The following is a 56639-nucleotide window of genomic DNA, read 5'->3' as shown; positions in this document are numbered from 1 at the left end:
ACTGACGAAAGGAGACCTTAGTCTTCCTTCGGCGTCAGGATCTGCTTGCCGTTGTACATGCCGGTCTTCAGATCGACATGGTGCGGACGGCGCAGCTCGCCGGTGTCCTTGTCCTCGATGAACGAGTCTGGCGCCCAGGGCGTGGTGCGACCGGCGCATGTTCCGGCGAGAAGGCGAAGTTTTTCTTTTAGGAACGGCCATCGAAGTGACTCTGCTCGTTGAGCGTGAAAATCGAGAGCGGCGACTCGGGGGTGCCCAGGTCGCCGCGTGAGGGCGCGCTTATGCCCGAATCTCTTCGGAGATGCAACAGCGTGCTTCAGACCAGTCGACCATGCTCCTTGGCCGCCGCGATAAAGCTGGCGAAAAGCGGGTGTGGCGCGAACGGGCGGCTCTTCAGTTCCGGGTGATACTGCACCCCGATGAACCACGGATGGTCTTCCCGCTCGACGATCTCGGCAGCACGCCGTTGGGCGAGCGGCCGGTCAGCTTCAGGCCGGCGTCCTCCATCAGGTGGGCGTAGCCGATATTGACCTCGTAGCGGTGCCTGTGGCGCTCGCTGATCTCGGTCGAGCCATAGATCTGCGCGACCTTCGAGCCGGCCGTCAGGACGGCCTCGTAAGCCCCCAGGCGCATGGTGCCGCCCAGGTCGTCGTTGGCGCGGCGCTGGACGGTCTCGTTGCCCTTGATCCACTCGGTCATGATGCCGACCACGGGACGCTCGGTGGGGCCGAACTCGGACGAGCTGGCGTCCTTGATGCCGGCGACGTTCCGCAGGGTCTCGATGACCGCCATCTGCATGCCGAAGCAGATGCCGAAGTACGGCACCTTGCGCTCCCGGGCGAACTGGGCCGCGCGGATCTTGCCCTCCGCGCCCCGCTCGCCGAAGCCGCCGGGCACCATGATGGCGTGGGCGTTCTCCAGGCGGGCCGCGGCCGCGCCCTCGTCGCCCTCGAAGGTCTCGCTCTCGACCCAGTCGAGGTTGACCTTGACCTTGTTGGCCAGGCCGCCGTGGTGCAGGGCCTCGATCAGCGACTTATAGGCGTCCTTCAGCACCGTGTACTTGCCGACCACGGCGATGGTGACCTCGCCGTCGGGATGCTGGACGGTCTCGTCGATGGTCTTCCAGCGCGTCAGGTCCGGGGCCGGCGCATCGCTCATGCCGAAGACGTCGAGGACCTCGGCGTCCAGGCCCTGCTCGTGATAGTCGATCGGCACGGCGTAGATGGACGAAGAGTCCATCGCCTGGATGACCGCGCTGGGGCGGACATTGCAGAACTGGGCGATCTTGCGCTTTTCCTCGGCCGGGATCTCCTGCTCGCAACGGCAGAGCAGGATGTCCGGCTGGATCCCGATCGAGCGCAGTTCCTTGACCGAGTGCTGGGTCGGCTTGGTCTTCATCTCGCCGGCGGTCTTGATGAACGGCAGCAGGGTCAGGTGCAGGTAGCAGCTCTGGCCGCGCGGCAGGTCCTGGCGCAGCTGGCGGATGGCTTCGAAGAACGGCAGCCCCTCGATGTCGCCGACCGTGCCGCCGATCTCGACCAGCACGAAGTCGACCGGCTTCTTGCCCGTCTCATCCATGGCGGGCGACAGCACGAAATCCTTGATCTCGTTGGTGACGTGCGGAATCACCTGGACGGTCGCGCCGAGATAGTCGCCGCGACGCTCCTTCTCGATGATCGTCTTGTAGATCTGGCCCGTCGTGATGTTGTCGGCCTTCTTGGCCGACACGCCGGTGAAGCGCTCGTAGTGGCCCAGGTCAAGGTCGGTCTCCGCCCCATCGTCGGTCACGAAGACCTCGCCGTGCTGATACGGGCTCATCGTGCCCGGATCGACGTTGAGATAGGGGTCGAGCTTCCGAAGGCGGACCGTGTAGCCGCGTGCTTGCAGCAGCGCGCCGAGCGCCGCCGAGGCCAGACCCTTGCCAAGCGAGGAAACCACGCCGCCGGTGATGAAAATGTACCGCGTCATGGGCGATCAGATTACCCGTGATTCGACGACGCCGGTGAAAAGACCTGCGTTCATCAACAAGATTAAACCCCCGAGGTCGCCCTCGGGGGTCAGTGGAAGACCGTCTTGGGACGGTTATTGTTGTTTGGGCTGTTCCGCCGGCGGCGCCGCGACCGTGGGGGTCGGGGCGGCGGCGGCCGGCTTTTCAGCCGGTTTGGCGGGCGCCTTGGCCGCGGGCTTGGGGGCCGACGGGGTCGGCGCCAGCAGCGCGGGTTGCGCGGCGGCCGGGGCCGGCGTGTTGATCTGCGGAGTCGGAGCCTGGATAGCGCCGGGCTGGCTGTCCGGCGAGGCCGGCAGCGAGTTCAGCGACCCGGGCGGCGGGGTCGGCGCGGCGTTCAGGGTCTTGGCGTCCAGGCCCTTGACCTGGTCGGCCACTGAACCGCCGGTATTGGCGCGCCCCGTGAGGATCGTCAGGGTCAGGCTGATCAGCAGGAAGACCGAGAACAGGATCCAGGTGATGCGGGTCAGCAGGTCACCGGCGCCGCGGGCGGTCATGAAGCCCGTGTTGCCGCCACCCATGCCCAGCGCGCCGCCTTCGGAGCGCTGCATGAGCACCACCCCGATCAGACAGAGGCAGACGACGATATTGATGGCCAGCAGGACGCCGATAAGCATGTGGAATGTATTCTCGATCCGGGCGCGGGCGAAATGCCGCGTTAAAAACGAAGCGGCCCCTCTACCACTAGCGAGCGCTCCGCGCCATAGCTGGGAAGCGCGCCGCCAAACGCAACCCTGAAAGCCAGATCGTCGGACCGCATGATCCTTGAGACCGAACGCCTGACCCTCGCTCCGCTGACGATCGACGATGCGCCCCAGATCTATCCGTTCCTCAGCGATGCGGAGGTGATGTCCAACCTCGATCAGGAGCCGATCGAGGACCCGGACGAGGTGGCCTCCCGCGTCGCCGCCCAGGTGGACGAGATGGCCGCCGGCGACGCCGTCTACTGGAGCATCCGCCACACCGTGAGCGGCGCGTACCTCGGCTATTGCGAGTTCATCGACATCGACCGGCGCCATCAGCGGGCGGAGATTCGCTTCGTCATCGACCGCAAGGGCTGGGGCCAGGGCTTCGGCGCCGAGGCGGTCAGCGCCCTCCTCGCCCATGCCGCCGGCGGCGGCCTCAAGAGCTTGGTGGCCAGCATCCATGTCGGCGACAATCGCGCCGAGCGCCTGCTGGAGAAGCTGGGCTTCAAGGCCGAGGGCTACCTGAAGGGCGCGGTGCACCGGGATGGCGAGCGGCGGGATCGACGGCTGTACGGTCTGCGGCTCTAGGCGCACGGCTCCGCCGCTTCACGCGATCGCTCGCTGAAGGCGTGGAAAGGGATGCGGAGCGCCGGACAGCGTCCGGAGTTGGAAAATAGAAATACCGTTTCGACGAAGCCCGACGCTCCGCGCGATCGTTATCCGGAAGCGTGACGCCGTGATGCTGTTCGCACCCCGACCCCCTCGAAGCCTCCGACGGGCGGGTCAGGCCGCGTAGCCCGATCCCGGATGCGGCTGTTTCCAGCCGCCTGTCGCCTCTTCGGCCCGACATCCCACGTCGTTTCTGTGTTCCAGGGCCGACCGCCGCCAGAGGGATGCAGTTGCGGAGTTTCCCCGCGCCGAAGAGCGCGCCCGCTCGACCGCCCCCCCGCCGCCGCAAATGGTCGCTGGCCATGCGCCCCTTCCTCGCGACGAGGTGGGTAGAGAATACAGCCGGTTCTGAAGCCGGGGACGCAAGGGCGTGAATGCTCATCGAACACCCTTCTCCCCTTGCGGATGAAGGTGGCCGCCGAAGGCGGTCGGATGAAGAGCTACACAGGCTAACTCATTGCGCTGAAACGCTAATCCGGCAGGCCTACCAACCCCTCCCCCCCTACGGACCACCGTCGCCCGCAAGGGAGACGGAGAACGCCCGCGCTCAGACGGGATTTGAGCTAGTCGGCGACGCCGCCGCGCAGCGGGTCCTCGCCGTCCAGCGCCTCGATGTGCTCGCGTTGACGACGTACGCCTTCCACTTGCTCGGGCGACGGCTTGGGCGGCTCCCGCTCGGGCGGTTCATGCTTCTCGGCCATCGCGGTCAACGCCCCGGCAGAGCGCGCGTCACCAGTTGCGCGGCGCCGATGGTCAGCGCGTCCTCGACCAGACCGCTGGGCGTCTGGCCGAAGTGGCGGATGGCCTTCATGCGGGCGTGGAAGGTGACATAGGACGCCGCCACCGCCGCGCCGGCGCCCAGGGCGGCGCCGAGTATCTCTGGCGTTTCGGCGCCAAAGCCGCGCCCGCCAGGCCGCCCGTGACGAGCCGCGCGAGAATGCCCGCCAGCACGATGCGGTCCGGGGCCGAGGGCAGCTTGTCGCCCCACAGCTCGCCGGCCGCCAGCGCCTTGGAGCCGGCCGCCATCCATGGACTGCCCAGCCAGGACGGCGCGCCATTGTCGGCCGGTAGGCGGCCGCTATGCGCGGCCTCGCTGACCGCGGCCAGCGGCGTCATCGAACGGGAACCCGCCGACAGGCCGATGAGGATGGATCTGAGCATTCCGGCGCTTCCTTCCGATAAACCACCGGAAGACAACCCCTCCTCGCCCGATTTGATCCCGCGCCTACTCCTTGGCCAGCCTGGCCAGCACGGTGAGAATCTTCTCCGCCGCGTCGAGGCGCTGAGCCGGGGTGTCCCACTCGCCCTTGACCACCACCTTCTGGTCGGGACGCACCTTCCAGATCAGGTTGTTCTTGCCGACATACTGCATCAGCCCAAGCGGGTTGGCGTAACTATCATTCCTGAAACTGGCCACCGCGCCCTCGGGCCCGACGTCGATCTTGGCGACATTGGCCTCGCGGCACAGACCCTTGATGGCGACGACCTTGAGCAGGCTGTCGGTCTCGGGCGGCAGCGGGCCGAAACGGTCGATCATCTCGGCGGCCAGGGCTTCACGATCGGCGGCCTGCTCGGCGTCGGACAGGCGGCGATAGAGCGACAGGCGCACGTTCAGATCGGGAACATACTCGTCGGGGATCATCACGGCCGCGCCGGTGTTGATCTGCGGCGACCAGCCCCGGTCTTCCAGCAAGGCCTCCTGGCCCTGGCGCTGGCGCAACTCGGCGACGGCGTCTTCCAGCATCTGCTGATAGAGCTCGACGCCGATCTCCTTGATGTGGCCGCTCTGCTCGTCGCCGAGGAGGTTGCCGCCGCCGCGCTGGTCCAGGTCGTGGCTGGCCAGTTGGAAACCGGCGCCCAGGCTGTCCAGGGACTGCAACACCTGCAGGCGCTTCTCGGCCGAAAGGGTCAGGGACTTTTCGACCGGCGTGGTCAGATAAGCGTAGGCGCGGGCCTTGGAGCGACCGACTCGGCCCCGGATCTGATAGAGCTGGGCCAGGCCGAACATGTCGGCGCGGTGGACGATCAGGGTGTTGGCCGACGGGATGTCCAGCCCGCTCTCCACGATCGTCGTCGCCAGAAGCACGTCATATTGGCCCTCGTAGAAGGCCGTCATCACGTCTTCCAGTTGGGTGGCCGCCATCTGGCCGTGGCCGACGACGTACTTCACCTCGGGCACCTGGGTGCGGAGGAACTTCTCGATGTCCTCCAGGTCCTTGATGCGCGGCACGACGTAGTAGGACTGGCCGCCGCGGTACTTTTCGCGCAGCAGCGCCTCGCGCAGGGTCACCGGGTCGAACGGGCTGATGTAGGTCCGCACCGCCAGGCGATCGACCGGCGGGGTGGCGATGATCGACATCTCGCGGATGCCCGACAGCGCCATCTGCAGGGTGCGCGGGATCGGCGTGGCGGTCAGGGTCAGCATGTGCACGTCGGCGCGAAGCTCCTTGAGCTTCTCCTTGTGCTTGACCCCGAAGTGCTGCTCCTCGTCGACGATGACCAGGCCCAGGTCCTTGAACGACACCTGCTTGGACAGGATGGCGTGGGTGCCGACCACGATCTCCAGCTGGCCGTTGGCCAGGCCCTCGCGGGTCTCGGCGGCTTCCTTGCCGGTGACCAGGCGCGACAGGCGCGTGACCTTGACCGGCCAGCCCTGGAAGCGGTCCTTGAAGGTCTTGTAGTGCTGGCGGGCCAGGAGGGTCGTGGGGCAGACCACGGCGACCTGCTTGCCGCTCATCGCCACCACGAAGGCCGCGCGCAGGGCCACTTCGGTCTTGCCGAAGCCGACGTCGCCGCAGATCAGGCGGTCCATCGGCTTGCCGGACGACAGGTCCTCCAGCACGTCGTGGATGGCGCTGAGCTGGTCGTCCGTCTCCTCGTAGGGGAAGCGGGCGCAGAACTCGTCGAACACGCCGTGCGGCGGGTCGGTCGACTCGACGGACTTGAGCTGGCGGGCCGCCGCGATCTGGATCAGGCCTTCGGCCATCACCCGCAGGCGCTCCTTGGCCTTGGCCTTGCGGCCCTGCCAGGCCGCGCCGCCCAGCTTGTCCAGTTGCACGGACTCGGGGTCCGACGCGCCGTAGCGGGTGAGGAGGTCGATGTTCTCGACCGGAAGATAGAGCTTGGCCTCGCCGCCATAGAGCAAATCGAGGCAGTCGTGCGGCGCGCCCTGGACGTCGAGGGTCTTCAGGCCCTCGTAACGGCCGATGCCGTGATCGATGTGGACGACGAGGTCGCCGGGCGTCAGGGCGCTGGCCTCGGCCAGGAAGTTGGCCGCGCGGCGCTTCTTGCGCGGGCGGGCCAGGCGATCGCCGAGAATGTCCGTCTCGGAGATGACGGCCAGGCTGTCGGTCTCGAAGCCGTGGTCCAGCGGCAGCACGACGCGCTGCGGGATCTTCGGATCGTTGGCCTTGGCCGCCTGCCAGTAGGCGGCATAGGGAACCTTCTTGAGGCCGTGGTCGGCCAGCATGGTTCCCAGGCGCTCGGACGAGCCCTCGGACCACGAGCCGAACAGCACGCGCTTGCCGGCGGCGGCCAGGGCCTTGGCGTGATCGGCGGTGGCCTCGAACAGGTTGACGCTGTCCTGGGCCCGCTCGGCGGCGAAGACGCGGCCCAGCTTGGCCCCCATGTCGACGACGTCCAGCCCCTGGGGCTGGAACGGGGTGAACAGGCGATGGGCGCGGTCGGCGAGCTCACGATCCCACTCGGCGGCGGTCAGGTAGAGCGCCTGCGGCGCCAGCGGGCGGTAGGCCGACTTGCGGTCAGCGCTGGCGCGGGCCTCGTAGGCGTCCAGGATCATCGACAGGCGCTCGTCGCGAGCCTCGGTCGTCTGATGGTCGACGCCGATCAGCGCGCCGGCCGGCAGATAGTCGAACAGGCTGGACATCCGCTCATAGAACAGCGGCAGCCAGTGCTCGAGCCCGGCGCGGCGGCCGCCCTCGCTGACGGCGGCGTACAGCGGATCATCGCCGGGCGCGCCAAACGCCGCGACATAGCCCTTGCGGAAGCGCGAGATGCCGTCGGCGTCCAGCAGGGCCTCGCTGACCGGCAGCAGGTCGATGTCCTTAAGCTGCTTGGTCGAGCGCTGGGTCTCGGGGTCGAAGGCGCGGATGCTCTCCAGCGTATCGCCGAACAGGTCCAGGCGCACCGGCTCCTCGGCGGCCGGCGGATAGACGTCGATGACGCCGCCGCGGATCGCGAACTCGCCGCGCTCCGAGACGGTGGAGGCGCGGGCATAGCCGTTGACCGCGAAATAGCGCTCCAGGTCCTTGATATCGACGACATTGCCGACCTTGGCCGAATACGAGGCGCGCAGCAGCACGTCCTTGGTCGGCACGCGCTGCAGCAGGGCCGGCGCGGGCAGGACGAGAATGGCGGGCTTCGTCTCGCCCAGACCTCGAGCCAGGCGCGACAGGGTCGCCATCCGCGTGGCCGAGACGCCCGAGGACGGACCGATGCGATCGTAAGGCAGGCAGTCCCACGAGGGCAGCAGCACCGCCTCGATCTCGGGGGCGAAGAACTTCAGGGCGTCGACGAAGGCGTTGGCGCGGGCGGTGTCTCGGGCCACGAACGCGGTCAGGCCGCCCCGCGCCCGGGCGATGTCGGCCATCACCAGCGCGTCGAAGCCCTCCGGCGCTCCGGCCAGGGTCAGGCCGCCGGCGGCCTTGGCGATCTGCTTTAAGTCGTAGGCCATGCTCCTAAGCGCCATCCCCCGTCGGGCGCGAAGCGTGCGCCTCGAACCGGAACGCGCGGATCATCGCCAAGACGTCGGTCTCGAACTTCTCCGGCGTCGGCTCCTGGCCGACGATCCAGGCATAGATCTCGCGATCCGACTCCTCGAGCAGCGTCTCCAGCGTGTCGATCTGCTCCGGGGTCAGGTTCGGGCCATGGACGTCCGCGAACGGGCCCAGAATGAGGTCCGCTTCCCGGAAGCCGCGATGCCAGGCGCGGAAACGAAGGCGCCGAAGGCGAGAGTCGTGGTCGATGGTCATGTGTCGGCCGATATAGAGGGGCGTTTGCTTGGGCGCCAGCCTAACGACTTTGCGCGGCTAACGGTTCTCGGCGGCGATCTTCCGAACACTTCCTATCGCCTTGCAGCGATTGACTTTGCCGACTTTCGGCCTATTTATCCCCAGCTTCGGAGCAGGTCTGGCGAATCCGCGCCGCCCGCTCGCCCAAGCACGGGCGGCTCCGAGCAGACCAGCGTGTAATGACAGAATTCACCGATCTCGGGCTTTCGCCCACGACCCTGCAGGCGGTCGCCGACACCGGCTATACCACTGCGACCCCCATTCAGGCCCAGGCCATTCCGGTCGCCCTCGCGGGTCAGGACGTCCTCGGCATCGCCCAGACGGGCACCGGCAAGACCGCCGCCTTCACCCTCCCCTTGATCGACAAGCTGCAATCGGGCCGCGCCAAGGCCCGCATGCCGCGCGCCCTGGTCATCGCCCCGACCCGCGAGCTGGCGGACCAGGTCGCCTCCAGCTTCGAGAAATACGCCAAGGGCACCAAGCTTTCGTGGGCGCTGCTGATCGGCGGCGTCTCGTTCGGCGACCAGGAAAAGAAGCTCGACCGCGGCGTCGACGTCCTGATCGCCACCCCGGGCCGCCTGCTCGACCACTTCGAGCGCGGCAAGCTGCTGATGACCGGCGTGCAGTTCCTCGTCGTCGACGAAGCCGACCGCATGCTGGACATGGGCTTCATCCCCGACATCGAGCGCATCTTCAAGATGACGCCGCCCAAGAAGCAGACGCTGTTCTTCTCGGCCACCATGCCGCCGGAAATCACGCGTCTGACCAAGCAGTTCCTGAAAGATCCGGTGCGGATCGAGGTGGCCAAGCCCGCCACGACCAACGCCAATATCACCCAGCTGCTGGTCAAGGTTCCGACCTCCGACCCCAAGGCCAAGCGCCTAGCGCTTCGCGCGCTGATCGAGAAGGCCCAGATCGAGACCGGCATCGTGTTCTGCAACCGCAAGACCGAGGTCGACATCGTCGCCAAGTCGCTGCGGTCGCACGGCTTCGACGCCGCCGCGATCCATGGCGACCTCGACCAGTCCCAGCGCACGAAGACCCTGGCGGACTTCCGCTCCGGCGCCCTGAAGATCCTGGTGGCCTCCGACGTCGCCGCGCGCGGCCTGGACATCCCGGCCGTCAGCCACGTCTTCAACTACGACGTCCCGCACCACGCCGACGACTATGTCCACCGCATCGGCCGCACCGGCCGCGCCGGCCGGACGGGCATCACCTACATGCTGGTCACCCCGGCCGACGACAAGGGCTTCGACAAGGTCGTCAAGCTGATCGGTTCGACGCCCGAGGAAGAAAAGCTCGACCTCGACTATTCGAACGCCGTGACGGTGAAGCGCGAAGGTGATCGCGATCGCAAGCGCGGCGGCCGGGATCGCGGTGATCGTCCGGCCCCGCGCGCCCGTGGCCGCCGCACCGAGGAAGCCGCCGCCGAAGCGCCGGTCGAGGCCGTCGCCGCCGAGGCTCCCGAAGCCGCCGTCGTCGAGGAACGCCCCGCCCGCGAGCGCCGTCCGCGCCGCGAACGCGAGCCCCGCGCCGCCGCCCCGGCGGTCGAAGCCGAGCGTCCCGAACGCGCGGAACGTCCCGCCCGGGCCGAGCGTCCGGAACGCGCCGAACGTCCTGAGCGTAGCGAACGCCCCGAGCGTCCCGTGCGTGGCGTCCAGCCAATCCGTGACCGCGATGACGACGACCGTCGCGTGGTCGGCTTCGGCAACGACGTCCCGGCCTTCCTGGTCCGTCCGCCTCGCGGCAAATAGGCCTCGTCGATGGTCTGAAGACAAAAGCGCCGGGCTCTCGTCCGGCGCTTTTTCTTTTGGTCCGTCTTACATCGCGGCGTCGATGGCCGAATTGGCGGAACGCTGTTATCGTCATCCTCGTTTTCGGCTCGATCACGCCGGATGCCGGCCGGTCGCGCCCAACCAAAATGGGAGGACTGCACATGGCCGCTATCGAACCCGACACCCTGGTCGCCGAGAAGCAAGCCGTCCTGATCGCGCACGAGAAGACCTATCACGGTTTCTCGGTGCTGCTGCGCTGGTGCATGCTGGGCCTGGCCTCGGTGATCAGCGCCCTGACGGTCTGGTTCGCGACGCCGGGCGGCTTCTGGGGCGGCCTCGTCACCTTCCTGGTCGTCTGGGTCGCCGGCTATTACGGCATGGTCCATCGCGAGGAGCAGCAGTCGCTCGACCCGTGGGCGCCCGGCCGCAAGGGCATCCTTTAGAGCGCCTGACTTCTAGAGAGCGGCGTCCACGACGGCGAGCAGGTCGTCCAAGGGCGGCCGGAAGGCGAACTTGAAGCCGCGACGAAGTCTGGCCAACAAGGGCGCCTGCCGCGCCGGGGCCGGTGAGGCGCAGACATAGCCAAGCCAGTCGACGCCGACCTGGCGACAGGCCGCCCGCACCCACTGGCTGGTGAAGTTCAGCGGCTGGATCTCCACGACCCGCGCGCCCTTGGGCAGGAAGACCGCGTTGGCCAGGGCCGCGCCGCTGGCGCCGACCACGACCTCGGCGTCGCGCATCAGGGCGACCTGCTCCGCCGCGCCCAGGGTCTCGGGTCGGACGATCGTGAAGCCGCGCGCCGCCAGCGCCGTCTCGAAGGCCGCCTCGCCGATCATCACCCGCATGGACTGGCCGCGCCGCGAGAGATAGACACGCCGCGCGCCGCGACCGGCCGGCGCCTTGGCCAGCACACGGGCCGCGACATCCGCGACCAGACCGTTCGGGTGGTGCAGGAAATGGTCCATGCTGGTGGCGAAAACCGCCCGCTTCAGGCGCGCGACCGAAGCGTCGACCTCGCGGACCGCGAGATCCGGAAAGGCCATGGCGATCAGGTCGCTTTGCCAGGCGGTCAGTTTGGGCGCCAGGGCGGGAACGCCGTCCAGCAGCCCCGCCCGCTCCAGCGTCAGCAGCGACGGCAAGGCGTCGATGACGAAGTGGCCGTAGTTGAAGGTCCCTCCCCACGGCAGGAACACGGCGCCGGCCTCGATGTCGGTCGCCGACGCCGGCGGGATGAAGCGCGTGGCGTTGTCGAGTACGCCCGGAAGGGCCGACAGATCCCCCGACCCATGTCGCGCCTCGCCGATCGTGGCGTTGTAGAGCGCGCCGTCCGCGCCGATCAGTCCGCCGAAGCGCGGAAACCACCAGGTCTCGCCGACGGCGCAGAACGCCGGCACATTGACCGGCAGGGGCGCGGCGATGTCGTAGGGCCAGACGGCGGCTTCCGGTCCCGCCAGGGTTCCCGGCGGCGCGCCGATAGAGGCGTCATGCTCCGGCGCGAACGCCACCCCCGTTTCGCCCCGCGCGAACCGCTCGCGCAGTTCCGCCGCCAGCATGGGCGGCAGGTCGCGGGCTTCGACGATGGGGCGCAGGGACAGCGGCGCGGTCATGCGCCGCTTGGAGCACGCCGCGCCGTCCTGTTGAAGCTACTTCTTGATCTGCCCGGCCAGGTACTTGCGGATCCCTTCCCCATAAGGCGGGCGCAGACCCAACATCGGGGCGATGTCCTTCTTCAGCTGCTGGAACACCGCCTTGCGATGGCTGAACTCGCGGAAGCCGTCGTGGCCGTGATAAGCGCCCATGCCCGCCGGACCGACGCCGCCGAACGGCAGATCTTCCTGGGCGACGTGGAAGATCACGTCGTTGACGGTGACGCCGCCGCTGGTGGTGTTGGCCAGCACGCGGTCCTTCTCCGCCTCGTCGGTCCCGAACCAGTAGAGGGCCAGGGGCCGGTCGTGGGCGTTCACATAGGCGACCGCCTCGTCGATGGTCTTGTAGCCCTTCACGGGCAGGACCGGGCCGAAGATCTCCTCCCGCATCACCGTCATGTCGTCGGTGGGGTCGAGGATCAGGGTCGGGGCGATCTTGCGGTGCTCCTGCTGCGACAGGTCCTCGCCGCCCGGATTGATCTCGATCACCCGCGCGCCCTTGGCCCGGGCGTCGTCGACATAGCCTTTCACCCGGTCGTAGTGACGCTGGGCGACGACGGCCGTGTAGTCCGGATTGTCCTTGATCGTCGGGAAGTAGCGGCCAACGGCGGCCTGGGCTTCCTTAACGAAGCTTTCGACCTCTTCCTGCGGGGCCAGGACATAGTCCGGCGCCAGGCAGATCTGGCCGGCGTTCAGGGTCTTGCCATTCATGATCCGCGCCGCGGCCGTGGCCATGTCGGCGCCGCGCGACAGGATCACCGGGCTCTTGCCGCCCAGCTCCAGGGTCACCGGCACCAGATTCTCCGCCGCCGCCCGCATCACATGCCGCGCCACCGAGGTCGCGCCGGTGAACACCAGGTGGTCGAAAGCCAGGCCCGAAAAGGCCTGACCGACCTCGGGACCGCCGACGAACACCGCGACCTCCTCCTCCGAGAACGCCTTGGCGAACATGGCCTTCAGCAGATCCGAGGTCGCGGGGGTGAACTCCGAGGGCTTGATCATCGCCCGGTTGCCGGCCGCGAACACCCCAGCCAGGGGCGCGAAGGTCAGGTTGACCGGGAAGTTCCACGGACTGATCACCCCGACCACGCCCTTGGGCTGCCACTGCACCGTGGCCTTGGCGCCGAACAGACCGAGGATCGCCGGCGTCGTCTTGCGCTTTTCCGGCCTCATCCACTTGGCGACGTTCTCGCGGGCGAACTTCAGCGGACCGATCGAGCCGGCCACATCGGTCAGGGCCGTGGCCTCGGGCGAGCGCGAGCCGAAATCTTCGTTAACCGCCTTGGCGATCTGCGCCTGATGGCCGACCAGCAGATCAATCGAACGGTTCAGCCAATCGATCCGCTTTTCGACGCTGGGCGCGCCATCGCGCAGATGCGCGGCCTTTTGACGCCGCAGAACGTCGGCCATCGCCGCCTTGTGGGCGTCGAACGACAGATTGACCGGTGCGTTCATGATGTTCGCCTCCCTACCCTCTCCCGGCCATGGTGGCGCGGTGCTCATCTTATCGATGATAACCATGAAGGCTGGTCGTTTCTTACGCAAGTGAACGTCGTTCTTAACGCCTCGTAAGAACTCTCCACCCTATGGTCGCGCTCCAAGCGTCGGCGTTTCCGCGAGGGGAACCGCTGAACGGGGGAAGAAGAGATGTCGGACGTCGAAACCACGCTGCGCGGTCCCGAGGCCTATAAGATTGCTTCGCGCGCCCTGGAGCTCATGGAGCGTCACCAGGTGTGGCCGACCGCCCTGAACTTCGAGCTGTGGACCCACTATGTGGCCGATCCCGACGGCGCCCTGGCCCGTGAACTGACGCGACTGATCTCGCTGGGCGAGCCGATGACCGAACTGGTCAGCGAAGAGCTGGCCGCCACCTACCTGCCCAAGGCGCGCCTGAACGAACAGATCCGTGACGCCGGCGACCTTCTGTCGAAGGAACTGGAGGCGGTCTCCAAAGCCATCCACAACGCCCAGAAGTCCAACGCCGCCTTCGGCAAGGAACTGGCCGGCGCGACCAAGAGCCTGGACAAATCGACCGACGTCGACGCCATCAAGGCGGTGGTCGGCAGCCTGGCCGAAGCCACCCGCCGCGTGCACAAGGAGAACCGGTCGCTGGAAACGCGCCTGGCCGACTCCACCGCCGAGGTCGAGCGCCTGCGCGAACATCTTGAACAGGTTCGCCGCGACGCCACCACCGACGGCCTGACCAACCTGGCCAACCGCAAGGCCTTCGACGAAGAGCTGGAGCGCGCCTGCGCAGAGGCCGACGAAGAGAACGCCAGCATCTGCCTGGCCGTGCTCGATATCGACCACTTCAAGGGCTTCAACGACACCTGGGGCCACCAGACCGGCGACCAGGTCATCCGCTATGTCGCCTCGGTGATCGGCCGCGTCGCCGCCCCGCCGCGGTTCGCCGCCCGCTACGGCGGCGAGGAGTTCGCCATGATCTTCCCGCGCGAGTCCGCCGCGGCCGTCGCCGCCACCCTCGAAGAAATCCGCGTCGAGGTTTCCTCGCGCATGCTCAAGCGTCGCTCGACCAACGAGGACCTGGGCGCCATCACCATTTCGTCGGGCTTCGCCGAGCGCAAGCCGGGCGAGAGCGGACATTCGATCATGGAACGCGCCGACACGGCGCTCTACGCCTCCAAGCGCGGCGGCCGCAACCGGGTCACGGCGGCGGAGTCCATGCCGGCCTCGGCCAACGCGGCCTGAACCTCTTCAGCAGAAGACCTACCTTGGACGCCGCCGGTCTCACGATCGGCGGCGTTTCCTTTTGAAGATTCCGCTAGCCTTCCCAAGGGGCAAAGGCGCTGAACTCCGCCTAAAGATCAAGGGAGGCCCTGGCCGTGGACTATCAGAAGATCCGTGTCTCGACCGAAGGCGGCGTCGCCACGGTGACCCTCGCCGATCCATCCACGCTGAACGCCGCCAGCCTGGAGATCGCCCGCGAGCTGATCCACGCCTTCTCGTCGATCGCCGCCGGCAAGATCGAGGCGCGCGCGGTGATCCTGACCGGCGAAGGCCGCGGCTTCTGCTCGGGCGCCAACCTGTCGGGCGGCGGCGCGGCCGGGCGCGAACTGGACGTCGACGGCAAGCCCGACGCCGGCTCGGCGCTGGAAAGCACCTACAACCCGCTGATGACCCTGCTGCGCGACTTCCCGCTACCGATCGTCACGGCGGTGAACGGCCCGGCGGCCGGGGTCGGCTGCTCGATCGCCCTGATGGGCGACATCATCGTGGCGGCCGAAAGCGCCTACTTCCTGCAGGCCTTCCGACGCATCGGCCTCGTGCCCGACGGCGGTTCGACCTACATGCTCCCGCGCCTGATCGGCAAGGCCCGGGCCATGGAGATGATGCTGCTGGGCGACAAGATCCCGGCGGCCACGGCCCTGCAATGGGGGCTGGTCAATCGCTGCGTGCCGGACGACGAACTGATCGGCGCCGCCACGGCGATCGCCCTCGAGCTGGCCCGCGGCCCGGCGGCGCTGGGCGCGATCCGCAAGCTGGTCTGGGACAGCCTCGACAGCGACTGGACCGGCCAGTTGCACGCCGAACGCAAGGCCCAGAAGTTCGCCGGCAAGACCGAGGACTTCCTCGAAGGCGTCAGCGCCTTCCTGCAAAAGCGCGCGGCGGCGTTCAGGGGAAAGTAGATCCTACGGCTTGAGATAGGGCTTGTAGCTCTTCTCCTCGACGATCTCGGAGCCAGCGGCCGCGTTGATGGCGCGCTTGATGGCGGCGCGCTTGTCGTTGTCGATATAGACCCGGCGGGCCAGGGCCACGAAGTGTTCGCCGAAGTCCTGGCGGCGCTCGCAGTCGCGCTTGCCGTCCTCGATGTCCCAGAGGGCGGCGTTGACCTCGGTGAGTTCGGCGGTCAGGCGGGCGATCTCGGCATTGTCGGGCAGGTGCTCAGCCGCGGTGGCTTCCAGCAGGGCCAGCTCCTTGCGGACATTGGCTTCCTTGGCCGGGTCGCCTATCCGCTCGGCCTTGACCCGCAGGATGGTGATCTTGTCGACCAGTTCGCCCGCCGAGATCGGCGCGAGGATGGACATTCAGGAGGCTCCGGACACGAGACGCTGGAGCGCCTCCCAAGCCGCGTCAACCGGCAGGGCGCCCATGCCGCTTCCGTAATCCTCCGCGATCAGCATCTCAAGCCGCTGGGCGGCGGGGCCGAATTTCATCGACTTGCGGCGATCCTGTTGCAGCGACAGCAGCGGCGCGCCGCCCGCGGCCAGCATGTGGCCAGGGCCCGCGTCGTTGGCGACGCCCGCCGCCAGTCGTCCGGCCAGGGCGATGACCAGCAGCGGGCCCTTCACGCCCGCGAAGCCGTCGGTGCGGTTACGCTCGGGCTGGAGCGCTTGCGGGACCTCGCGCGCGGCCACGGCGGCGTCCTCGGCCTCTTCGGGGCCGAACAGGAAGACCGGCGTCCAACCCTTGGCCACGACGCGGCGGGCCAGTTCCAGATAGTTCTCCAGCGGCCAGCGCTTGTCCTGTCCGCCCGCGCCAGGCGCGAGGCCGACATAGGTCGGGCCGGACGGCAGCAGGGCCTCGGCGGCCTTCAGGGCGTCAGGGTTGGTGAGCGCCAGCGGCTTCGGCGCGCCCTGCCCGTCCGTGGCCAGGGTCAGCAGTCGCGCCAGGCGGTCGGTGACGGCCACGGGCCAGTCCTTGTCGCGGGCGTGGCGGGCGGCCGAGACGAAACGGCCGCTGGCGCCGCGCCTGGCGACGCCGCCGCGGCGCAGGTTCTCCTGGGTGTCGATGACGAGGTCGAACTTGCGACCGCCGAACGGCTTCACCCACGGCAGGCTGTCCGCCGGCGCGGCCCCATTGCGCCCCTCCAGGATCACCTCGTCGACATAGCCGGAGACCACGGCCTTGAGCGGCCCGGCGTAGACCGTCTCGCCCTTGGCCGCGCACCAGCTGATCCGCGACTCGGGAAAGGCCGCGCGCAGGCCGGCGATGAAGGGCAGCTTGATCAGGCCGTCGCCGATGACCTCGCCCATCGAATAGATCAGAACCGTCTGGACCATGGCCGTGTGTCGCCGCCCCGCCGCCCGCGGTCAATCTCGATCACGATATTGTAAGTGAGCGCTCACTTGCATCTCTACGCGCCTATGAGATGCTCTCGTCATGAGCGCCAAGCCCCGCATCGAACGCGCCGCCCTGGAGGCCTTCGTCGTCGAGGGCGTCGACGCGACCACCACCAAGACCATCGCCGCCCGCGCGGGGGTTTCCGAGGGCGCGATCTACCGCCACTGGAAGAGCAAGGACGCACTGGCGGTTGGCCTGTTCATGGACTGCCATCGCCGTCTCGCGACGCTGATCGAGAACGAGGCCGCCGCCGTCGACGGGATCAAGGCCAAGGCCGCCGCCCTGGTGCGCGCCTACTGCGCCGTGGCCGACGAGGACTGGCTGCTGTTCTCGTTCCACCTGCTGCAGCTGCACCACTTCCTGCCCTACTACCAGGAGGACGGCCGCGACCCGGTCACCCTAGTCGAGAACGTGATCAAGCGGGCGATGATCGAGGCCCAGCTGCCGCCCGGCGACCCGCGCGTGCTGGCCGCCATGGCCATCGGAGTCATCACCCAGACCGCCCAGAACAAGGCCTATGGCCGCCTGGGCGACGACGCCCTCTCGGCCCACGCCCCCCTCATGACAGCGGCCGTCCAGGCCGTGCTCTTCGCCCGCTAGGGAAAACACAGAGATGCGCAGCGCGCTCTTCAACGCCTACTACTGGGTCCTGTCGATCTTCTACGGCCTGTCGGCCGCCTTCGCCGCCCTGGCGCCGGGCCGCGACGCCGTGACCTTCACCCTGCGGCTCTATAGTCGCCGGATGCTGTGGGCTCTGGCGTTCTTCGCCGATGTGAAGGTTGAGCTGAAGGGCCGCGAGAACCTGCCCGACGGTCCCTGCATCCTCGCCGCCAAGCACCACAGCTGGGGCGACGGCTTCGTGATGTTCGCCCATGTCGACAATTTGAGCTTCGTGACCGGCGACCACCTGGAGAGGTTCCCCCTGGTCGGGGCGATCCTCAAGAAGTTCGGAGCCATCGTCGTCGACAGCTGCGGCGGCCCAGAGGCGCGCAAGGCGCTGTCCGAAAGCGCCGCCCAGGTCGCGGCCGAGGGCCGACGGATTCTCGATCTATCCCGAGGGCCATCTGGCCGCGCCGGGCGAGCGGTTCCGCTACCGCACGGGCGTCTATTACATGAGCAAGGATTTCGGCCTGCCGGTCGTGCCGGTGGCGACGAACCTGGGCTGCTTCTGGCGGCAGACGGAGAAGAAGAAGACGCCGGGAACCGCGACCGTCGCGCTCCTGCCAGCCCTCCCCCAAGGCCTGGAGAAGGACGACTTCATGGCGCGGATGGAAGCGGCGATCGAAGGCGCCACGAATGAACTTATCGCGGAGGCGACGGGCCAGCCCGCGAAGCCGTCGGTGCTGGTGGAGTGGAATGGCCGCCAGAACGTGGCCGCGGCGCCGAAGCCGGCGGAGGTCTCGATCTAGACCTCGACCGGGCACTCCGCGGGGATCGCCACGAACGTGCCCTCGGCCCGGCGCTTGGCGAAGTGGCTCTGGGCGCAGGTCGAGGAGCACAGCAGGCCGGTGTCCGACCAATAGAGCGGCGCTTCGTCCTCGTGCTTGAAGCGCGGCGCGCCCCACGCGAGGCCGCATTCAACGCAGGACGGGGTTCGAGCCAGCATCAGTCCAAGGCCTCCGCCGCGGGCTGGATCGTGACGCTCTCGCCGCAGCCGCAGGCGTCGGTCTCGTTGGGATTGTGGAACACGAACTTCGAGGACAGCTTGGTGATCTCGTAGTCGATCTCTGTGCCGATCAGGAACAGCACCGCCTTGGGTTCGATCAGGATGGTGACGCCCTTGTCCTCGACGACCTCGTCGATCGGTCCCTTCTCGGCGGCGTATTCGAAGACGTATTCCTGGCCAGCGCAGCCGCCGTTCTTCACACCCACCCGCAGGCCCGCATAGGGTTTGTCAGCCCGATCCATGATCTCCTTCACGCGCGCGGCCGCGGCGTCGGTCAGGGTGACGACCTTGGGGCGCGGGCGGCGGGGGCGTGCGGTGATCGCGGTTTCCATGACTTCTCGAACCAATCAGAACATGTTCAGTTGCAGCTTGGCCTCGTCGCTCATCCGCGAGGAATCCCACGGCGGCTCGAAGACCAGCTCGACATTGCACGACTTCAGACCCGGGATCTCCATGACCGCGTCGCGCACCCAGCCCGGCATTTCCCCAGCCACCGGGCAGCCCGGGGCGGTCAGGGTCATGTCGATGGCCACGTCCTTGTCGTCGCTGACGTCGACCTTGTAGATCAGGCCCAGCTCATAGATATCGACCGGGATTTCCGGGTCGTAGACGGTCTTCAGCTTCTCGATCAGCTGGTCGGTCAGCCGGTTCAGCTCGTCCTTCGACAATGCCGACGGGACTTGGGCGGAAGCGGGTTCGGAAGCGGCGGCGTCGGTCATGAGCGGCTCAACTGAAGAAACTGCGGGCCTTGGCCAGCGCGTCCACGAACGCGTCGGCCTCCGCCTCGGTGTTATATAGGGCGAAGGAGGCGCGCGCGCTCGACGTGACGCCGAAACGGCGCATCAAGGGCTCGGCGCAGTGGGTGCCGGCGCGGACGGCGACGCCGTACCGATCCAGCACCTGGGCGATGTCGTGAGCGTGGGCGCCCTCGAACCGTGAACGACAGCACCGCGCCCTTGCCGGGCGCCTCGCCCAGGATCCGCACGCCGTTGACGCCGCGCAGCCGCTCGGCGACCCGCTCGTACAGAGCGTGCTCGTGGGCGAAGATGGCGTCGCGATCCAGGGCGTTCAGCCATTCGATCGCCGCGCCCAGGCCCACGGCCTCCAGGATCGCCGGGGTGCCGGCCTCGAAGCGATGCGGCGGATCGGCATAGGTGATCCGGTCCATGGAGACAGAGCCGATCATCTCGCCGCCGCCTTGATACGGCGGCAGAGCGGCCAGGCGCTCGGCCTTGCCGTAGAGCACGCCGATGCCGGTCGGGCCGTACAGCTTGTGACCGGAGAAGACGTAGAAATCGACGTCCAGGGCCTTCACATCGACCTTGGCGTGGACGATCGCCTGGCAGCCGTCCAACAGCACCGGGGCGCCGGCCGCGTGGGCCAGGCGGACGATCTCGGCGACGTCGTTGACCGTGCCGAGCACGTTCGACATGTGGGTGACGGCGACCATTTTGGTCTTGTCGGACAACAGGCCCGGCAAGGCCTCGATGTCCAGCCGCCCGTCGTCCAGCACCGGGATGAACTTCAGAACCACGCCCTTGCGCTCGCGCAGGAAGTGCCACGGCACGATGTTGGCGTGGTGCTCCATCTCCGAGATCACGATCTCGTCGCCGGCGTTCAGCGAGAGGCCGAACGACGACGCGACCAGGTTCACCGCTTCCGTGGCGCTCTTGGTCCAGACGATTTCGGTCGGCTCGGCATTGATGAAGCGCGCGACGGTTTCTCGCGCCTTTTCATAGGCTTCGGTCGTTTCGTTCGCCAGCGTATGCAGACCGCGATGGACATTGGCGTACGAGGTGCGGGCCAGACCCGTCATGGCGTCCAGCACCGTGTCGGGCTTCTGGGCGCTGGCGGCGCTGTCGAGATAGATCAGCGGCTTTCCGTGGACCTGGCGGGCCAGGATCGGAAACTGGGCGCGGATCGCCTCGACATCGAACGGAGCATCAAACGCCATCAGGTCGGGCTCCCCAGCTTGCGGGCGACCCAGGTGGCGGCGATCTCGCGCGCGCCCTCGTGCTCGATCCGCTCGACCACCTCGCCGACAAAGGCGACGGTCAGCATGGCCTTGGCCTCGAGCTCCGGAATGCCGCGCTGGCGGGCGTAGAAGATGGCTTCCTCGTCCAGGGCGCCGATGGTGTTGCCGTGGGCGCAACTGACGTCATCGGCGAAGATCAGCAGTTCCGGCTTGGCGTCGATCTCGGCCTTGTCCGACAGGATCAGGGCGTGGTGGCCCATGCGCGCGTCGGTCTGGTCGGCGCCGGGCGAGACCACGATGCGTCCCTGGAACACGCCGCGCGCCTGATCGGCGACCATCCCCTTGGTGAGTTGGCTGGTGATCCCGTCGACGCCGGCGTGGGTGACGACGGTGGTCTGGTCGGCGTGGCGCTGACCGTCCAGCAGATAGACGCCGTCCAGGCGAACCTGGGCGTGGGCGCCAGGGTGGTTGATCCGCGTCTCGATCCGCTGGCGACGCGCGCCCGAGGTCAGGACGGTCTGGGCGTAGGTCGCGCCGGGCGCCAGGTCGACCTCGGCGGTGACGACGTTGATCGCCTCGGCGTCGTCCTCGACCAGGATGATGCGCTCGACCGAAGCGCCCTCGCCCACGGCGATGTCGAGCGTGACGTCGGACACGTAGCCGGCGGCGCGGCCTTCGTGGCTTTCCAGCAGAACCAGGGTCTCGCCCGGCTTGACCACAAGGGCGTGGTTGGCGGCTTGCGAGGCCTTTTCAGCCAGGGCGACGAAGCGCAGGGCGACGACGCCCGAAGCGGCCTCGGCGCCAGCTATCCGGCGGCCGTTGACGAACACGGTCTCGATTGAAGCCAGGTCGGCGAACGGCCCGGCCGGAATCTCGCCGTCATGCGCCGGCGCGGCCGGCGGCAGGACCCGCAGCAAACCGCGCAGATCGGTCCACCGCCAGTCCTCGTCGCGCCGCGACGGCAGCGCGGTCAGGTCGCCGGTCTTGAGGGCGGTCGAAAGGGTCACGCCGCCACGCTCACATACTTGTCGTAGCCCTCGGCTTCCAGCTGCAGGGCCAGTTCCGGGCCGCCCGAGGCGACGATGCGGCCGGCGGCCAGCACGTGGACCTTGTCGGGTTTGATGTAGTCCAAGAGGCGCTGGTAGTGGGTGATGACCAGCATGCCGCGCTCGGGCGAACGCAGGGCGTTGACGCCTTCGGAGACGATCTTCAGCGCGTCGATGTCGAGGCCGCTGTCGGTCTCGTCCAAAATCAGGAACTTCGGCGAAAGCATCGACATCTGGAAGATTTCCATGCGCTTCTTCTCGCCGCCCGAGAAGCCGACGTTCAGGCCGCGCTTGAGCATCTCGAAGTCGATCTTCAGCGCCGCGGCCTTCTCCTTGGCCAGCTTCAGGAAGGCCGGGGCGGCGATCTCGTCCTCGCCGCGCGCGCGGCGCTGGGCGTTGAGGGCGGTGCGGATGAAGGTCAGGGCCGGAACGCCCGGAATTTCCAGGGGATATTGGAACGACAGGAACAGACCCTTGGCCGCCCGCTCGTTCGGCTCCAAGGCCAGCAGGTCATCGCCATTGAGCGTCGCCGCCCCTTCCGTGACCTCATAGCCGTCGCGGCCGGTCAGCACATAGGACAGGGTCGACTTGCCGGCCCCGTTCGGGCCCATGATCGCGTGGACCTCGCCGGCCGGCACGTCCAGCGTGACGCCCTTCAGGATCGGCTTGTCCTCGACGCGGGCGTGAAGGTTGTTGATAGAAAGCATCTTTAACCGACTGATCCTTCGAGAGAAATCGCCACGAGCTTCTGGGCCTCGACGGCGAATTCCATGGGGAGTTGCTGCAGCACGTCCTTGACGAAGCCGTTGACCAAGAGGGCCACGGCCTCCTCTGGCTTAGGCCGCGTTGCTGGCAGTAGAAGAGCTGGTCGTCCGACAGCCGCGTGGTGGTGGCCTCGTGCTCGAACACCGACTGGCCGTTGCGGGCCTCGATGTACGGAACGGTGTGGGCCGCGCAGGTCTTGCCGATCAGCAAGCTGTCGCACTGGGTGAAGTTGCGCGCGCCCTTGGCCTTGGGGTGGGCCGAAACCAGGCCGCGATAGGTGCTGGTCGACTTGCCGGCGCTGATGCCCTTGGCGACGATCCGCGACTTCGTGTTGGCGCCCAGGTGGATCATCTTGGTGCCGGTGTCGGCCTGCTGATGGCCGTTGGTCACGGCGATCGAATAGAACTCGCCCGAACTCCCCTCGCCGCGCAGCACGCAGGACGGATACTTCCAGGTGATGGCCGAACCGGTCTCGACCTGGGTCCACGAGACCTTGGAGCGGTCGCCGCGGCAGTCGGCGCGCTTGGTGACGAAGTTGTAGATGCCGCCCTTGCCGGTCTCCGGATCGCCCCGGGTACCAGTTCTGGACCGTCGAATATTTGATCTCGGCGTCGTCCAGCAGGACCAGCTCGACCACGGCCGCATGCAGCTGGTTCTCGTCGCGCATCGGGGCGGTGCAGCCCTCCAGGTACGAGCAATAGGCGCCCTTGTCGGCGATGATCAAAGTCCGCTCGAACTGCCCGGAATCCTTGGCGTTGATCCGGAAATAGGTCGACAGCTCCATCGGGCAGCGCACGCCCGGCGGGATGTAGACGAAGGAGCCGTCGCTGAAGACCGCGCTGTTGAGGCAGGCGAAATAGTTGTCCGAGGTCGGCACCACGCTGCCCAGGTACTGGCGCACCAGTTCCGGGTGTTCGCGGATCGCTTCGCTCATCGAGCAGAAGATGACGCCGACCGCGGCCAGTTCCTTCTTGAAGGTGGTCACGACCGACACGCTGTCGAACACCGCGTCCACGGCGTAGCGCGGCGCGCCTTCGACTCCGGCCAGAACCTCTTGTTCCTTCAGCGGAATGCCCAGCTTGGCGTACACGGCGAGCAGTTCCGGATCGACCTCGTCCAGGCTCTTGGGACCTTCCTTGGTCGAGGGCGCGGCGTAGTAGTAGCTGTCCTGGTAGTCGATCTTGGGGAAGTTGACCTTCGCCCAGGTCGGCTCCTCCAGCTCAAGCCAGCGGCGATAGGCTTCCAGCCGCCAGTCCAGCATCCATTGCGGCTCGTCCTTCTTGGCCGAGATGAAGCGGACGATGTCCTCGGAGAGACCCTTGGGGGCGAACTCCTGAGCGATATCGGTCGTGAAGCCGTGCTCGTACTTCTCGAGCGCGGCGACGGTTTCGACAGTTTCCTTGACCGCGGCCACTACGCCACCTCCCGGCGCCGTGCGCCGATACGCTTCCAGGCGGCGAGCCAGGCGTCGCCGCACTTGTTCCAATCGTCTTCCGTGCTGGCCCAGCCGCCGCTCACCCGCAGAGCGAACGGGGCCAGATCGGACCGGCCCATGGCTTCCACCACGCGGCTGGCCTTGACCTTGCCCGACGAGCAGGCGCTGCCGGCGCTGACCATGACCCCGGCCAGGTCCATGTTCATGACCTGGACCTCGGAGCCGAAGCCCTCGCCGGCGAAACACAGGGTTTGCGGCAAACGGTCGGCGCCCTCGCCGAGCACGACCGCGCCTTGCGCCTTGAGCCGCTGGGCCAGGGCGTCGCGCCAATGGGCCTGTTCGGCCATTGAGGCAAGACTGTCGCGGGCCACGCGGGCGGCCGCGCCGAAGCTGGCGATGCCGGCGACGTTCTCGGTGCCGGCCCGGCGGCCGCGCTCCTGGCCGCCGCCGTGCTGGCGACGGCTGACGGTGGCGCGGGTTCCGGCGACAAGCGCGCCGACGCCTTGCGGGCCGCCCAGCTTGTGGGCCGACAGCGCCAGGGTGTCGGCGCCGAGGGCCGAGAAGTCGACGGCGATCTTGCCGGCCGCCTGGACGGCGTCGACGTGCAGGAGGCCCTCGGCGGCGCGGACCAGGGCCGAGGCCTTGTCCACAGGCTGGATCACGCCGGTCTCGTTGTTGGCCAGCATCAGGCAAACCAGGGTCTTGCCCGGCTTTTCAAGCGCTTGCGCCAGCCAGTCGAGATCGACGATCCCCAGGCTATCCACAGGCATGACCTCGAGCGGTAGGCCGGACGCCTTGGCGGTCTCGGTCACCGCGTCATGCTCGATGGCGGAAATGATGATGCGCTGGACGCCGGCGATCTTGGCGCTCTCGATAGCCAGGGCGTTGGCTTCCGTGCCGCCGCTGACGAAGGTCACCGAGCCGGCCGGCACGCCGACCAGGGCCCCGACCTCGGCGCGGGCGCGTTCCACCAGGTCGCGCGCGGCGCGGCCGGCGGCGTGGACTGACGAGGGATTGGCCGGGCTCTCCAGGGCGCGCAGCAGCGCTTCCCGCGCCTCCGGGCGCAGCGGGGCCGTGGCGTTGTAGTCGAGATAGACCGATGCGCGGGACATGCTCACTCGGCCGCGATCTCCATCGGACGGCCCATCGGGCCGCCTTGGGGGCGAAGCTCGCCGTTCAGCACGTCGGCCACCGAGACCGAGGCCAGGTAGCCATGGATCTGACGGCCCATCTCTTCCCACAGGCCATGGGTCATGCAGCGCTCGCCGCCGGCCATGCAGCCCTTGGCCTGACCTTTGTTGAAATTGCAGCGGGTGGCGCGGAGCGGCTCGTCGACCGCCAGCACGATGTCGGAGATGAAGGTCTCGCCCGAGCCCTTGGCCAGGCGATAGCCGCCGCCGGGGCCTCGAGCGCTGATCACCAGGCCCTTGCGGCGCAGGCGCGCGAACAGCTGCTCCAGGTACGACAGCGAAATCTGCTGGCGCGCGGCGATCTCGGCCAGGGCCACGGCGCGACCCTCGCTTTCGTCCTGGCGCTTGGCCAGGTCGGTCATCGCCATGACCGCGTATCGACCCTTGGTGCTCAGGCGCATCGCCTTACCCCTTGCAGATTCCGCGCGCATCGGCTTTTGCGTGTGCTACAAGCCGCGACTTCGCGCGCGGGCCCTATAAGCCCGCGACTGGTTGCGATCTAGGAAGACCAAGCGCAGTAGTCAAGTATTCTGGCGATCCAATCGTCGGATGACAGGCCGCTCGCGAGCTCAAGGGAACGACATGCCTGATGTGATTTTGACCGGCGCGTCCGGGCGGATCGAAGGTCGCTATTCTCCGGGCAAGACCGAGACGGCGCCGATCGCGCTGATCCTGCACCCCCACCCGAAGGCCGGCGGTCACATGAACCACCCGGTGTCGGTTCAACTGTACCACCTGTTCATGAAGCGCGGTTTCGCGACCTTGCGCTTCAATTTCCGCGGCGTCGGCCGCAGCCAGGGCGAGTTCGACGCCGGCATCGGCGAGCTGGCCGACGCGGCCACCGCGCTCGACTGGCTGCAGACCGGCAACCCGGCCGCCAGCCAGACCTGGGTCGCCGGCTTCGACTTCGGCGCCTATATCGGCATGCAGCTCCTGATGCGTCGCCCGGAGACGGACGGCTTCATCTCGGTGTCGCCGCCGACCAACATGTACGACTTCAGCTTCCTGGCCCCCTGCCCGGCCTCGGGCCTGTTCCTGACGGGCTCGGCCGACACCATCACCCCGCCGGTCGAGGTCGAGCGCGTGGTCACCAAGCTGCGGACCCAGAAGGGCATCACGATCGACTACGAGGTCATCGACAAGGCCAGCCACTTCTGGACCGAGCACCTGCCCAGCGTCGAGAAGAGCGTCAGCGAGTATCTCGACAAGCGTCTGGCCGAAAACCCGATCTAGACGAGCCTACCGGTTCGAATTCGAGGCCTCCCTCCGGGGAGGCCTTTTTCGTTTGTGCGACGTGACGGAGCGGCGATGGCGTAACATCGGTCACGATCCTATGTTTTCACTGATTGATGAATATCAGGGACGCGGTGATGCACTATGACATCGTCATTGTCGGCGGCGGCGCCGGCGGACTGGAACTGGCCTCGCGGCTGGGCCGCAGGCTGGGCGGCCGGCACGGCAAGCGCCGGGTGCTGCTGATCGACCGCTCCAGCTTCCACATCTGGAAGCCGACCCTGCACGAGGTGGCGGCCGGCACGCTGGACGTCCACCAGGAAGGGATTTCCTATTCGATCCTGGGCCGCTCGAACGGCTTCAACTTCCTGCTCGGCGAATTGGCCGCCTTCGACCCGGCCGCCAAGCGCCTGACCCTGAAGCCCATCACCGACGCGGACGGCCAGTTGCTGGCCCCCGAGCGGACGATCACCTTCACCTTCGGCGTGCTGGCGATCGGCTCGGGCTCGAACCTCTTCGGCACGCCCGGCGCCGAACGGGCGCACCTGCTGGAGCGCACCGAGGACGCGGAGGCCTTCCACGCCCGGCTGCTGGCGGCCTTCACCAAGGCCTCGTTCTCGCCCGACAAGATCATGCGCGTGGCCATCGTCGGCGGCGGCGCCACCGGCGTGGAGCTGTCGGCCGAGTTGATCGAGGCGCATCGCGAGCTGCTGGACAGCGTCGGCGACGAACAGCGCTTCCGCCTGGACATCACGGTGGTCGAGGCCGCGCCGAGGATCCTCAACGGCCTGCCGCCGAAGATCGCCGACAAGGCGACCTTGGCCCTCGAGCGCAAGGGCGTGGCGGTGAGAACGGGCGCCAAGGTGCTGGCCGTCCACGCCGACCGGCTGGAGACCAGCCAGGGCGACAGTCCGGCCGACCTGATCGTCTGGGCCGCGGGCGTCAAGGCGGCCGAGGCCAATACCGGCTTTGGGCTGGAGACCAATCGCGGCAACCAGTTCGTGGTCAACGACCACCTGGAGACCTCGGCCCCCGACGTCTGGGCCCTGGGCGACTGCGCCGCCGCGCCGTGGAAGGACGGCAAGACCATCCCCGCCCGCGCCCAGGCCGCGCACCAGCAGGCCAGCTATCTGGAGCGAGCGCTGATCGCGCGGCTGCACCAGGGCCGGATCGACGCGCCGTTCGTCTATCGCGACTTCGGCTCGCTAGTGTCGCTGGGCGACAACAAGGGCGTCGGCGCGCTGATGGGCGGGCTGGGCGGCCCGAACTTCTTCGTCGAAGGGCTGATCGCCAAGTGGGCGTACATGTCGCTGCACCTGGACCATCACCGAGCGATCCTGGGCGTGGGCCGCACGGCGACCCTGGCGCTGGCGCGCCTGCTGCAGCGGAGAGTGTCGGGAAGACTCAAATTGCACTGAAGGGCTGCTCCCCCGCGTTGCGGGGAGCTGTCGCGGAGCGACTGAGGGGGCTAGCTGGAGGTCGGCGGCACTCGCCCCCCTCCGGCCCTCTGGGCCACCTCCCCCGCGACGCGGGGAGGATCTAGGGCGTAACGATCCTTCCGCCCGTCATCGCCGCCTTCACCCCCGTCGTCCCCGGGAAGCTGATCGGCAGCCCCCTGGCCGTCCGCGCCGCCAGGTAGGCGAACGCCTCGGCCTCGATGCTGTCGCCGCGCCAGCCGTGCGCCTCGGCGGCCTCGACCGGCACGGGCGCCCGCTCGGCCAGGGTCTTCATGATCGCCGGATTGTGCCGGCCGCCGCCGCAGACGATCAGGGCGTTGGGCGCTTCGCCGCCTTGGGCGAAGGCGCGGAATACCCCCTCGGCGGTGAAGGCCACCAGGGTCGCGGCGGCGTCCTCAGGCGACAGGTGCGCCACCGGCTCCAGAGAAAAGTCGTAGCGGTCCAGGGACTTCGGGGACCGGCGCATCGAAATACGGGCTCGACAGCAGAGCGTTCAGCGCCCGTTCGTCCACGCGGCCGACCGAGGCCAGCTTGCCGTCCTCGTCGAAGCGGGCGATGCCGCGCGCCTGCAGCATCAGGTCGATCATGCCGTTGCCCGGACCGGTGTCGAAGGCCAGCAGGGATCCGTCCGGACCGATCAGGGTGATGTTGGCCACCCCGCCGACATTCAGCGCCGCGACCGGCGCGGCCAGGTCCGAGGCCCGAGCGCGGGCGGCGTGATAGATCGGCGCCAGGGGGGCTCCCTCCCCGCCGGCCGCCACGTCCGCCGTGCGGAAGTCGAAGGCCACCGGGCGACCGCTGACCTGGGCCATGCGCTCGGCGTCCAGCAGTTGGACCGTCCGTCCGATACGATCGGCGGTCGGCCGCTCGTGCAGGACCGTCTGGCCGTGCACGCCCAACAGGTCGAAATCGCTCCACGACAGGCCGTGCTCGGCCAGGAAACTCTCGGCCGCATGCAGGTGCTCGTCGGCCACGGCCCTGCGCGCCTCGTCGAAGATCGCCGGCTCGGGTTCGCCGCGCGGCCAGGCGCGGGCGATGTCGGTGGCCTTGAGCAGCAGATCACGGGTCGCCTCGCGCAGCTTGCGCTCGCCCGCCGGGCCGAAGCCCTGGATGTCTTCGCCGTCGGTTTCCAGCACCGCCATGTCGACCGCGTCGAGCGAGGTGCCGGTCATGAATCCCAGGATCTTCATGGAAACGTTGACTGCCACGGGCGGCAAACGGTAGCTAGACCCATGATCGACGCTTTCGTCCTGGCCCGCCCCTATTACCGCCCGCTGCCATAGCGGGAGGCTGACCAGACACGTCGCCGCCCCGCCTCGCCGGGGTCGCTCTCATCCAGTCGATCATGCGCTCCGGCTCCCGTCCCGGAGTTTGCAATGAAACCCTCACATTCCCTCGATTTGGCGGACCTCGCCGTGCTAGACGGCCCGCCAAGTCAATCAGAGAGTCGAACCATGTCCGCCGCGCCGTCCTTCAAGTCGGAGTTCCTGCGAACCCTGGAGGCGCGCGGCTACATCCATCAGATCACCCACCCGGATGAGCTGGACGCCGCGGCCGCCGGCGGGATCATCACCGCCTATATCGGCTTCGACGCCACGGCCCCCAGCCTGCACGTCGGCAGCCTGATCCAGATCATGATGTTGCGCCGCCTGCAGCAGGCTGGTCACAAGCCGATCGTCCTGATGGGCGGCGGCACGACCAAGGTCGGCGACCCGACCGGCAAGGACGAGAGCCGCAAGCTGCTGTCGGACGCCGACATCGCCGCCAACATCGCCGGCATCAAGCAGGTCTTCGCCAGGTTCCTGACCTTCGGCGACGGCCCCACCGACGCCATCATGGTCGACAACGACGCCTGGCTCAGCAAGTTCGGCTACGTGCAGTTCCTGCGCGACTACGGCGTGCACTTCACGGTCAACCGGATGCTGGCTTTCGACTCGGTCAAGCTGCGGCTTGAGCGCGAACAGCCGATGACCTTCCTCGAATTCAACTACATGCTGATGCAGGCGGTGGACTTCCTGGAGCTGAACCGCGCGCACGGCTGCGTGCTGCAGATGGGCGGTTCGGACCAGTGGGGCAACATCCTCAACGGCGTCGAGCTGACCCGCCGCGTCGACCACAAGGCCGCCTTCGGCCTGACGACGCCGCTGCTGGCCACCGCCTCGGGCGCCAAGATGGGCAAGACCATGGCCGGCGCGGTGTGGCTGAACGCCGAGCAACTGAGCCCCTACGACTACTGGCAGTTCTGGCGTAATACGGAGGACGCCGACGTCGGCCGCTTCCTGAAGCTGTTCACCGACCTGCCGCTGGAGAAGATCGCCGAACTGGAAGCCCTCGAGGGCGCCCAGATCAACGACGCCAAGAAGGTGCTGGCCGACGAGGCCACCCGCATGGCCCACGGCGAGGAGGAGGCCCGCAAGGCCCGTGACGCCGCCGAGAAGGCCTTCGAGCAGGGCGCGCTGTCGGCCGACCTGCCGACCTTCGAGGTCCCGGCAGCCGAACTGGAAGCCGGCGTCGTGCTGGCGGCCCTGTTCGCCGACGCGGGCCTGGCCGGTTCGCGCGGCGAGGCTCGGCGCCTGGCCCAGGGCGGCGGCCTGAAGGTCAACGACAAGGCCGAGGCCAGCGCGGACCGAGTGATTACCTCGGCGGACCTCGTCGAAGGCGTCGTCAAGCTGGCCGCCGGCAAGAAGAAGATCGTGTTGGTGAAGCCCGTTTAGTTATCGGTTGATTGTGCTCCCGGCCCTGGCGTAGCCAAGGGCCGGGGCGACCCTTTCCCACCTGGAGACGCGTTCGATGCTGCAGCCCGGCGACAAGGCCCCTGATTTCGACCTGCCGACCGACACCGGCCGCGTCAGCCTGGCCAGCCTGAAGGGCAAGAACGTCGTCCTCTACTTCTATCCGAAGGACGACACCGCCGGCTGCACGTCCGAGGCCCTGCAGTTCTCGTCGGAAGTCGAGGAGTTCCAGAAGCTGGGCGCGGTGATCGTCGGCGTGTCCAAGGACAGCGTCGCCTCACACGCCAAGTTCCGCGCCAAGCACGACCTGACCATCGCCCTGGCCGCCGACCCGCTGGGCGACGTTGTCGAGGCCTATGGCGCCTGGGTCGAAAAGAGCATGTACGGTCGCAAGTACATGGGCATCGACCGCTCGACCTTCCTGATTGACCGCGAGGGCATGATCCGCGAAGTGTGGCGCAAGGTGAAGGTGCCCGGGCACATCAAGGCGGTGATGACCGCCGCCAAGGCCATCAAGTAGGCCTTAATTCTGCTCCTCCGAGGAACCCGTCGGTCGCCGAGGTGTTGTATCGGCGCCTCTCCGTGTGACCTTCACGCCGGAATACAGCCTTAACGTTTGCTCCGGATGGTCAGGAAACGTTAAGGATCGAGGCGCAATGTTACTTTTTTCGAGTCGCGCTCTTCTTGGGGCGCGAAGAGTCTTGCGCCTTTCCGCTTTCTCGTAGCATATCGCCCAGACCTGAAACGGGGGGTTTCTTGGGCGATGGCGATCAAGCGCTTTAAGCGACTGCGGCACTCTCTCGAAGCCCTATTTCCCGAACGGCACATCTATATCCGCTCCGGCGGCGAGATGCGCGGCTACGTCTTTTCCACGAACAAGCAGCTGCTGGGCGCTTCCGTCGTCGCCATCACCGCGCTGTGGATGGGCGTCTGCACCGCCTCGATGGCGGTCAACGCCCTGGCGGTCAGCTCGACCGACCAGCAGGTGATCCGCCAGAAGGCCTATTATGAGCGCCTGAACGCAGACCGCCAGGCTCGCCTGAACAGCGCCGTGGCCCAGTTGTCGGCCACCAACGGCTCACTGGAAGACCTGGCCGCCTCGGTCGAGAAGCGCCACGCCGCCCTCGCCCTCCTGGTTTCCGACTTCAAGGGCGTGCCCGGCGCCGCCCAGGCCCTGACGGTCGCCAAGCCACGCCTGCTGGCCGCCAGCCCCGTGCAGCGCATCCAGGCCACGCGGATGGATCAGGAGCGCCTGATCGACGCCGCCGAGAGCTTTGCCAAGAGCCGCGCCGAGCGCCTGCGCTTGGCCATGCGGATGGCGGGTCTGGACGCCGGCAACTTCACCGGCCGCGGCGTATCGCTGGGCGGCCCGCTGATCGAAGCCAAGGATCCGCGCGCCCTCGCCGCCGTCCTCGACGTCGACGAGGAGTTCGCCAGCCGCATCCAGCACGCCGCCAACGACATGTCGGACATGCGCAGCCTCGGCGCGGCGGCCAAGAAGCTGCCCTTCTACCGTCCGACCGGCAATCCGGCCCTGTCGTCCAGCTACGGCGTCCGTTTCGACCCGTTCACGCACCGACCGGCCTTCCATTCGGGCCTCGACTTCCCGGGCGCCTATTACACCCCGATCATGGCCACGGCCCCCGGCGTCATCTCGTTCACCGGTGTCCGCTCGGGCTATGGCAACACGGTCGAGATCGACCACGGCGGCGGCTTCAAGACGCGCTACGCGCACCTGGCCACCATCGGTGTCCGCGTCGGTCAGCGCGTGACCATCGGCAGCCGCGTCGGCGCCATGGGCTCGACGGGCCGCTCGACCGGTCCGCACCTCCACTACGAAGTCTGGGTCAACGGTAAGGCCCAGAAATCCCAATCGTTACTTGAAGGCTGGTGAGTATGTTCAGCAAGCAAGCTAAGTCGGGCTCAAAGACCTCGGCTCGCATCGAGCCCCTGCCGACCCCGATGGCGGCTCCCGCCGAGCAGGCCCGCCGCGCGCCGCCGAAGGTGGCGTCTCTGCTGTCGGCCGACCTGACCATCGAAGGCAGCGTCACCGGCGAAGGCGAGCTGCAGATCGACGGCGTGGTCAAGGGCGACGTTCGCGTCGGCCGCCTGACCGTCGGCGAGACCGGCCATGTCGAGGGCGGCGTCTATGCCGAGGCGGTGGAAGTGCGCGGCCGCGTGGTCGGCGCGATCACCTCCAAGCAGGTTCGCCTCTACGGCACCTCCTACGTCGATGGCGATATCACCCACGAACAGCTGGCCATGGAAACCGGGGCCTTCTTCCAGGGCCGCAGCCTGAAGTTCCAGCGCCCCGCCCCGACCGTCCAACCGGCCCCGCCGCCGGAGCAGTTGGCCATCGCCCAAGCCAAGCCCGTCTCGGGCTGACGCTTCGCGCGCTTCGCGATAGGCTTCGGATACAGGAACGCCCCGGATCGCTCCGGGGCGTTTTCGTATTCCGAGGCGCGGACCTTAGCCTTCCGTCGCGCCGCGCGTGGCGCCGACGCGTTGGGCCAGAGACGCGCCCATGAAGGCGTCCAAGTCCCGTCCAGCACGCCTTGGGTGTCGGAGGTCTCGACGTTGGTCCGCAGGTCCTTGACCATCTGGTAGGGCTGCAGGACGTAGCTGCGGATCTGGTGACCCCAGCCGATATCGGTCTTCTGGTCTTCCAGCGCCTGCTGGGCGGCTTCACGCCGTTGCAGCTCGGCCTCGTAGAGACGGGCGCGCAGCATCTTCCACGCTTCTTCGCGGTTCTGGTGCTGCGAGCGCCCGGCCTGACAGGCCACGGCGATGCCCGTCGGGATGTGCGTCAGACGCACGGCCGAGTCGGTCTTGTTGATGTGCTGACCGCCGGCGCCGGAGGCGCGGTAGGTGTCGGTCCGCACGTCGGCCGGGTTGATCTCGATCTCGATCGTGTCGTCGACCACGGGATAGACCCAGGCCGAGGCGAACGAGGTGTGGCGGCGGGCGCTGCTGTCGTACGGGCTGATACGCACCAGGCGGTGCACGCCAGCCTCGGTCTTCAGCCAGCCATAGGCGTTCGGGCCCTTGACCAGCAGGGTCGCGGACTTGATGCCGGCCTGGTCGCCGTCGGTCTCTTCGATCAGCTCGGTCGTCATGCCATGGGCGTTGGCCCAGCGCGTATACATGCGCAGCAGGATGCCGGCCCAGTCGCAGGACTCGGTGCCGCCGGCCCCGGAGTTGATCTCGATATAGGCGTCGTTGCCGTCGGCCTCGCCCGAGAGCAGGGCCTCGAGCTCGGCGCGACCCGCGCGTTCCTTGATGGCCTTCAGCTGGGCGCGGGCGTCGTTCAGGGAATCCTCGTCGGACTCCATCTCGGCCAGTTCGGCGTATTCCAGCGCGTCCTTGAGGTCGCGCTCGATGCCTTGCACGGCCTCGACCTTGGCGGCCAGGGCGGCGCGCTCGCGCGACACCGCCTGGGCTTCGCTCGGACGATCCCACAGGGTCGGGTCTTCGACCCGGGCGTTCAGCTCATCGAGCTTTCGGAGGGCGACATCCCAGTCAAAGACGCCTCCTGAGCAGTCCAATGGACTGCTCGATGTCAGCCGCGGCGGCCTCGATATCCGGTCGCATCACGTTACTCCGTGACAATGTTGAAGGGCGCGGGAAATAACGCGCGTCGCGCTCCCACGCAATGAGAGTTCGTAGAGCCCGCCCTAATAGAGCCCGCTGAGGGGATCGACCTTCTGCGGCGGCGGCTTGCCCGGCTGAGGCGTCGGCTGGACCGGTTGCGGCAGGCCTGGCGAGATCTGCTCGTACGGGATCGGCCCCGTCGGCGCGACCTCGACCTTCGGCTCGGTGCCCGGACGGAACGCCTCGCGGACGCCGCGCACCATGGCGAACTTGGCGTTCTTCGGCGGCTTGAAGTCGACGACCGGCTGCCCGTCCAGCGCCACCTTCATGAAGTCCATGAACACCGGAACGGCGTCGGTGGCGCCCGTCTCGCCCTCGCCCAGCGAGCGGTTGTCGTCGAAGCCGACGAAGACGCCGACCACCAGGTTCGGCGAGAAGCCGACGAACCAGGCGCTGCGGTACTCGTTGGTCGTGCCGGTCTTGCCGGCCAGCGGGCGACCCAGGGAGCTGACCGCGGCGGCGGTGCCGCGCTGGACCACGCCCTGCAGCATCGAGGTGATCTGGTAGGCGGTGACCGGATCCATGATCTGCTCGCCCGGGGCGGCGAACCTGGGGCTTTCATCGCCGTTGAAGCCGGCGTCGCAGCGTTCGCAATCGCGCTTGTCGGCCCGGAAGATGACCTTGCCCTCGCGATCCTGCACCAGTTCGATCAGGTGAGGTTCGACGCGGCGACCGCCGTTGACGAAGGCGGCGTAGGCGGCGGTCAGCTTGAACGGCGTCGTCTCGCCCGCCCCAAGGGCCATGGCCAGGACGGGATCCATGGTGCGGGTGACGCCGGCGCGCTGGGCGAAGTCGACGACCTTCTTCATGCCCACGCCCTGGGCCAGGCGTACGGTCATGGCGTTGATCGACTGCTCCAGGCCCTTGCGCAACGGTTGGGCCCCGTAGAACTCCTTGTGGTAGTTCTCCGGGCTCCAGTCCTGGCCGTTCGCGCCCTTGAAGGTGATGGCGCTGTCGACGATGACGCTGGCCGGCGTGTAGCCGTTCTCCAGGGCCGTGGCGTAGACGAACGGCTTGAACGACGAGCCCGGCTGGCGCATCGCCTGGGTCGCGCGGTTGAAGTTCGACAGCGAGTAGCTGTAGCCGCCGACCAGGGCGACGATCCGCCCCGTATAGGGCTCCATGGCCACCAGGGCGCCGTTGACCGCCGGAATTTGGCGCAGACGATAGCCGGCGTCGGTCTTCTCGACGAACACCAGGTCGCCGGCCTTGAGGCCCTTGCCATTCCTGGCCCAGGTGACGTCTTCGCCGACCAGTTGGCCCTCGCCCTCGTTCTTGACGAGGCGGACGTGGCCGTCGTTCGAGGTGACCAGGGCGGAGCGCCACTGGCGGCGCTCCGCGGGCGCGGCCTTGCTCAGCGCCGTCTTTTCCCAGTCCAGGTCCGTCGATTCGACGTGGCCCCAGGCCCCGCGCCAACCGTGGCGGCGGTCGTACTTTTCAAGTCCGTCCATCAGCGCCGAGCGCGCGGCCGTTGCAGCCGCGGATCCAGCGTGGTGCGCATATAGTAGCCGCCCTCGCTGAGGCGCGGGCCCAGCGTGGCCATGCCGCGCTGGCGCACCTCCTCGACGAAGTAGTCGGCGTCGCGATAGGCGGCGCGCTTGGGCGCGGCCTGGACCACCAAGTCCTCGGCCATGGCCTTCCGGGCCTCCGCCTTGGACACCCAGCCCTGATCGGCCATCTGGCCCAGCACCCAGTTGCGCCGGGCCATGGCCTTGGCCTTGTTGCGGATCGGATGGTAGTTGTCCGGCCCCTTGGGCAGCGAGGCCAGGAACGCGCATTCGGCCAGGGTCAGGTCCGGCAGCGCCTTGCCGAAGTAATTATAGGCGGCCGCGCCGACGCCGAACGAACGATAACCCAGCCAGATCTCGTTGAGATACAGCTCGAGGATTTGCTGCTTGGTCAGCGACTGCTCCAGGCGATGGGCCAGGATCGCTTCCTTGAACTTGCGCCCGACCGTGGCGTCGCTGGTCAGCAGGACGTTCTTGGCGACCTGCTGGGTGATGGTCGAGCCGCCCTCGAGGCGCTTGCCCCGAATGGCGTTGCCGACGTTCTTGATCATCGCTCGCGACAGGCCGCCGACGTCGACGCCGCCGTGCTGGAAGAAGTTGCGGTCCTCGGCCGCCAGGAAGGCCTGGGCCAGCTGCGGCGGAATCTGGTCGTAGGGGATGAAGATCCGGCGCTCTTTGCTGTACTCGCCGATCAGCGTGCCATCCCAGGCATAGACGCGCGTCGCCGTCGGCGGACGATAGTCCTGCAGCTCGCCGGCGTCGGGCATGTCGTGGAACAGCCAGGCGGCGTAGATCGCGATCGCGAAACCCGCGACCGCGATGGCCGAAAGCACCGCCACGCCCGCGATGGCCATCCATCGTTCGGTGGGTTTCAGATCCACGCGACCTCCGTCGAGGCAGGCCCCCTCGCCTGCCGCACACCCTTCACTAGATCGCTTGTCGCCGAACCGTAAGCGGTTTTGCGGTCGCACCTCGCGGCGCGAAGCACGAACGATCATCCCTGTGATTAGAGGGCGACGGGCAAAAGGGGAAGCCGGTCCCCGCAGCCGGCGTCAGGACTTGCGAAGACCCGCCGAGAAATAGGCCTCGATCGAGTCGCCGACGGCGTCGACCAGGCGATTGCGGCTGGCCTTGGTGGTCAGGAAGGCCTCGTCTTCGGGATTGGTGATGAAGCCCATCTCCAGCAGCACGGCCGGCACGTCGGGCGCCAGCAGCACGATGAAGCCGGCGTCGCGATGGCTGCGGCGCAGCAGCGTGGTTTCCTCGCCGACGCTGGCCAGCAGCAATTGGGCGAAGGCGGCCGAACGGTTCTTGGTGGCGCGCTGCGACAGATCCAGCAGGATCTGGCTGACGGCGCGATCGCGGCCCGGCAGGTTCGCCTTCATCAGCCAGTCGTCCTTGTCGAGGACGAGGCCAACACGCTCGGAGCCCTTGTCGGACACCGTGTAGACCGAAGCGCCGCGCGTGCTGACGTCGGGACCCGAGTCGGCATGCAGGGAAATAAAGAGATCGGCGTCGGCGCGACGGGCGATCTGCACGCGGCCTTCCAGGGGAATGAAGGTGTCGGTCTCGCGCGTCAGCACGACCTGGAACCGGCCGGTGCGCTCCAGCCGCGCCTTCAGGGCCTTGGCCGCGGCCAGGGTCACGTCCTTCTCGAAGACGTTGACGCCCAGCGAGCCGGGATCCTTGCCGCCATGGCCGGCGTCGATGACGATGACCTTCTTCAGGCGCAGCGGCGCGGCCTTGACCGGTCCGCTGGCCAAGGTCAGGCGCGGAACCTGGGGAGTGGCGACGGGGGGAGCGCCGTCGACGGCCTTCAGGTCGATGACATAACGATAGGCGGTCGCGCCGTCGCCCGGCGGCAGCAGGAACCGGCGGCGGACCTCGGCCTTGCCGGTCAGGTCCAGGCGCAGACGAGCGCCGCCGGCGACCTCGTCGATCACCCAGCGCTTGACCAGCCCCTGGCCGGACCCTTGCAAATCGCCGGACACCAGAACGTTCGGCAGGGCCATGACCAGGCGCTGGTCGCTCATGCCGTCGGAGATCAGCTTGCCGGCCGCGGCGCGGTCCAGGTCGATGACGACGCGGGTCTCGAGGCGATCGCCGCCAAAACGGACCTTCTGCACGCCGGCGGGCGCGGCGGGCCCCTGGGCCGTGGCCACGGCGACGCCGGCCGTCGTGAGACCGCCGACGATCAGGGCCGCCCTGACCCAACCCATGCGGGCCAAACTGATAAGAAGCTTGCGCATCCCCGCCCGCGTAATCCGAAACTGGTGAACCGAATGTCAATATCGGCCCGAGCCGGTAGCCAAAGGGTTAAGTCCAGATCATCCGTCGAAAGCTTTTCTTTTGCGCGTCGATGTGGCTACAGTCCCGCCGCGTACGAATGTCGTGATCGTCACGACTCCGTGCGGGCCGTCCCAGCCTCGAAAGTGGTCTTGAACCTCTTCCGGTGCGAAGGCGGCAGACTAGATAGTGTTCGAGACACGGCCGATCTGGCGGGCAAGACGCCTACCGAGACGCCGGATCTAGGGCTCGCGTCGGGCTCAAACGCCCTCCTGGCGACGACGCGCCATCCGATCCGCGCCACCCGGCGCGACAACTGACGCCTCTTCGCGCCACTCGTGACGCGACAGGCAAACCATCCAGTCCGCGCTTCACGCGCGGTAGGGAAAAACGAAACCCCCAATGGGCTGCGCCGCACCCGATCGCCTTTGGCACCTGACCCTTCGCAACCGCGCTGACGGTGCGACGGTCGGCGACGCGCGCGCCCTTCATTCATATCGGCGCCCGGGCCTCGCGCCCGCCGCGCGCCGTGGAGACTTCCTTTATGTCGAAGAAGATGCTGATCGACGCAGCACACGCCGAAGAGACGCGTGTGGTCGTCGTGGACGGAACCCGGGTTGAAGAGTTCGATTTCGAGAGCCAAACCCGCAAACAGCTTCGAGGAAATATCTACCTCGCCAAGGTGACCCGCGTCGAACCCAGCCTCCAGGCCGCGTTCATCGAGTACGGCGGTAACCGTCACGGTTTCCTGGCGTTCAACGAAATCCACCCGGACTACTATCAGATCCCGGTCGCCGATCGCGAAGCGCTCATGCGCGACGATTCGGGCGACGACGACGATGACACCCCGGTTTCACGTCGCGCCTCGGGCGGCGACGACGAGGACGATGTCAACGGCGGCCACGCGGTCGACGATGACGATGACGACGTCGAAGAAGAGCTGGCGCGCCGCAAGCGCCGGCTGATGCGCAAGTACAAGATCCAGGAAGTGATCCGCCGCCGGCAGATCATGCTGGTCCAGGTCGTCAAGGAAGAGCGCGGCAACAAGGGCGCGGCCCTGACCACCTATCTGTCGCTGGCCGGCCGCTACGGCGTCCTGATGCCCAACACCGCCCGCGGCGGCGGCATCAGCCGCAAGATCACGGCGATCACCGACCGCAAGCGCCTGAAAAGCGTCGTTCAGAGCCTGGACGTGCCGCAGGGCATGGGCCTGATCGTCCGCACGGCTGCGCGCAAGCGCACCAAGGCCGAGGTCAAGCGCGACTACGAATATCTGCTGCGTCTGTGGGAAAACATCCGCGACAACACGCTGCACTCGGTCGCCCCGGCGCTGATCTACGAGGAAGAAGACCTCGTCAAACGCGCCATTCGCGACATGTACGACAAGGACCTGGAGGGGATCTGGGTCGAGGGCGACGCTGGCTATAAAGAAGCGCGCGACTTCATGCGCATGCTGATGCCGAGCCAGGCCAAGAAGGTCTTCAACTACCGCGACCCGACCCCGCTGTTCGTCAAGCACAAGATCGAGGACCACCTGGCCCAGATCTATTCGCCGGTCGTGCCGCTGCGTTCCGGCGGCTATCTGGTGATCAACCAGACCGAGGCCCTGGTCGCCATCGACGTCAACTCGGGCAAGGCCACGCGCGAGCGCAACATCGAGGCCACGGCCCTCAAGACCAATGTCGAGGCCGCCGAAGAAGCCGCTCGCCAGCTGCGCCTGCGCGATCTGGCCGGCCTGATCGTCATCGACTTCATCGACATGGATGAAGGCAAGAACAACCGCACGGTCGAGAAGGTCCTGAAGGACGCGCTCAAGGACGACCGCGCCCGCATCCAGATGGGCAAGATCTCGGGCTTCGGCCTGATGGAGATCAGCCGCCAACGTCGCCGCACCGGCGTCCTGGAAGGCACCACCCACGTCTGCGAACACTGCGAAGGCACCGGCCGCGTCCGCTCGGTGGAGTCCAGCGCCCTGGCCGCCCTGCGCGCGGTCGAGGCCGAGGCCCTGAAGGGGTCCGGCGCGGTGATCCTGAAGGTCGCCCGCTCGGTCGGCCTCTATATTCTCAACGAAAAGCGCGACTACCTGCAGCGCCTGCAACAGACGCACGGCCTGCACGTCACCGTCGTGGTCGACGACAGCCTGCACGCCGGCGACCAGGAAATCGAGCGCACGGAACTGGGCGAGCGCATCGCCATCGCCCCGGCTCCGTATGTCGACGAAGACGACGACTTCGATCCCACGGCCTTCGAGGACGAGGACGAGGAAGAAGAAGAGATCATCGACGACGAGGACGAAGACGGCCTCGAGCGCGAAGATACCGACGACGACGACGCCTCGGCCCGCAAGCAGGTTCGCGACGAGGATCGCGGCGACCGCAAGGGTCGTCGGGGCCGTCGCGATCGCGGCCGTGGCCGGGGTCGTCGCGACGAACGCGAGACCGAAGGCGAGGCTCCCGCCGAAGCCGAGGGCGACGAAGACGAGCTGGAACTCGACGCCGACGACCGCGCCGAGTTCGCCGATGATGATGACGGCGCCCGCCGCCGTCGCCGCCGTGGTCGTCGTGGCGGCCGTCGTGGCGGTCGCGAGGACGGCGATCGTCCGACCGACGCCTTCGTCTGGATCCGTCCGCGTGTCCCGTTCGGCGAGAACGTCTTCACCTGGCACGACCCGGCCGCCCTGGTCGGCGGCGCCAGCGAGCCGCGCCGCCCTGCGCCGGAAGCCCGCGCCGGGTCGTCGGAGGCCGTCGAGCGTCCCGAGCGCGAGGAACGTCCGTCTCGCGAACGCGGCCGTCGCGGCCGTGACCGCGGTCGCCGTGACCGCGACGAGGCCCCGGCCGCCGTGGCCGACGCCTCGCCCGTCGAGGCCGTGAGCCCCGCCGAGTCCGCCGAGCCATTCGAAGCCCCGGTCCTGGCGCCGCCGGTGATCTCGGGCCCGCCCGCCGACGTCTGGGTCGAACTGCCCGAGGCCGAGGAAGCGCCCAAGAAGCCCAAGCGCGTCCGCTCGCGCGGCAAGAAGGCCGTCGCCGAGGACGCCGCCCCCGAGACGGCTGTCGAGGCTGTCGCCGAAGCCGTGACCGAGAGCGTCGCCGTGGTCCCGCCGGAACCGACTCCGGAGCCCGCTCCGGAACCGGTCGTCGAGGCCGCGCCCGCGCCGGTCGTGGAAGCGCCGCCGGAACCCGTCGTCGAAACGACCCCGGCCGCTCCGGCTGAGCCGGATCCGGCCGAGATCACCACCCCGCCCGAAAAGCCTCGCAAAGGCTGGTGGCGCCGGTAGGCTGACCTGATGGCGGCCCGCGCATCCCAGGATGCGCGGGCCGAAATCGTCATGAAGCGGAAGCGAGAGCCTTGTTCCCTCGCCTCCAGCTTCCAAGTTAGACTGGTCGTGGTTCGCGGGGGCGCGATCTGGAGATCACTCAATGACCTCGCGTAGCGGGCAAGCTGGGAGGCGCCTTGGCGTGGCTTTGTCCGCGCTGGCCGTGCTCGCGTCCAGCGTCCCCCAGGTCGCCCTGGCCCAGGACGACGGCCCCTCCCTGATCCGGGACACCGAGATCGAGGAAATCCTCCATCACGACGCCGACCCGATCTATGCGGCGGCGGGCCTGGATCCCAAGACGGTTCGCATCCTGATCGTCGGCGACAAGTCGCTGAACGCCTTCGCGACCCAGGGCCTGCAGATGGGCCTCAATACCGGCCTAATCCTGCAGACCGAAAATCCCAACCAGCTGCGCGGCGTCATCGCCCACGAAACCGGGCACCTAGCCGGCGGCCACCCGATCCGGTCTGGCGAGATGACGCGCGCGGGCCTCAAGCCGATGATCCTGACCATGGGACTGGGCGTGCTGGCGGCTCTGGCCGGGTCCGCGGACGGCGCCGCCGTGCTGCTAGGCAACGCCCAATACGCCGGGGCGCTAGGCGCGCTGGGCTACAGCCGTGAGCAGGAATCGCGCGCCGACCAGGCCGGCGCCGGTTTCCTGGAGGCCACGGGCCAGTCAGGCCGAGGTCTCGTCGAGTTCTTCGACAACTTCCGCTACCAGGAAGTCTTCGATCAGGCCCGACGCTACGAATATTTCCGCAGCCACCCCCTGTCGTCCGAACGGATCGAGGTGTTGCGCAGCCGCGTCGAACGCCAGCCGCACTATAGCGCGGTCGACACGCCCGAAGACCTTGCCCAGCACGAGATCATGAAAGCCAAGCTGGAAGGGTTCCTGAACCCGCAGGTCGCCTTGATGAAGTACAAGGAGACCGATACCGGCTTCCCCGCTCGCTACGCCCGCGCCATCGCCTATTATCAGATGAAGGAGCCCGACCGGGCCCTGCAGCTGCTCGACCCGCTGATCGCCGACCATCCCGACAACCCCTATCTGTGGGAGCTGAAGGGGCAGATCCTGTTCGAATTCAACCGCGTGGCCCAGGCCGAGGAACCTCAGCGCAAGTCGGTGCAATTGAAGCCCGACGCGGCCCTGCTGCGGGTCAATCTCGGCCAGACTTCTGATCAACCTGAACGACCCCAAGAAAGTCGAGGAAGGCGTCCAGGAGCTGAAGCGCAGCCTGCTGAACGACCCGGACAATTCGGTGACCTGGCGCCTGCTGGCCCAGGCCTACGACACCCAGAAGAAGGATGGCGAGGCGCGTCTGGCCACCGCCGAGCAGTACTACTCGCTCGGCGCGGTGCGCGAGGCCCGGGTCTTCGCCATGCGAGCCCGCGAGCTGTTGACCAAGAACACCCCCGACTGGCGCCGCGCCACCGACATCGTCCTGGCCTCGCGCCCGTCCAACCAGGACCTGAAGGACCTGGCCAAGGACAGCGTGGGGCCATCCAACCCCAGCCCCTAGGCCGACCTCGGCCGTCAGATCCTTTCTCTTCCACATTTCGAGATCTTCATGACCCTGCTTCGTCGCGCCGCGACTCTCGCTGTTCCGCTGGCCGTCGCCGGCGTCGCCCTCGCCGGCTGCGAACGCCCCGCGCCCAAGCCCAGCGACCGGTTCGGCGAAAAGGTCCGCGCCTATCTGCTGGAGCACCCCGAAGTGCTGATGGAGGCCAGCCAGAAGCTGCAGGAAAAGCAGGCCTCGCAACAGGCCGCCTCGGCCCAGAAGGCCATCGGCCAGTACCGTCAGGCCATCGAGCGCGACCCCCGCGACATCGTCATCAACCCGAACGGCTCGGTCACCGTCACCGAGTTCTTCGACTATCGCTGCGGCTATTGCCGCCACGCCGCGCCCGAGATCGTCGATCTGGTCCAGAAGAACCCGGACATTCGCCTGGTGCTGAAGGATTTCGTGATCTTCGGCCACGACAGCGAGGCCGCCGCCCGCCTGGCGCTGGGCGCCAAGGACCAGGGCAAAAGCCTGGAGCTCTACAAGGCGCTGATGGCCGAGAACGCGCTCGACGCCGCCGCCGCCCTGCGGATCGCGGCCGGCCTGGGCATCGACATGACCAGGGCCAAGGCCGCCGGCGAGAGCGAAGCGGTCACCCAGCACCTGGCCGACACCGACACCCTGGCCAAGACCCTGCAACTGTCGGGCACCCCGGCCTTCATCGTCGGCGACACCCTGGTCCCGGGCGCCGACATCAACGCGCTGAAGCTGGCCATCGACCAGACCCGGGCGGCCAAGGCGAAGGGCTGAGGAAGCTGAAATTCCTTGTCATCCCGGCTGTCCGCTTCGCTGCGGCCGGGATGACAAGGGCTAGAGCGCAAAAACGGCGCTTCAGATCAGCCCCGCCAACGGCGAGCTCGGATCCGCGTACAGCCGCTTCTGCATCCGCCCGGCCAGATAGGCCTCACGCCCGGCGATGACCGCGTGCTTCATGGCCTTGGCCATGCGGATGGGGTCCTTGGCCTCGGCGATGGCGGTGTTCATCAGGATGGCGTCGCAGCCCAGCTCCATGCCGATGGCGGCGTCCGAGGCCGTGCCGACGCCAGCGTCGACCAGCACCGGGACCTTGGCGTTCTCGACGATGATCCGCAGGTTCACCCGGTTCTGGATGCCCAGGCCCGAGCCGATCGGCGCGCCCAGCGGCATGATCGCCACCGCGCCCGCTTCTTCCAGCTTGCGGGCGTAGACCGGGTCGTCCGAGCAGTAGACCATGACCTGGAAACCGTCGGCGACCAGCAGCTTCAGCGAGCGCAGGGTCTCTTCCATGTCTGGGAACAGGGTCTTGGGATCGCTGAGAACCTCCAGCTTGACCAGGTCCCAGCCGCCAGCCTCGCGGGCGAGACGCAGGGTGCGCACGGCGTCCTCGCCGGTGAAGCAGCCCGCGGTGTTGGGCAGATAGGTGAATTCGCTGGGCTTGACGTAGTCGACCAGCAGCGGCTGGGTCGGGTCGGTCAGGTTCACCCGGCGCACGGCCACGGTGACGATCTCGGCCCCGGCCGCGCGCGCGGCGGCGGCGTTGGTCGCATAGTCCTTGTACTTGCCCGTGCCGACGATCAGCCGCGAGCGGAAGGTGCGACCGGCGACGGTCCAGGTTTCCTCGGTGTCAGCCGAGACGGAGTCGGGGGAAACGTGCGCGTTCATGGGGTCGGTTTACGCCCCGTCAGCCGGCGTTTCAAATGCGGAGGATCAACCGCCGCCGATAAACGTCACGATCTCGATGCGGTCGCCGTCGGCCAATCGGGTGTCGGCATAGGTCGAGCGTGGGGCGATCTCGAGGTTGCGCTCGACCGCCACCTTGCGGGCGTCCAGACCCAGGGCGCCCACCAGATCGGCGATCGTGACGACGTCGGCCACGTCCCGCTCTTCCCCGTTCAGCAAAAGCCTCATCTCACCTCCTAAGCGAGCCGTGCTTGTGACCCGGCGGAACCGGCTATACAAGACCCTCGGAATCGACGGCGGAGCCGCATGGTAAAACCGATCCACGTGCTGAGCGGGCCCAACCTCAACCTGTTGGGGGACCCGCGAGCCCGAGATTTACGGCAGGGACACGCTCGAGGATGTCCGGACGCGCTGTGAGGCGCGGGCGGCTTCACGTGGCGTTTCGGTGGTTTTCCGCCAGTCCAACCATGAGGGGGTGCTGATCGATTGGGTGCACGAGGCGCGTGAGTCGGCCTCGGCGCTGATCATCAATCCGGCCGGCTATGGCCACACCTCGATCGCGCTGCTCGATGCGCTCAAGGCCTTGAGCATTCCGGTGATCGAGTGCCACCTGTCCAACCCGGCGGCGAGGGAGGAATTCCGCCGCCACACCTTCGTTTCGCTGGCCGCCACCGGGATCGTCTCGGGCTTCGGCGCGGCGAGTTATGAACTGGCGATCGAGGCCGCTTTCGGCCTGATCCGCGTTTAACAACGATAACGCCCGGCGTTTTCCGCCGCCGAGGCGCTCAAGAGAACAAGGTAAGCTTCCATGTCGAACCCCAAGGCCCCCGCCGATCCGGTCGAAGCTCCGGCCATCGACGCCCGTCTGGTCCGCAAGCTGGCGGACATTCTGAAGGACACGGGCCTGTCCGAGATCGAAGTCGAGCACGCCGGCCTGAAGATCCGCGTGGCGCGCGAACTGACCGCCGCGCCGGTCAACTACGTGCAAGCGGCCGCGCCGACCTACGCCCCGGCTCCGGTCGCCGCCCCGGCCGCCGCCGCGCCCGCGCCCGCCGTTGAAGCCGCTCCGGCCGCCGCCCGCGGCGACGCCGTGAAGTCGCCGATGGTCGGCACCGCCTATCTCTCGCCGCAACCCGGCGCCGACGCCTTCATCAAGGTGGGCGACACCGTCTCGGCCGGTCAGACCCTGCTGATCGTCGAAGCCATGAAGACCATGAACCCGATCGCGGCCCCGAAGGCCGGCAAGGTCGTCGAGATTCTGGTCGCCGACGCCCAGCCCGTCGAGTTCGGCGAGCCGCTCGTCGTCATCGAGTAACGCTCATGTTCGACAAGATTCTCATCGCGAACCGGGGCGAGATCGCGCTCCGGGTTCACCGCGCCTGCAAGGAAATGGGCATCGCCACCGTGGCGGTTCACTCCGAAGCGGATCGCAATTCCATGTGGGTGCGCCTGGCGGACGAGAGCGTCTGCATCGGCCCCGCTCCGGCCGCCAAGAGCTACCTGAACATCCCGTCGATCATCGCGGCGGCCGAGATCACCGGCGCTCAGGGCATCCACCCGGGCTACGGCTTCCTGTCGGAAAACGCCCGCTTCGCCGAAATCGTCAACGCGCACGGCTTCACCTTCATCGGTCCCAAGCCCGAGCACATCCGGATGATGGGCGACAAGATCACCGCCAAGCAGGCCGTGAAGGACGCCGGCATCCCGGTCGTTCCCGGCTCTGACGGCGGCGTCTCGACCGAGGAAGAGGCCTTCGAGGCCGCCGAGAAGATCGGCTTCCCCGTGCTGATCAAGGCCGCCGCCGGCGGCGGCGGGCGCGGCATGAAGGTCGCCCAGACGCGTGAAGACCTGGCCGAGGCCGTCTCGACGGCGCGCGCCGAGGCCCGCGCCGCGTTCGGCGACGATACGGTCTATATGGAGCGCTATCTCCAGAAACCGCGCCACATCGAGCTGCAGGTCATCGCCGACAGCCACGGCAACGTGGTGCACCTGGGCGAACGCGACTGCTCGCTGCAGCGCCGCCACCAGAAGGTGCTGGAGGAAGCCCCCTCGCCGGCCCTGTCGGCCGAAGGCCGCGCCAAGATCGGCAAGGTCGTCGTCGACGCCGTCAAGGCCATCGGCTACCTCGGCGTCGGAACCATCGAGTTCCTGTGGGAGAACGACGAGTTCTTCTTCATCGAGATGAACACCCGCCTGCAGGTCGAGCATCCGGTCACCGAAGCCATCACCGGCATTGACCTGGTGCGGGAACAGATCCGTATCGCCGCCGGCCTGCCGCTGTCGTTCACCCAGGAAGACGTCGTCTTCGAAGGCCACGCCATCGAGTGCCGGATCAACGCCGAGAACGCGCGGACCTTCACGCCCTCGCCCGGCACGATCACGGACTTCCACGCCCCGGGCGGTCTGGGCGTTCGCCTGGATTCGGCGATCTATACCGGCTACGCGATCCCGCCCTACTACGACAGCCTGATCGGCAAGCTGATCGTGCACGGCCGCGACCGCGCCGAGTGCATCGCCCGTCTGAAGCGCTGCCTGGGCGAGATGGTCGTCGGCGGCATCGAAACCACGATCCCGCTGTTCCAGGATCTCCTGGTGCAGCCCGACATCCTGGCCGGCGACTACGACATCCACTGGCTGGAACGCTGGATCAAAGCTCAAGAGAGCTGATCTGGAGCCGGCGATGGACGACGCCTTCACGGTCGACGATCTGATCGCCTGCTACGCGCGCGGCGTCTTCCCCATGGCGGACGCCCGCGAGGACGAAAGCCTCTTCCTGATCGATCCCGAGCGGCGGGGCGTCCTGCCGCTCGGGGACTTTCACATCCCAAAGCGCCTGGCGCGCACCGTCCGCAACGGGCCGTACGAGGTCAGGGTCGACACCGCCTTCAACATGGTCGTCGAAAATTGCGCGGCGTCCCGGCCCGGCCGGGTGGAGACCTGGATCAACCACCCCATCCAACGTCTCTACGGCCAGCTCCACGCACGCGGCATGGCCCATAGCGTCGAGACCTGGCTGGGCGACCAGTTGGTCGGCGGCCTCTATGGCGTGTCGCTGGGCGGGGCGTTCTTCGGCGAGAGCATGTTCTCGACGGCGCGGGACGCCAGCAAGGTGGCGCTGGTCCACCTGGTGGCGCGGTTGCTGACCGGCGGCTACCAGCTCCTGGACACCCAGTTCCTGACCGAGCACCTGACGCAGTTCGGGACGATCGAGATCAGCCGCGCGGACTATCGCCGGCGACTGGCCAAGGCCCTGAAGGTCCAGGGCGACTTCTACGGCTTGGCGGGCGGCGCGACCGGAGCGGCCTGCTTGCAGGCGATCAGCCAGGCGTCATAGACCGGGTGCTGCAGCGGGTTCAGGCCCGGCGAGCTGGCGTACATCCACCCCTTGTAGACCTGGCGTCCGGGCGGGGCGGGACGACCGGCCTGGGCCTTGGGCTGGGTGTCGACCACGACATAGGCGGCCGTCTCCGGCGCCACCTCGTCTGCGGCGGCGGTCTCGCAGGCGCGGACGGTGAAGACGAGGGTCTTGTAGCGGATCGGCTGGCCGACCGGGACCTCGAACCGCATGGTCTCGGTCGTGACCTTGTCCAGGGCCTGAAGGATGGCGATCGTGTAGCGCTGGCGCTTGGCGGGCTCGGGCGGCTTGGCCGGGGGTGTCGCGGCCGGCTTGGGGCGCGGCGACGACAGCGGGCGGCGGCAAGGCCGGCGGATCGGGATTGGCGATCGCGGGCGTGACCGTGGTTGGCTGGGCCGACCGCGGCTCGCCCGGCGTCGGCGCCGGGGTCACGGGGCGCGGCGTCGGCGGCGCGGGGGCCTGGGTCGCCGCCGGCGGAGTCACCGCCTGTGGGGCGCTGTTCTGCCGCGCCAGGGCGGCGCCCGTCACGGTCACACCGGACAGGATCGCGCCGAGGACCATGAGCTTGGCGACCAGGGACGCCCGGCGGACCATCGAGACTATTCCGGCTTCCAGGCTTCGTAGTCGCTGGTGGCCGCCGCGCGCTCGCCGCCACGGGCCAGCGAGCCCTTCGGGCGCCAGGCGTGCACGGTGCCGGTCAGGTTCGGGATGTGATCCTTCTCCCAGTCGCGACGGTTCAGCGGCGTCTGGGTGGGGACCTCGTCGAACGTGTAGTGCAGCCAACCGCTCCAGTCCGGCGGGACCTTGGAGGCTTCGGCGTAGCCGCTGTAGATCACCCAGCGGCGCTTGCGGGCGTCATAGCTGTCGCTGTTGTCGCGGGCCTCGAAGTAGCGGTTGCCGTAGTCGTCCTTGCCCACAAACACGCCGCGGCGGCCGATATGGAAGCGCTGACCCAGGGTCGCGCCGTTCCACCACGTGAAGATCGCTTTCAGCACTACGTTCGCACCTGAATTTATAAGGCTTTGCAGGCCGCGACACGCACGGCGAAGCGGCCGGACTATAGGGTTTCACGCCCTCAGCGTCCAGCGCCGCTCCGCGAGAGAAGACTTCAACATCTTGTGGATTAGACCCACCACACCCGCAACATCTATTGAGGCTCAGCGATCGAGGTTCTAGCTTGGGGTGCGACCTTACGCGCGTCCCGCCGGCGCGGAATCACGCGTTAGGAATTTGATAAGATATCGCGATCGCCAGACGAACCCGGAACTCGCCCATGCGCACGCCCGCCAAAGCCGCCGGAGTTGTTCCCGCCATGGAATGGCGCGACCTCGAACGCAGCGACAGTATCGTGGTGGTCTCGGCCCCGGCCGCCTGGAGCGACGCTCGCGTCGAGGCCTGGCTGGACTGGGCCGGCGAGATCGAGCCCAAGGCCGCGCTGGGCGGTGGTCCCGCGCGCTACGCCGAGCGTGTGGCCGAGGTGGGCTTGGCCCAGGGCCTCTTCGGCGACAAGGCCGACGCCAGCGCCTTCCGCGACGCCCTGCTGGCCACCATGCTGTCGGGGATCGCCACCCCGGCTGGCGGCCAAGCCGGTCTGAGCCTGCTGCCCGACATCGCCGAGTTCGAGTTCCAGACCATCGTCAGGGACAGCCTCGGCCGGCGCCGCGGCCGCGCGCTCGCCGCCCAGGCCGCCGCGCGGCTGGACGCCGCCCTGGCCCAGGTGGCCGACGCCGTCCGCCGCTGCTCGGGCGACCCGCGCGCCTGCGCTGACGTCCGCAAGAACCCGGCCCTGGCCCGCGCCGCCCGCAAGGCCCGCGAGCTGGGCGCCGACGACCGCACCCTTCTCGACGCCATCGCCACGGCCGATGCGCCGCGCATGGCGCTGGCCGACGTATCGGCCGAGCGGGAATCGGCCATGGTTTCCTCGGCCTCGCGCCAGGCCGTGGCGGCCGGCGATGAGGCCGCCGCCTTCGCCGCCCAGGTCGGCTGGGAAACGAGCGCCCTCACCCTGGCCCTGTCGCCGACGGACGCCGAGATCCTGGCGCGCGGCGTGGGGGTCGGCGCGGCCATCGACGCCAGCGCCTTTCTCGACGCCGACGGCTTCGACGTCGAGCGGTTCACCTATGTCTGCCACCTGTGGGGCACGGCCCTGGAACTGGAGCGCGGCGAGCGCCCCGCCCGTCTAAGTCTAGCCGGCGTCGGCGACTGCCTGCTCAGCCAGGGCTGGGCCCAGACCAGCGTCGAGGGCCGTGACGGCGCGGCCGCCCTCTGGGCGCTGGCCGTTGGCGCGGCCCTGTCGGCCAGCGCGGAGGCCGCCGCCGCGATGGGGCCGGATCCCGTCTTCGCCCAGGACAAGCAGAGCGTGCTCAAGACCCTGGCCGAGCGCCGGGTCCGCGCCGCCGCCCTGCGCTCGGCCCTGGCCACCGAGGCCGCCGCCGCCCTGGCGACCGCCCATGCCCTGGCGCGCAAGCACGGCCTGCGTTCGGCCGCCCTGGTGGGTCCTTTCGAGGATCCGGAAGCGACCTTGCGCCTCGGCGGCGCGCCGGTGGGCCCGGCCGGCGCCATGTCGCCGGTGTCGGCGGCGCAGACCGCCGACGGCTTTCTGCTGCCGACCTTCAGCGCCGCCGCCTTCGAGGCCCTGTCCAGCGAGGGCGTCGACCTGGACGCGGCCCGCCGTCACGCCCTGGGCCACGGCTCGCTGGCCGAGAGCCCGGCGATCGACCACGCGATGCTGCAGGCGCGGGGCTTCACCGCCCATGAGATCGAGAAGGCCGAACACGCCCTGCGCGAGAACCACGGCCTGCGCGCCGCCTTCGCCCCGGCCGTGGTCGGCGCGGGTTTCCTGCGCGACGTGCTGGGGGCTTCGGCCGAGGACGTGGCCCGTCGCGACTTCGACACCCTGGCCTTCGCCGACTTTTCGATCTCCGAGATCGCCGCCGCCCAGCGCCATGCCCTGGGGGCGGGAACCCTGGGTGACTGCGAGGCGCTGAACCCGGAGCTGCGCGAGGCTTTCAAATCGGTCGAGACCCCGACCTTCGCCGATCGCCTGGCCATGCTGGCCGCCGTCGAGGCCTTCGCCTGCCTGCCGACGCCGGTGGCCATCCCCGTTGCCTTTGACAGCCGTCCCGCCGACGCCGTCCGCGCCCAGGCCGCCGCCGCCCGCTCGGGGATCCGGGCGCTGCGCCTGCAACGCGCCAGCGCGCCGGTCGACTTCAAGCTGGACCTGCCCGAAGAACCCGCCGCCGAGGCCCCGCGCGCGACCGCGCCGGTCCGCGAACCGCTCGTCACCGAGCGCGTGGTCGAGAAGATCGTCGAGCGCGACCGCTCGCGCCGCCGCCTGCCCGATCGCCGCAAGGGCTATATCCAGAAGGCGGCCGTCGGCGGCCACAAGGTCTATCTGCACACGGGCGAATACGAGGACGGCGAGCTGGGCGAGCTGTTCATCGACATGCACAAGGAAGGCGCGGCCTTCCGCAGCCTGATGAACAACTTCGCCATCGCCGTGTCGCTGGGCCTGCAGCACGGCGTGCCGCTCCACGAATTCGTCGACGCCTTCGTCTACACCAAGTTCGAGCCGGCGGGTCCGGTGACCGGCAACGACTCGATCAAGTCGGCGACCTCGATCCTGGACTATGTCTTCCGCGAACTGGGCGTATCGTATCTGGGGCGAGACGACCTGGCCAATGGCGACCCGGGCGAGTTCAACGCCGACGGCCTGGGCGCGGGCAAGACCCTCGAGATCGAGGATGGCGAGCCCGAACCTGTCCCGGCCAGCCTGTTCATTTCCAAGGGCTTTTCGCGCGGCGCCGCGCACGACAACCTGGTCTTCGCCTCGTTCGGCCGCCGCCGCGTGGAAGGCCAGGACCGTCCGGGCGCCGAGGGCGAAATGTGCCCGGCCTGCGGCGACCTCTCGCTGACCAGGCGCGGCGGCATGACGGTCTGCGACACCTGCGGGGCGCAGTCGGACCGCCCGGGACCGATGGCCTCGTCCTGAGCGTGTTTGGTTGGCGTTAAGCTTGCTACGGCAGGGTGAGAACGCCCTTTTCGCGTAGGACCTGCGCCAGAATGAAACCGATCGCTCTTCTCTCGGCCCTCGCCGTGCTGGTCTTCGCCAGCTCGGCTGGAGCGCAGAACGCCAGCCAGATCTCGGCCGTCCGCAACGGCGCGAACTGCCCGCGCTGCAACCTGTTCCAGGCAGACCTGTCGAACCTGACGTTGAAGAACAAGAACCTGGCGGGCGCGCGGCTGCGTCAGGCTGACTTTTCGACGGCGATCATGAACCGCACGCGCTTCACGGGCGGCGACCTGCGCGATGTCAACGCCTATGGCGCGGTCATGACCGGCGCCAGCTTTGCCCGCGCGGACCTGACCAACGCCAGCTTCGTCGGCGCCTATCTGCAGGGCGCGAATTTCTCCGGGGCAAGACTATCTGGCGCCAACTTCTCGGGCGCCGAAATGGACCGCGCCATCGGTCTTACCCAGGCCCAGCTGGACCAGGCCTGCGGCGATGGATCCACCTACCTGCCCGGCAATCTGCGTATCCCGCTCTGCCGTTAAATCCCCGTCATTACCGCAATTTAAGTGGCTTCTAGGAGCCCGCCGGTTCAAACCGTAACTCACACAGTCGCGTATGGACTGAACGGAGAACTTGATGTCCCGCCTGGGCGCTTCCATCGCCGCCTTGACCCTGAGCTTCCTGGCCATGACCGGTCAGGCTCAGGCCTCTATCGAAGACAAGGACGTCGCCAAGCTGACCTCCTTCGGCGGGATGTGCGCCAACTGTGATCTCGCCGGCCGCAAGCTGATGAACGCCAAGTTCGCCGGCGCCACGTTCGTCAAGGCCATCTTGATCGGCTCCGACCTGCGCGGCGCGATGTTCTACGGCTCGAACTTCGGCTGGGCCGATCTGAGCCGCGCCGACCTGCGCGGCGCCGAGATGCGCGGCGCCAACTTCACCGGCGCCAACTTCACCGACGCCCGCATGTCCGGCATCGAGAGCAGCGGCGCCAACTTCAACCAAGCCACCCTGACCCGTGTCGACCTGTCTTCGGCCGAGTTGCACGCCGCCCAGATGACGGGCGCCCGATCTGCAGAAAGCGCGTTTTTCCAACGCCGAGCTGATCGCCGCCAACCTGTCGGGCGCCAACGCCCGCGACGCCGATTTTTCGAACGCCGACATCAACCACGCCAACTTCCAGGGCGGCCGGTTCGACGGCGCCCGCTTCCGCAACGCGGACATGACGGGCTCGAACCTGCGCGGCGCCATCTTCAACGGCGCGGACTTCCGCAACGCCGATCTGACGATGGTCAATCTCAGCGCCGCCGATCTGTCGAGCGCCCGGGGCCTGGAACAGGACCAACTGGACGAGGCCTGCGGCGACGGCTCCACTCGCCTGCCGTCGGGCCTGAGCGTTCGGTCTTGCTCCGGGATCAAGGGCGGGCGCTTCTTGCTCCTGCGCGAGATCCCCAAGGCCCCGCCGGCCCCGCCCGCGCCCCCTGCCCCGCCTTCGCCCAAGAAGTGGTGATCGGCGCTTAAGGCCCACCAATCAAGAAAAAGCCCTCCGATCGCGAGACCGGAGGGCTTTCTTGTATCTGTCGCCTGGACCTAGATCGCCTAGACCTTGATGGGCGGCGCGGTGCGGATGTGCAGCTCCTTGAGCTGCTTGTCGAGCACGTTGGCCGGCGCGTTCATCAGCAGGTCCTGGCCCTGCTGGTTCAGCGGGAAGGCGATGACCTCGCGGATGGCCACCTGGTCGGCCAGCAGCATGACGATGCGATCGATGCCCGGCGCCAGGCCGCCGTGCGGCGGCGCGCCGTAGCGGAAGGCGTTCAGCATGCCGCCGAACTGCTCCTCGACCACTTCCGGGCCGTAGCCGGCGGTGGCGAAGGCCTTGAGCATGATCTCGGGCTTGTGGTTCCGGATCGCGCCCGAGCACAGTTCGTAGCCGTTGCAGACGATGTCGTACTGGTAGGCGCGGATGGTCAGCGGATCCTGGGCCTCCAGGGCCTCTAGACCGCCTTGCGGCATCGAGAACGGGTTGTGCGAGAAGTCGACCTTCTTCTCGTCCTCGTTCCACTCGAACATCGGGAAGTCGACGATCCAGCAGAACTTGAACTGGTTCTCGTCGACCAGCTTCAGCTCCGTGCCGACGCGAGTGCGCGCCAGGCCCGCGAACTTGGCGAACACGGCCGGATCGCCGGCCACGAAGAACGCGGCGTCGCCAGCGCCAAGGCCCAGCGATTCCATCAGGGCTTGCGTCGGTTCGCCAAGGTTCTTGGCGATCGGGCCGCCCCAGCCGCCCTGGTCTTCAGACCAGAACACATAGCCCAGCCCAGGCTGGCCTTCGCCCTGCGCCCAGCTGTTCATGCGGTCGCAGAAGGCGCGGCTGCCGCCGGTCGGCGCGGGGATGGCCCACACCTGGTTCTTGGCGTCCGCGCCCAGGATCTTGGCGAACAGACCAAAGCCGCCATCGCGGAAGTGCTCCGAGACGTCGGCCATCTTGATCGGGTTGCGCAGGTCCGGCTTGTCGCTGCCGTACCAGGCCATCGACTGGGCGTAGGTCAGGCGCTCGAAACCCTTGTGCTCGAACGATTGGCCGAAGTCGTTGGTGAAGGTATGGGTTCCGTCGATCGGCGAGACCGGCTTGCCGTTCGAGAACTCCTCGAACACGCCGTGCATCACCGGCTCGATGGCCGCGAACACGTCTTCCTGGGTGACGAAGCTCATCTCGACGTCGAGCTGGTAGAATTCCAGCGAGCGGTCGGCGCGCAGGTCCTCGTCGCGGAAGCACGGGGCGATCTGGAAGTAGCGGTCGAAGCCCGAGACCATCAGCAGCTGCTTGAACTGCTGGGGCGCCTGCGGCAGGGCGTAGAACTTCTCGGGGTGCAGGCGCGAGGGCACCAGGAAGTCGCGCGCGCCTTCCGGCGAGCTGGCCGTCAGGATCGGCGTCTGGAACTCGTTGAAGCCTTGCGCGAACATCCGGTTGCGGATCGACTGGATCACGCGCGAACGCAGGACGATGTTCTTGTGCAGCGTCTCGCGACGCAGGTCGAGATAGCGGTGCTTGAGGCGGATCTCTTCCGGGTAGTCCGGCTCGCCGAAGACCGGCAGCGGCAGTTCGGCGGCTTCGCTCAGCACCTCGAACGGCCGAGACGCGGATCTCGATCTCGCCGGTCGGCAGGTTGGGGTTCACCACGCTGGCGTCGCGGGCGACCACCTCGCCGTCGACGCGGATCACGCTCTCGGCGCGCAGGCGCTCGACGATCGCGAAGCCCGGCGTTTCCGGGTGCAGGACCAGCTGGGTCAAGCCGTGGTGGTCGCGCAGGTCGATGAAGACCAGGCCGCCATGGTCGCGCTTGCGGTGGATCCAGCCCGACAGGCGCACCGAGGAACCGGTGTCGGAGGCGCGCAGAGCGCCGCAGTTGTGGGTGCGATAGGCGTGCATGGAGGTCATGAAAGTCTTGAATACGCGGTGATTTGCAAGGCGCGGTAAGGCGCACGTGGGCGCCGGGATGTCAAGGATTCTGGGATGGCCAATGGGATGGATCGCGCGCTCGCGCGACCCATCCGCGGAAGCTTTTCAGCGTTAGGCGGCCTCGATGATGGCCAGGAAGTCCTTGGCCTTCAGCGAGGCGCCGCCGACCAGAGCTCCGCCAACCTCCGGCGCGGCCAGGATCTCGCGGGCGTTCTCGGGTTTCACCGAGCCGCCGTAGAGGATCTGGACGGCGCGGCCGTCCTCGCCGAACAGCGCGATCAGCTCGGCCCGGATCGCCGCGTGCATCTCGACGATATTGTCGACCGAGGCCACGTGGCCCGTGCCGATAGCCCACAGCGGCTCGTAGGCGACGTTGAAGGTCTTGCCGGCTAGGCTGACCGGTAGGGAATTGCGCAACTGGCCGACGACGAAGGCCACCGCCTCCCCAGCCTCCCGTTGCGCCAGGCTCTCGCCGACGCAGATGATGGGCTCCAGTCCCGCCGCGATGGCCGCTTCAGTCTTGGCCGCGACGTGCTGGCAGGTCTCGCCGTGGTCGGTGCGCCGCTCGGAGTGGCCGACGATCACCAGGGTTCCGCCGGCGTCGGCGATCATCTCCGCCGAAATATCGCCGGTATGCGCCCCGGAGCGTTTATCGTGGCAATCCTGTCCGCCAGTCAGGACGAACGAACCCTCCACGGCCTCGGCGAGGCGGTGCAGCAGGGTGGCGGGCGGAAAGATGGCCACACGGGCGGCGGCGGGCTGGCGATCCAGTTCCGCGGCGACGGCGCGCGCCTCGTCCAGAGCGGCCGAAAGACCGTTCATCTTCCAGTTTCCGGCGATCAGCGGCCGGGGAGTCGTGTTCGTTAGGGTCATAGAGGCCTTCTTGGGGTCACGCTCCCTTGGGAAGTCAAGCCCACGCCGCTTGCCCACGCGCACGCGGCTCTACTATACCCGCTGCTCTCGACCGCTGTGCTCATTCGCGCGGCGATCCGCCTGGAAGGTTTTCGAACGCATGCTCGCCGGTTTCCGCTCCTTCGCCAAATCGCCCTTCGCGGTGCTGCTGTTTGGCTTGCTGATCGTCAGCTTCGCCATCTTCGGCATCAGCGACGTCTTCAAGGGCCCCAAGGGCTCGGGCGTGATCACCGCGGGCTCGCGCACCTTGTCCGCCCAGGACTTCAAGCTGCGCTTCGACAACTACCGCAAGGGCATGGAGGAGCGCAGCGGCCAGACCTTGACGCCCGACCAGGCCGTCGAGCAAGGCGTCGACCGTCAGATCGTCCAGGAGCTGGCCCTGCAGGAATCGATCGCGGCCGCCATCCAGCGCATGGGCGTCAAGCCGTCCGACAAGCTGGTCGGCGAGGTTGTGCACCAGCAGATGAGCCAGTTGCCGCCCACCCAGCGGCCGTTCAACCCGATCACCGGCAAGTTCGACCCGCAGATG

The 56639-nt window shown here is 68.0% G+C and carries 42 protein-coding genes and 15 pseudogenes (1 of these 57 running past the window's edge); 27 read left to right on the top strand and 30 right to left on the bottom strand.

Going from position 1 to position 56639, the window contains the following annotated elements; genetic code table 11:
• Positions 1 to 17: 17 nt before the first annotated feature.
• The 3 genes and pseudogenes from rpmF to secG all read right to left on the bottom strand — a co-directional run bounded on the left by rpmF (position 18) and on the right by secG (position 2622).
• A pseudogene (gene rpmF / locus ACHMW8_RS19625) lies at positions 18 to 201 on the bottom strand (50S ribosomal protein L32).
• 115 nt (positions 202 to 316) lie between these two features.
• Positions 317 to 1968, bottom strand: a pseudogene (locus tag ACHMW8_RS19620) (CTP synthase).
• Positions 1969 to 2082: 114 nt separating this feature from the next.
• Complete coding sequence (gene secG, locus ACHMW8_RS19615; protein ID WP_395443479.1) at positions 2083 to 2622, bottom strand: preprotein translocase subunit SecG; 540 nt, start codon at positions 2620 to 2622, stop codon at positions 2083 to 2085.
• A 141-nt stretch (positions 2623 to 2763) separates the two neighbouring features.
• Here secG and ACHMW8_RS19610 point away from each other — a divergent pair, with 141 nt between their 5' ends.
• Together ACHMW8_RS19610 and ACHMW8_RS19605 are read left to right on the top strand one after the other, a co-directional pair.
• Positions 2764 to 3279 carry a GNAT family N-acetyltransferase gene (locus ACHMW8_RS19610; protein ID WP_395443478.1) on the top strand — a complete coding sequence of 172 codons (516 nt, stop codon included), beginning with the start codon at positions 2764 to 2766 and terminating at the stop codon, positions 3277 to 3279.
• A gap of 321 nt (positions 3280 to 3600) precedes the next feature.
• Positions 3601 to 3690: pseudogene (locus tag ACHMW8_RS19605) on the top strand (hypothetical protein); the annotation flags it as partial.
• A 233-nt stretch (positions 3691 to 3923) separates the two neighbouring features.
• Here the strand turns inward: ACHMW8_RS19605 and ACHMW8_RS19600 are convergent.
• The 4 genes from ACHMW8_RS19600 to ACHMW8_RS19585 form a co-directional block, all read right to left on the bottom strand.
• On the bottom strand, positions 3924 to 4061 hold the full coding sequence (locus ACHMW8_RS19600; protein WP_199743533.1) for a hypothetical protein: 138 nt from the start codon (positions 4059 to 4061) through the stop codon (positions 3924 to 3926).
• A gap of 106 nt (positions 4062 to 4167) precedes the next feature.
• On the bottom strand, positions 4168 to 4521 hold the full coding sequence (locus ACHMW8_RS19595) for a DUF4126 family protein (protein ID WP_395443477.1): 354 nt from the start codon (positions 4519 to 4521) through the stop codon (positions 4168 to 4170).
• A gap of 64 nt (positions 4522 to 4585) precedes the next feature.
• Positions 4586 to 8053 carry a transcription-repair coupling factor gene (gene mfd, locus ACHMW8_RS19590; RefSeq protein ID WP_395443476.1) on the bottom strand — a complete coding sequence of 1156 codons (3468 nt, stop codon included), beginning with the start codon at positions 8051 to 8053 and terminating at the stop codon, positions 4586 to 4588.
• A gap of 4 nt (positions 8054 to 8057) precedes the next feature.
• A complete protein-coding gene (locus tag ACHMW8_RS19585; protein ID WP_125158468.1) occupies positions 8058 to 8351 on the bottom strand; it encodes a succinate dehydrogenase assembly factor 2 in 294 nt (97 codons plus the stop codon).
• Between the two features lie 218 nt (positions 8352 to 8569).
• Between ACHMW8_RS19585 and ACHMW8_RS19580 the strand changes: the two genes are divergently transcribed.
• Positions 8570 to 10144, top strand: a complete 1575-nt coding sequence (locus ACHMW8_RS19580; RefSeq protein ID WP_395443475.1) for a DEAD/DEAH box helicase — start codon at positions 8570 to 8572, stop codon at positions 10142 to 10144.
• A gap of 182 nt (positions 10145 to 10326) precedes the next feature.
• Complete coding sequence (locus tag ACHMW8_RS19575) at positions 10327 to 10608, top strand: hypothetical protein (protein ID WP_125158470.1); 282 nt, start codon at positions 10327 to 10329, stop codon at positions 10606 to 10608.
• Positions 10609 to 10620: 12 nt separating this feature from the next.
• On the opposite strand, the gene ACHMW8_RS19570 is transcribed toward ACHMW8_RS19575, so the two are convergent.
• A complete protein-coding gene (locus ACHMW8_RS19570; protein WP_395443474.1) occupies positions 10621 to 11772 on the bottom strand; it encodes a glycosyltransferase family 61 protein in 1152 nt (383 codons plus the stop codon).
• A gap of 36 nt (positions 11773 to 11808) precedes the next feature.
• Positions 11809 to 13266 (bottom strand): coniferyl aldehyde dehydrogenase, encoded by a 1458-nt coding sequence (locus tag ACHMW8_RS19565; protein ID WP_395443473.1) that lies wholly within the window; start codon positions 13264 to 13266, stop codon positions 11809 to 11811.
• A 192-nt stretch (positions 13267 to 13458) separates the two neighbouring features.
• Here ACHMW8_RS19565 and ACHMW8_RS19560 point away from each other — a divergent pair, with 192 nt between their 5' ends.
• Together ACHMW8_RS19560 and ACHMW8_RS19555 are read left to right on the top strand one after the other, a co-directional pair.
• A complete protein-coding gene (locus tag ACHMW8_RS19560) occupies positions 13459 to 14520 on the top strand; it encodes a GGDEF domain-containing protein (protein WP_125158473.1) in 1062 nt (353 codons plus the stop codon).
• Positions 14521 to 14654: 134 nt separating this feature from the next.
• Positions 14655 to 15458: an enoyl-CoA hydratase/isomerase gene (locus ACHMW8_RS19555; RefSeq protein ID WP_395443472.1), complete on the top strand. Its 804-nt coding sequence runs from the start codon at positions 14655 to 14657 to the stop codon at positions 15456 to 15458.
• A gap of 3 nt (positions 15459 to 15461) precedes the next feature.
• Here the strand turns inward: ACHMW8_RS19555 and ACHMW8_RS19550 are convergent, their stop codons facing one another.
• Positions 15462 to 15857 carry a DUF6165 family protein gene (locus ACHMW8_RS19550; RefSeq protein WP_125158475.1) on the bottom strand — a complete coding sequence of 132 codons (396 nt, stop codon included), beginning with the start codon at positions 15855 to 15857 and terminating at the stop codon, positions 15462 to 15464.
• A complete protein-coding gene (locus ACHMW8_RS19545; RefSeq protein ID WP_395443471.1) occupies positions 15858 to 16832 on the bottom strand; it encodes a glycosyltransferase family 9 protein in 975 nt (324 codons plus the stop codon).
• A gap of 100 nt (positions 16833 to 16932) precedes the next feature.
• Here ACHMW8_RS19545 and ACHMW8_RS19540 point away from each other — a divergent pair, with 100 nt between their 5' ends.
• On the top strand, positions 16933 to 17493 hold the full coding sequence (locus ACHMW8_RS19540) for a TetR/AcrR family transcriptional regulator (RefSeq protein ID WP_395443470.1): 561 nt from the start codon (positions 16933 to 16935) through the stop codon (positions 17491 to 17493).
• A 13-nt stretch (positions 17494 to 17506) separates the two neighbouring features.
• Positions 17507 to 18302: pseudogene (locus ACHMW8_RS19535) on the top strand (lysophospholipid acyltransferase family protein).
• On the opposite strand, the gene ACHMW8_RS19530 reads toward ACHMW8_RS19535, so the two are convergent.
• The 9 genes and pseudogenes from ACHMW8_RS19530 to ACHMW8_RS19490 all read right to left on the bottom strand — a co-directional run bounded on the left by ACHMW8_RS19530 (position 18299) and on the right by ACHMW8_RS19490 (position 25371).
• Complete coding sequence (locus ACHMW8_RS19530) at positions 18299 to 18499, bottom strand: hypothetical protein (protein ID WP_125158479.1); 201 nt, start codon at positions 18497 to 18499, stop codon at positions 18299 to 18301. The pseudogene ACHMW8_RS19535 and the gene ACHMW8_RS19530 overlap by 4 nt on opposite strands.
• Entirely contained in the window at positions 18499 to 18891 is a 393-nt protein-coding gene (locus tag ACHMW8_RS19525; protein WP_125158480.1) for an iron-sulfur cluster assembly accessory protein, read from the bottom strand. Before ACHMW8_RS19525 ends, ACHMW8_RS19530 begins: the two co-directional genes overlap by 1 nt.
• 15 nt (positions 18892 to 18906) lie before the next feature.
• Positions 18907 to 19278, bottom strand: a complete 372-nt coding sequence (locus tag ACHMW8_RS19520) for an SUF system Fe-S cluster assembly protein (protein WP_395443469.1) — start codon at positions 19276 to 19278, stop codon at positions 18907 to 18909.
• A 7-nt stretch (positions 19279 to 19285) separates the two neighbouring features.
• Positions 19286 to 20513: pseudogene (locus ACHMW8_RS19515) on the bottom strand (aminotransferase class V-fold PLP-dependent enzyme).
• Positions 20513 to 21541, bottom strand: coding sequence for a Fe-S cluster assembly protein SufD (gene sufD, locus ACHMW8_RS19510; protein WP_395443468.1), 1029 nt, complete (start codon positions 21539 to 21541; stop codon positions 20513 to 20515). The pseudogene ACHMW8_RS19515 and the gene sufD overlap by 1 nt, the downstream one beginning before the upstream one ends.
• Positions 21538 to 22287: a Fe-S cluster assembly ATPase SufC gene (sufC, locus tag ACHMW8_RS19505; RefSeq protein ID WP_395443467.1), complete on the bottom strand. Its 750-nt coding sequence runs from the start codon at positions 22285 to 22287 to the stop codon at positions 21538 to 21540. Before sufC ends, sufD begins: the two co-directional genes overlap by 4 nt.
• A gap of 2 nt (positions 22288 to 22289) precedes the next feature.
• A pseudogene (gene sufB, locus ACHMW8_RS19500) lies at positions 22290 to 23759 on the bottom strand (Fe-S cluster assembly protein SufB).
• The gene (locus ACHMW8_RS19495; protein WP_395443466.1) at positions 23759 to 24898 is read right to left on the bottom strand and encodes a cysteine desulfurase family protein; all 1140 of its coding nucleotides are present in this window, start codon (positions 24896 to 24898) and stop codon (positions 23759 to 23761) included. The pseudogene sufB and the gene ACHMW8_RS19495 overlap by 1 nt, the downstream one beginning before the upstream one ends.
• Positions 24895 to 25371 (bottom strand): Rrf2 family transcriptional regulator, encoded by a 477-nt coding sequence (locus ACHMW8_RS19490; RefSeq protein ID WP_125158487.1) that lies wholly within the window; start codon positions 25369 to 25371, stop codon positions 24895 to 24897. Before ACHMW8_RS19490 ends, ACHMW8_RS19495 begins: the two co-directional genes overlap by 4 nt.
• Before the next feature lie 181 nt (positions 25372 to 25552).
• Between ACHMW8_RS19490 and ACHMW8_RS19485 the strand changes: the two genes are divergently transcribed.
• The gene (locus ACHMW8_RS19485) at positions 25553 to 26203 is read left to right on the top strand and encodes an alpha/beta hydrolase (protein ID WP_395443465.1); all 651 of its coding nucleotides are present in this window, start codon (positions 25553 to 25555) and stop codon (positions 26201 to 26203) included.
• Between the two features lie 137 nt (positions 26204 to 26340).
• Positions 26341 to 27621, top strand: a complete 1281-nt coding sequence (locus tag ACHMW8_RS19480; RefSeq protein ID WP_395443464.1) for an NAD(P)/FAD-dependent oxidoreductase — start codon at positions 26341 to 26343, stop codon at positions 27619 to 27621.
• A gap of 121 nt (positions 27622 to 27742) precedes the next feature.
• On the opposite strand, the pseudogene ACHMW8_RS19475 reads toward ACHMW8_RS19480, so the two are convergent.
• Positions 27743 to 28850, bottom strand: a pseudogene (locus ACHMW8_RS19475) (anhydro-N-acetylmuramic acid kinase).
• A gap of 42 nt (positions 28851 to 28892) precedes the next feature.
• Here ACHMW8_RS19475 and ACHMW8_RS19470 point away from each other — a divergent pair.
• From ACHMW8_RS19470 to ACHMW8_RS19450, 5 genes and pseudogenes are all read left to right on the top strand, one after another.
• Positions 28893 to 28943 (top strand): hypothetical protein, encoded by a 51-nt coding sequence (locus ACHMW8_RS19470; RefSeq protein ID WP_024265744.1) that lies wholly within the window; start codon positions 28893 to 28895, stop codon positions 28941 to 28943.
• A gap of 93 nt (positions 28944 to 29036) precedes the next feature.
• The gene (gene tyrS / locus ACHMW8_RS19465) at positions 29037 to 30374 is read left to right on the top strand and encodes a tyrosine--tRNA ligase (protein ID WP_199743534.1); all 1338 of its coding nucleotides are present in this window, start codon (positions 29037 to 29039) and stop codon (positions 30372 to 30374) included.
• Between the two features lie 76 nt (positions 30375 to 30450).
• Positions 30451 to 30912: a peroxiredoxin gene (locus ACHMW8_RS19460; RefSeq protein ID WP_395443463.1), complete on the top strand. Its 462-nt coding sequence runs from the start codon at positions 30451 to 30453 to the stop codon at positions 30910 to 30912.
• A 243-nt stretch (positions 30913 to 31155) separates the two neighbouring features.
• Positions 31156 to 32308: pseudogene (locus ACHMW8_RS19455) on the top strand (peptidoglycan DD-metalloendopeptidase family protein).
• Positions 32289 to 32777, top strand: coding sequence for a polymer-forming cytoskeletal protein (locus tag ACHMW8_RS19450; RefSeq protein ID WP_125158494.1), 489 nt, complete (start codon positions 32289 to 32291; stop codon positions 32775 to 32777). The pseudogene ACHMW8_RS19455 and the gene ACHMW8_RS19450 overlap by 20 nt, the downstream one beginning before the upstream one ends.
• Positions 32778 to 32861: 84 nt before the next feature.
• Here ACHMW8_RS19450 and prfB read toward each other — a convergent pair.
• The 3 genes and pseudogenes from prfB to ACHMW8_RS19435 form a co-directional block, all read right to left on the bottom strand.
• Positions 32862 to 33983 (bottom strand): annotated as a pseudogene (gene prfB, locus ACHMW8_RS19445) (peptide chain release factor 2).
• An 83-nt stretch (positions 33984 to 34066) separates the two neighbouring features.
• Positions 34067 to 36432: pseudogene (locus ACHMW8_RS19440) on the bottom strand (penicillin-binding protein 1A).
• A gap of 171 nt (positions 36433 to 36603) precedes the next feature.
• On the bottom strand, positions 36604 to 37800 hold the full coding sequence (locus ACHMW8_RS19435; RefSeq protein ID WP_125158496.1) for an N-acetylmuramoyl-L-alanine amidase: 1197 nt from the start codon (positions 37798 to 37800) through the stop codon (positions 36604 to 36606).
• Between the two features lie 439 nt (positions 37801 to 38239).
• Here ACHMW8_RS19435 and ACHMW8_RS19430 point away from each other — a divergent pair, with 439 nt between their 5' ends.
• From ACHMW8_RS19430 to ACHMW8_RS19415, 4 genes and pseudogenes are all read left to right on the top strand, one after another.
• Entirely contained in the window at positions 38240 to 38458 is a 219-nt protein-coding gene (locus ACHMW8_RS19430; protein ID WP_125158497.1) for a hypothetical protein, read from the top strand.
• Positions 38382 to 41111: an Rne/Rng family ribonuclease gene (locus ACHMW8_RS19425; RefSeq protein WP_395443462.1), complete on the top strand. Its 2730-nt coding sequence runs from the start codon at positions 38382 to 38384 to the stop codon at positions 41109 to 41111. Before ACHMW8_RS19430 ends, ACHMW8_RS19425 begins: the two co-directional genes overlap by 77 nt.
• Before the next feature lie 142 nt (positions 41112 to 41253).
• Positions 41254 to 42670, top strand: a pseudogene (locus ACHMW8_RS19420) (M48 family metalloprotease).
• A 48-nt stretch (positions 42671 to 42718) separates the two neighbouring features.
• On the top strand, positions 42719 to 43462 hold the full coding sequence (locus tag ACHMW8_RS19415; RefSeq protein WP_395443461.1) for a DsbA family protein: 744 nt from the start codon (positions 42719 to 42721) through the stop codon (positions 43460 to 43462).
• Positions 43463 to 43543: 81 nt separating this feature from the next.
• Here ACHMW8_RS19415 and ACHMW8_RS19410 read toward each other — a convergent pair whose 3' ends face one another.
• Together ACHMW8_RS19410 and thiS are read right to left on the bottom strand one after the other, a co-directional pair.
• Entirely contained in the window at positions 43544 to 44353 is an 810-nt protein-coding gene (locus ACHMW8_RS19410) for a thiazole synthase (protein WP_199743536.1), read from the bottom strand.
• Positions 44354 to 44398: 45 nt separating this feature from the next.
• On the bottom strand, positions 44399 to 44599 hold the full coding sequence (thiS, locus tag ACHMW8_RS19405; RefSeq protein ID WP_199743537.1) for a sulfur carrier protein ThiS: 201 nt from the start codon (positions 44597 to 44599) through the stop codon (positions 44399 to 44401).
• 78 nt (positions 44600 to 44677) lie between these two features.
• Between thiS and aroQ the strand changes: the two are divergent.
• From aroQ to aat, 4 genes and pseudogenes are all read left to right on the top strand, one after another.
• Positions 44678 to 45119 (top strand): annotated as a pseudogene (aroQ, locus tag ACHMW8_RS19400) (type II 3-dehydroquinate dehydratase).
• A gap of 60 nt (positions 45120 to 45179) precedes the next feature.
• Complete coding sequence (accB, locus tag ACHMW8_RS19395; protein WP_395443460.1) at positions 45180 to 45686, top strand: acetyl-CoA carboxylase biotin carboxyl carrier protein; 507 nt, start codon at positions 45180 to 45182, stop codon at positions 45684 to 45686.
• A 5-nt stretch (positions 45687 to 45691) separates the two neighbouring features.
• Complete coding sequence (accC, locus tag ACHMW8_RS19390; RefSeq protein WP_125158503.1) at positions 45692 to 47038, top strand: acetyl-CoA carboxylase biotin carboxylase subunit; 1347 nt, start codon at positions 45692 to 45694, stop codon at positions 47036 to 47038.
• Positions 47039 to 47051: 13 nt separating this feature from the next.
• Complete coding sequence (aat, locus tag ACHMW8_RS19385; protein ID WP_395443459.1) at positions 47052 to 47705, top strand: leucyl/phenylalanyl-tRNA--protein transferase; 654 nt, start codon at positions 47052 to 47054, stop codon at positions 47703 to 47705.
• Here the strand turns inward: aat and ACHMW8_RS19380 are convergent.
• Both ACHMW8_RS19380 and ACHMW8_RS19375 read right to left on the bottom strand, forming a co-directional pair.
• Positions 47642 to 48320: pseudogene (locus ACHMW8_RS19380) on the bottom strand (DUF2155 domain-containing protein). The gene aat and the pseudogene ACHMW8_RS19380 sit on opposite strands and share 64 nt — an antisense overlap.
• Before the next feature lie 5 nt (positions 48321 to 48325).
• Positions 48326 to 48721, bottom strand: coding sequence for an NADH:ubiquinone oxidoreductase subunit NDUFA12 (locus tag ACHMW8_RS19375; RefSeq protein WP_125158506.1), 396 nt, complete (start codon positions 48719 to 48721; stop codon positions 48326 to 48328).
• Between the two features lie 278 nt (positions 48722 to 48999).
• Between ACHMW8_RS19375 and ACHMW8_RS19370 the strand changes: the two genes are divergently transcribed.
• The 3 genes and pseudogenes from ACHMW8_RS19370 (at position 49000) to ACHMW8_RS19360 (ending at position 53248) form a co-directional block, all read left to right on the top strand.
• Positions 49000 to 51717 carry a ribonucleotide reductase gene (locus ACHMW8_RS19370; RefSeq protein WP_395443458.1) on the top strand — a complete coding sequence of 906 codons (2718 nt, stop codon included), beginning with the start codon at positions 49000 to 49002 and terminating at the stop codon, positions 51715 to 51717.
• Positions 51718 to 51788: 71 nt separating this feature from the next.
• On the top strand, positions 51789 to 52280 hold the full coding sequence (locus tag ACHMW8_RS19365; RefSeq protein ID WP_395443457.1) for a pentapeptide repeat-containing protein: 492 nt from the start codon (positions 51789 to 51791) through the stop codon (positions 52278 to 52280).
• A 94-nt stretch (positions 52281 to 52374) separates the two neighbouring features.
• Positions 52375 to 53248: pseudogene (locus ACHMW8_RS19360) on the top strand (pentapeptide repeat-containing protein).
• Between the two features lie 89 nt (positions 53249 to 53337).
• On the opposite strand, the pseudogene aspS reads toward ACHMW8_RS19360, so the two are convergent.
• Together aspS and tpiA are read right to left on the bottom strand one after the other, a co-directional pair.
• A pseudogene (gene aspS, locus ACHMW8_RS19355) lies at positions 53338 to 55177 on the bottom strand (aspartate--tRNA ligase).
• A gap of 132 nt (positions 55178 to 55309) precedes the next feature.
• Positions 55310 to 56071: a triose-phosphate isomerase gene (tpiA, locus tag ACHMW8_RS19350; RefSeq protein WP_395443456.1), complete on the bottom strand. Its 762-nt coding sequence runs from the start codon at positions 56069 to 56071 to the stop codon at positions 55310 to 55312.
• Between the two features lie 139 nt (positions 56072 to 56210).
• On the opposite strand from tpiA, the gene ACHMW8_RS19345 reads away from it, so the two are divergent.
• Positions 56211 to 56639 carry the 5' portion of a peptidylprolyl isomerase gene (locus ACHMW8_RS19345; RefSeq protein WP_125158511.1) on the top strand. 1533 nt of this gene lie beyond the right edge of the window, so the window shows 429 of its 1962 coding nt (coding positions 1-429); it begins with the start codon at positions 56211 to 56213; its stop codon lies off the right edge, out of view.

The sequence above is a fragment of the Caulobacter sp. UC70_42 genome (assembly GCF_044056025.1).
In the GTDB taxonomy this organism is placed as follows: Bacteria; Pseudomonadota; Alphaproteobacteria; order Caulobacterales; family Caulobacteraceae; genus Caulobacter.
This window is presented reverse-complemented; position numbering and strand designations above follow the sequence as displayed.

Coding starts and splice junctions, on each gene's coding strand:
- secG (WP_395443479.1), bottom strand. CDS start 2,622: ATGCTTATCGGCGTCCTGCTGGCCATCAATATCGTCGTCTGCCTCTGT.
- ACHMW8_RS19610 (WP_395443478.1), top strand. CDS start 2,764: ATGATCCTTGAGACCGAACGCCTGACCCTCGCTCCGCTGACGATCGAC.
- ACHMW8_RS19600 (WP_199743533.1), bottom strand. CDS start 4,061: ATGGCCGAGAAGCATGAACCGCCCGAGCGGGAGCCGCCCAAGCCGTCG.
- ACHMW8_RS19595 (WP_395443477.1), bottom strand. CDS start 4,521: ATGCTCAGATCCATCCTCATCGGCCTGTCGGCGGGTTCCCGTTCGATG.
- mfd (WP_395443476.1), bottom strand. CDS start 8,053: ATGGCCTACGACTTAAAGCAGATCGCCAAGGCCGCCGGCGGCCTGACC.
- ACHMW8_RS19585 (WP_125158468.1), bottom strand. CDS start 8,351: ATGACCATCGACCACGACTCTCGCCTTCGGCGCCTTCGTTTCCGCGCC.
- ACHMW8_RS19580 (WP_395443475.1), top strand. CDS start 8,570: ATGACAGAATTCACCGATCTCGGGCTTTCGCCCACGACCCTGCAGGCG.
- ACHMW8_RS19575 (WP_125158470.1), top strand. CDS start 10,327: ATGGCCGCTATCGAACCCGACACCCTGGTCGCCGAGAAGCAAGCCGTC.
- ACHMW8_RS19570 (WP_395443474.1), bottom strand. CDS start 11,772: ATGACCGCGCCGCTGTCCCTGCGCCCCATCGTCGAAGCCCGCGACCTG.
- ACHMW8_RS19565 (WP_395443473.1), bottom strand. CDS start 13,266: ATGAACGCACCGGTCAATCTGTCGTTCGACGCCCACAAGGCGGCGATG.
- ACHMW8_RS19560 (WP_125158473.1), top strand. CDS start 13,459: ATGTCGGACGTCGAAACCACGCTGCGCGGTCCCGAGGCCTATAAGATT.
- ACHMW8_RS19550 (WP_125158475.1), bottom strand. CDS start 15,857: ATGTCCATCCTCGCGCCGATCTCGGCGGGCGAACTGGTCGACAAGATC.
- ACHMW8_RS19545 (WP_395443471.1), bottom strand. CDS start 16,832: ATGGTCCAGACGGTTCTGATCTATTCGATGGGCGAGGTCATCGGCGAC.
- ACHMW8_RS19540 (WP_395443470.1), top strand. CDS start 16,933: ATGAGCGCCAAGCCCCGCATCGAACGCGCCGCCCTGGAGGCCTTCGTC.
- ACHMW8_RS19530 (WP_125158479.1), bottom strand. CDS start 18,499: ATGCTGGCTCGAACCCCGTCCTGCGTTGAATGCGGCCTCGCGTGGGGC.
- ACHMW8_RS19525 (WP_125158480.1), bottom strand. CDS start 18,891: ATGGAAACCGCGATCACCGCACGCCCCCGCCGCCCGCGCCCCAAGGTC.
- ACHMW8_RS19520 (WP_395443469.1), bottom strand. CDS start 19,278: ATGACCGACGCCGCCGCTTCCGAACCCGCTTCCGCCCAAGTCCCGTCG.
- sufC (WP_395443467.1), bottom strand. CDS start 22,287: ATGCTTTCTATCAACAACCTTCACGCCCGCGTCGAGGACAAGCCGATC.
- ACHMW8_RS19490 (WP_125158487.1), bottom strand. CDS start 25,371: ATGCGCCTGAGCACCAAGGGTCGATACGCGGTCATGGCGATGACCGAC.
- ACHMW8_RS19485 (WP_395443465.1), top strand. CDS start 25,553: ATGCCTGATGTGATTTTGACCGGCGCGTCCGGGCGGATCGAAGGTCGC.
- ACHMW8_RS19480 (WP_395443464.1), top strand. CDS start 26,341: ATGCACTATGACATCGTCATTGTCGGCGGCGGCGCCGGCGGACTGGAA.
- tyrS (WP_199743534.1), top strand. CDS start 29,037: ATGAAACCCTCACATTCCCTCGATTTGGCGGACCTCGCCGTGCTAGAC.
- ACHMW8_RS19460 (WP_395443463.1), top strand. CDS start 30,451: ATGCTGCAGCCCGGCGACAAGGCCCCTGATTTCGACCTGCCGACCGAC.
- ACHMW8_RS19450 (WP_125158494.1), top strand. CDS start 32,289: ATGTTCAGCAAGCAAGCTAAGTCGGGCTCAAAGACCTCGGCTCGCATC.
- ACHMW8_RS19435 (WP_125158496.1), bottom strand. CDS start 37,800: ATGCGCAAGCTTCTTATCAGTTTGGCCCGCATGGGTTGGGTCAGGGCG.
- ACHMW8_RS19430 (WP_125158497.1), top strand. CDS start 38,240: ATGGGCTGCGCCGCACCCGATCGCCTTTGGCACCTGACCCTTCGCAAC.
- ACHMW8_RS19425 (WP_395443462.1), top strand. CDS start 38,382: ATGTCGAAGAAGATGCTGATCGACGCAGCACACGCCGAAGAGACGCGT.
- ACHMW8_RS19415 (WP_395443461.1), top strand. CDS start 42,719: ATGACCCTGCTTCGTCGCGCCGCGACTCTCGCTGTTCCGCTGGCCGTC.
- ACHMW8_RS19410 (WP_199743536.1), bottom strand. CDS start 44,353: ATGAACGCGCACGTTTCCCCCGACTCCGTCTCGGCTGACACCGAGGAA.
- thiS (WP_199743537.1), bottom strand. CDS start 44,599: ATGAGGCTTTTGCTGAACGGGGAAGAGCGGGACGTGGCCGACGTCGTC.
- accB (WP_395443460.1), top strand. CDS start 45,180: ATGTCGAACCCCAAGGCCCCCGCCGATCCGGTCGAAGCTCCGGCCATC.
- accC (WP_125158503.1), top strand. CDS start 45,692: ATGTTCGACAAGATTCTCATCGCGAACCGGGGCGAGATCGCGCTCCGG.
- aat (WP_395443459.1), top strand. CDS start 47,052: ATGGACGACGCCTTCACGGTCGACGATCTGATCGCCTGCTACGCGCGC.
- ACHMW8_RS19370 (WP_395443458.1), top strand. CDS start 49,000: ATGCGCACGCCCGCCAAAGCCGCCGGAGTTGTTCCCGCCATGGAATGG.
- ACHMW8_RS19365 (WP_395443457.1), top strand. CDS start 51,789: ATGAAACCGATCGCTCTTCTCTCGGCCCTCGCCGTGCTGGTCTTCGCC.
- tpiA (WP_395443456.1), bottom strand. CDS start 56,071: ATGACCCTAACGAACACGACTCCCCGGCCGCTGATCGCCGGAAACTGG.